Origin of the sequence: Accumulibacter sp. (assembly GCF_036625275.1) — a bacterium.
Classification (GTDB): domain Bacteria; phylum Pseudomonadota; class Gammaproteobacteria; order Burkholderiales; family Rhodocyclaceae; genus Accumulibacter.
Map to the genome: position 1 here is coordinate 1 of NZ_JAZKUD010000024.1, position 49,367 is coordinate 49,367.

Consider the following 49,367-nt stretch of genomic DNA (forward strand, 5'->3'; position numbering starts at 1 on the left):
CCGGTGGTAACAGCTTCGCTACCACCCGATCCTTCATCACTTGTCCGTATCTTGCCATTTCCTCACCTCGTTATTGCCCCCGGTTTCAGATCCTATCGAGGCGACAACTAGTCTGACACAGGGGGGAAGCCTGAGAGTTATCCGCTGGGTGCAAGTGATCCTGCCTATCGAACAGCGCTTTACACCTGGCAAAAAACTACGGCAAGGACTTTTCCGCCGGCAGTGAAGCGCAGATGGCTCAGGTTGCGAAGGCATTTGCTGCTTGGGAGAAAGTCCTGGGTGTCACGTTTGTCCGCGACGACGCCAACGCGCAAATCCGTTTCGGCGTGGGCGACCTGAGTGATAAGAAATCGGACGATGGCGTAACGAACGCGGCGGGCTACAACGTTCGTCAATTCACGGGAAACGTGGCGGCAGACTACAACGTGGTCGTCATGTCCAAATCGTCCGATACGAACATGGACGGCGTGGAATGGACGCCGGGCGACGGCGGTTTTACCACGCTTCTGCACGAGATCGGTCACGCACTGGGGCTGGCGCATCCGGGCAATTACAAATTAGGCACTTACGCTGGCGACGAAGACAACGCAATCGACACCATCATGTCCTACCGGTCGAGTCAGCCCTATACCGCCGTCCGGAATGGGTACGGATCGGTGCTGCAATCGACGCTGGCGGCGACGAGTACGTTGACGCCTGCCCGCTACGACATTGCAGCGCTGCAAACACTAAATGACATGGCATGGGAGGTCGCGGCATGAAGACTGCAGCACGAGAGTTGAAGCGGCCTTCTCTGGGCGGCAGGAGGCAGAATGTCGGGCGTGATGCCGAGAGGAGAAAATTGCAAATGAAGCTGACCCCGTCAACTAATCTATGGCCCTGTGGCGGCCAACCCTCTGAAATGAAAGGAAGCCGCATGAAACGACACAAGCTTGTAGCCATCTTGTTGCTCATCTGCCTGGCATTACCTGCTTCAGCGTCATCTTGGTTGCTGGAAAGTGCCGATGCGCCGGATGCCCCGACGGAAGATGAAGTCGATGCACTCGAAGTACGAGCACGCGCCGGCGATTGGGAGTTGAAGAAGGCATTCGCAGCGGCCTACCTGTACGGGAACGACGTGTTATATGGATGCACCGAGCTGAAATATGGACATCGTTGCCGGGCTATGGCCAAGCGTACGCCAACCGGGAAGGAATTCCTGCGCGAAATTCTTGAGACACCCCCGAATGACAAGAATCGGAGCGCTATCAGAACATTTCAGTCGGACTACGCCTATAGCCTCCTCAGAGCAATACGACCCCACTACGACACCAATCGCGAGGTGTGCCGGGAGATCGTTCGTTACAGAGAACTGGCCTTGAAAAACGGGGAGGGCTGCGTCGTGCGCAGTCTTGACTATATGGCCAGCTCCGGCATTTGCATGGAAAAGAGTGAGGAACGGGCGAAGGCATACCGGGCAATGACTCCACCCAACACAGCCTGCCCGACACCCTGAACGAACAAGCTCGACACTGATATCCAGGAAACAATATGGAACCGGACACGACCCTTCTCAATGCCTTGCGGCGGACCTATGATACGCAGCCAACGGGCTTTTCCACCGATAGCACGTCACCTACAGCGTGCTCTCTCCCGCGTCGCCAGCATCGATGCGTGGCGTGAGGTTCGGACAGCCGCTGTGGGGGGTGTGCATCGCAACGACTGGTATGGAGAGAGACTGAAAATGGACTATCCGATCCTTGTTACCCGGTGTTTGATCGCCGCTCTCGCCATTGTCGCTGCGCCCAGGGCGTTTGCATCGGACTTGCGGATTGGGTCGATGTGCGAAGCGGCGTGGGGCAACGGATATATGAAGCCCATCCCACCGGAACGGACCGAAAAGCAGCGGGCGTTGGCCGAAAAGGGTGATTCGCAAGCCCAGTACTTCATGGGCATGGTCACGGAGGAAAAAGAAGAAAGCAATCGATGGCTGCAAAAAGCCATGGCCAACGGTTCGAAAGGTGCGGCGGCTTACTACGCGTATAGACGCGATCCTCGCCTGGAATACTTCAACAACCCCAAACGCTGGCATGAAGACCCGGACGAGACCCATCGTTGTTGGTGGCCCCGGAGTGGCCTGGGCGAAGCCGACCAAACCGAAATACTCGGCACGATCATCGCGGCGGCGGAAGCGGGCGAACCGCAACCGGCGACCTGGCTCTGGCAGATGGTGACTGGCGGCACGCGCTTGGGCAGCACCCTCGTGAACTGCAAAGTGACCCACCCTTTACTGAAAAGTTCTGACGCGCCCAAGTGGGCGGAAATCGCGGCACGCGGCGGTAACCCGTGGGCGCAGGAAGAACTGTGCTGGGCCTACACCGGAGCTACGGTGCCACAGCGGGTGCGTGCGCCGGATGTGGAATGGGGTTTTCAGGCTAATCCGGCAAAGGCGTTTCAATGGTGTTCGATTGCAGCTCAAAATAATTGTGCCAGAGGCTCCTTTCTTCTTCTCTCAAGATTGTATGATATGGGAATAGGCGTTGAAAAATCTCCTGAACTAGCCAGTTATTGGCGGCAGAGATGGTACGTCGTTTCGCCACCAAATAATGGAATTACCTCAGTTAGTCGCCCGATCTGTAGCACAGAACAATAGTCAGAAAAAATCGAGGAAAGGCAATGACCACAGAATTTGAGATTGAGCCACGTGCAGAAATTGAACGCAAAATGACTCTGTATGGCCCCCTGCGCAACCGCCAGACCCCTGAAACGCATGGCGGGCGTACTGACTCCCCCGGTCGCAGTGGGGTATCCGCCCCTGTACCGGCTGCTTCCTGAACCAGGCCGGGGTCAGCGCATCCGTCACGAGGTCTGTCGTCCTGCGCGGCTTCAGCGACCAGCCCACCCCTTCGCGGTTGAACAGATCGCGCACGATGGCCAGGGAGAGCCCGCCTTCACCGGTCCACAGGGAGGGGATATCTGACATCCCGACCGGATTGGGCGCCGTCGGTATAAAGTTTCTGTCCAGCCGGTTCTCCGCCACCGGCAAGCCGGGCCTGGAGTCCGTCGTGACCTGGTCGCGCTGCTGGTGGCGAGCAGGGATGCCGTGGTCGCGCCTCCGCCGTTCAACACGCTCCTGGCCGGCCGAGCCCTCCCTTGTCCGTCACTCCCGTCACTCGCGCACCCTGCACGGGCGGCCGTCGGCGCTTTTGCGTTCGGCAGGGAGGGCGCGGATCAGCGCCAGCCTTTGGCCGTCACTCTGGCGCTGGCGATCCGGCGCCCCACCACGCTTCCCGGCCCGCTAGCCACGGAGCTGACATCCCGCACCGCACACCGTTCAGCCAGGGCAAACGCATTTCCCTGCTCGGCAATCCAGGCGACCTTCACAGAACCTCCCTTGCGAAGGACGCCGTCGCTTTTTTGAGGATTTCGTTCTCCCGCTTGCGACGGAGATTTTCGGCTCGCCGTCTGGAGAGTTCCCGCTCGTCCGGCGTGACCCCTCTGCTCCCCGCTCCGTTGAGCTGGCCTTCTGCTGACGCTTTTATCCCGTGACGAAAGGTCTGCTCGCCCCGCCCAAGTGCCTTGACCACGGCACGGAGGCGCTGACCATCCTTGACCCGCTTCACCGCCCGTTCCTTGAATTCGGTCGTCTAGGCCGGCTTCGTTACCTTCACGTCTTGCCTTCCAAAAGTGACTCCATTTTAGGGTACCCTTGGCAAACGAAATTTCGGGGGAAGCTCAGTCTCGCCAAGAAAAGCACTGCCTCACCCACCCGCAGCTCGCCGCATGCTCGGCGTGCCGCCTTCATAGCGTTGCCAGACACGCCGGAAATCGCGTGCCGAGGCGAAGCCGGCCAGCTCGGCGACGCGCTCGACCGACAGTTGCCGCTCGGCGAGCAGTTCGCGCGCCCGCGCGACGCGCAGCCGCTGCTGATAGCCGACGACACTGATGCCCGCGTGCTCGGCAAACAGGCGCGTCAGATGACGGGCGCTGACATGCGCCTGCGCGGCAAGCTCGTCGACCGACCACGATCGCGCCGGGTCCTGCGCGATCGCGTCCTGCGCGCGATGGACGGCGGGGTGCAGGTGGTTGCGGTGGGCGAGCCACGGCGAAAGCTGCGGATCGTTGCCGGCACGACGCTGGTAGACGACCAGCCGACGCGCGACGCGCGCGGCCAGTTCGGCGCCGGCATGCCGCTCGATCAGGTACAGCGCAAGGTCGATGCCGGTCGTGATGCCGGCGCTGGTCAGCAGCGGCCCGTCGTCGACGAAAACGCGGTTCTCCTCGACCTTCGCCGCCGGCGCGGCAATGCGCAGCGCGTCGATCAGACTATGGTGCGTCGTACACCGTCGGCCGTCGAGCAGGCCGGCGGCGGCGAGCAGCAGCGCACCGGAACAGATGCTGGCGAGCTGCGTGTCCGGCGCCATCGCCGTGCGCAGCCAGGCGACGACGGCCTGCGCTTCGGGACGCGCGTAATCCTCGGCCTCGCAGGCGTTGCCGGTGACGATCACCAGGCTGTCGGGCGGCAGACACGCCGGCAGCGCGGCGAGACCGGCGAGTTCGACGCCCAGTGAAGTGCGCAGTTGCGGCACCGGCGCACAGGTATGGATCGCCAGGTCGGCTCCCATTTCGCCGGCCATGCGCAGCGCCTCGGCCGGCCCGGCGTAGTCGAGCATCAGCACGTTCGGCGTGAGGACGAACCACACCGACAGCGTCATGGCCGCGCCCTCGCCCAGCCAAGCAGGCGGGTGGTGAACAGATTGACCGCCAGGCCGAGCATCAGCAGCACGCCACCGGCGAGATGCACCGGCCGCAGCACTTCGTCGAATACCAGCCAGCCGGTCGTCAGCCCGACCACCGGCACCAGCAGGCTGAACGGCGCCACCTGGTTGGCCGGGTAGCGTGACAGCAGGCGCGTCCACAAGCCGTAGCCGAGCAGCGTCGCCGCCCAGGCGAGATAGGCCACGGCGGCGAAGGAGCGCAGGCTGAAATCGCTCAACGCGGCGGCCATCGCCGGCCGGCCCTCGATCAGCAGCGACAGCGCGAGGAAGGGCAGCGGCGGCACGAGACTCGCCCAGACGACGAAGGCGAGCTGGTTGATTGGCCCGCAGGCGGCGACCGCACGCGTGACGATGTTGCCGGCCGCCCACAGCGACGCCGCGGCGACGGTCAGCAGAAAGCCGAGCAGCGGCATCGACACGCCGTGCGCCGAGCCGATCAGCGCCAGACCGCAGGCCGCCAGCAGCAGCCCGACGAGCTGGCTGGTGCGCCAGCCCTCCTTGAGCCACAGTGCGGCGAAGAGCATCGTGAAAAAGGCCTGCGACTGGAGCACCAGCGAGGCCAGCCCGGAAGGCATGCCGACGTGGATGGCCGAGAACAGAAATGCGAACTGCCCGACCGAAATGGTCATCCCGTACGCGAGGTAGAGCTGCCAGGGCACTTTCGGTGCGCGCAGGAAGAACACCGCCGGGCAGGCGGCGAGCAGGAAGCGCAGGGCGCCGAGCAGCAGCGGCGGCACTTCGGCGACGCCGGTCTTGATGACCGCGAAGTTGACACCCCAGACGATGACCACCAGCACGGCGAGAGCGAGATCGCGCGGACGCATGCGCTCAGGCCTGTGCCGCGGTCGTTGCCGTGGCAGGCAGGTCGCTGCCGGCGCAGGGCTTGCAGACCCGTTGCGCCGACGCCGGGTAGCGCGCCAGTTTGTCCGCCGGGCGAATCGGCCGGCGCAGCAACTCGCCGCCGCAGTTGGGACAGATTCCGGCTAACCGGGTGTCGGCACAATCAGCGCAGAAGGTGCATTCGAACGAACAGATCATCGCCGCTCGCGAGTCGGGCGGCAGATCGCGGTCGCAACATTCGCAGTTCGGGCGCAGTTCAAGCATGTCCGTCTCCCAGCGCGGCGAGGCAATCGTCGACGCTGACGATGCGCGCGAAACGTCCGGCCAGCACGAGTTCGGCATGTTCCTTGATCTCCGCCGGCGAGTAGCTGCGGCCGCTGAACGGATGCGTCATCGGGAAGGTCAGCGTCGCTTCGCTGACGAAATCGACCTCGTAGCCGATGTCGGAGCCGACCCGCGTCGTCGTCTCGCAGCATTGCTCGGTGCGGATGCCGGCGATGATCAGGCGCGCGATGCCGCGGCGGCGCAGCCACAGGTCGAGGCCAGTGTCCGAGAAGGCATTGTGCGTGTGCTTGAAGAAGCACACGTCCGGCGAACCGGGCAGCCAGTCGAGTGCGCGCACGTGCCCCGATGCCTCGGTAAACGGCCCGACCTGCCCGACATGAAAAATATGCACCACCGGCAGCCCGCGTTCCCGACACCCGGCGTCGAGGCGCAGCAAGGCGTCCCTGAACGCCGGCAGATCGGCTTCGGACCAGAAGGGCATGTGCCGGAACGACTCCTGCACGTCGATCACCAGCAGTGCCGCACGACGACCCCTGACAACATCATTTTCGGACATTTCCAGACCTCCTTGGTTTGACGTGCCGCCATCGTAAGGCCATGCGAGAAAATGAACGATGCCGCGCCAGGACAATCACGGGACAAAAACGGCCATCGCCGGCCGAGGCGGGAAGGGGTCCGCCGGGCAACCTCCGGCGCGTGCGTGTAAGGCCTGGCGCGCGGGAACAGCAGCTTGGGCTGCGCTGGCGAAGCCCGACAACAACCCGGTACCCTCGATCGGTTCCCTCCAGCCGGCCTCCTGCGGTGCGAAACCTGGTCGCAGCCCACGGCTATCGTGGGGGCTGTCGGGCTTTGCCAGCCCAGCCTACGGCTGATTTCCTGGAAAAATGGTGTTACGAAGCAGAACCCTAGCGCCGCGAAGAATGTAGAACCAGGCGGAAGTCGGTGGCGAACAGTGAGGGCGGGCTGACGTTGATGATCTGCTTTTGGCTTCCGTAGATTATCATCGGTTTCCACGGCTCGTCATCCCATACCATGAAACCGTTCTTGTCCAGCCATTTGAAGCGGTAATAGACCTGTTGGTCAGACGGGGAGAAATTGGTGAGTTCGGCTTGAACACGGAGCAGGCGGTTGGATTGTACGGCACGCAAATCGGTGACCTGGACACTGTCATCGCTCGTGGTCAGTTCGACCTTGCTTGAGATCAGTCCGCTTGCGGGCGCAGCAACGGACAGTGTTGACAACACGATCAGGGAGAGTGCCGCCACGGTGATACGACGTTTCGAGTACATGGATAACCTTTCTATTGGGCCACACGGAATTCAGTCCTTATCCCCTGGAAGAGCCGGGAGGTTTCTCAGGATCATAACGCTCGACGTTCGATTCGGTTACAGAAGATCACTCCCTGATCAACGGCTCCCTATTTCGGACCACACAGGGACCGTCATTCTGGATGCAAAGCAGTCTTGGCGAATTCCCCCTCTCACCCCCGACCCCTCGCACGGCCTGCGTGGGAGAGTGGCGATTCCTGAGTCGCTGAGGCGATTTTCACCTTCACCCTGGAGACATCGATGAACGACAATCCTCCCGCCTGCGCGGCAAAAACCATCCAATTCTGGTTTGATTTCGGCAGCAATTACAGCTACCTGAGCGCCATGCGCATCGAGGAGGCGGCAGCCCGGCATGGCGTGCGGGTGGTGTGGAAACCCTTCCTCCTCGGCCCCATCTTCCGCTCTTTCGGCTGGGAAGCCTCGCCTTTCGTGCTGCAGAAGGAAAAAGGCGAGTACGTCTGGCAAGACATGGTGCGCTTATGCCGCAAGTATGGCCTGCCCTGGAAGAAGCCGGGCACGTTCCCGCGCAACGCCATGCTGGCTCACCGCGTCGCGCTGCTCGCGTCCGACAAACCGTGGATCGGCGAATTCTGCCAGCAGATCATGCGGCTCAACTTCGCTTTCGACCAGGATATCGGCTCGGAAGCGGTGGTACGCGAGGTGCTGCGCCAGCTCGGCCAGCCGGCAGACGAGGTGGTGGCCGCGGCGCAGAGCGATGCGAACAAGCTGCGGCTGCGCGAACAGACCGAAGCCGCCAAGGCCAAGGGGATTTTCGGCGCTCCCACCTTCTTCGTCGGCGACGAGATGTACTGGGGCAACGATCGTCTCGACGACGCCCTGGAGGATGCTGCCGCGGGCAGCGCCTGATCCGGCCGGCCGCTGGCAGGATTCGCGCCGTGGCTCATGCACATTCCGTTGCCGCCCTGCGCGGCCGCTGTGCCCGCCTGGCGGAGGGCGCGCCGGTCACCTGAGCGGCGGACGGTCGCCGGCCGCGAGCCCTATCGATGGCGGCCCGCGCCTCTCGTTGCCGGGGCGTACACCCGCAATCGTCTGGCCAGGCCGTCGTAGATCCGTTGCGCGGCCTGGCGCGTCTCCGGGTTGATCTGCAGGAGATGCTCGTCGCCGTCGATCGCGGCGATCACCGCATGGTACAGCGGTGCCTGCAGCAGCGGGTAGCGTGCCGTTTCGAGCCACCCCCGCAAGGTGGCACCCTGGCCACTGGCGATGACGAACCAGAGCAGCCGTTGCAGGTCGTCAAGATAATCGGACCAGAGCGACGGGTCGCCGGCTTCGACGGCGCTGCCGATCTGTTCGTACAGGCGCGTCCAATGGATTCCGTCGCTGTTCTCGTCGACGATCAGCGACAAGGCGCGCAGGAGACGCCGGCACGCTTCGCCCATCCTGTTATCGGCGAGCGCGAGTTCGAGATGTTGGCGTGCCCGCTCGCGGTCGCCAACGTGCAGCGCCAGTGCGTACGCGCAATTCGCGTGCAGGAACGACCTGTCGTCGCCGGTGGGCGATGTGGCCAATCCGGAGCGATAGGCGTCGAGCGCAGCGACCGGGTCCCCCTGCTCGTCGAGCAGCAGGTTGCCGAGTCGGCTATAGATTGATGGCAACTGGGTAGCGGTAGCTAAGGCAGTTGCCTGTCGCAGACTACTTGCCGCTTCGTCCGCGCGGCCAAGCCGGCCAAGCCGGCCAAGCGTGACCCCCTTGTTGAACAGTGCCGCCGCCACCTGCTCGCGCAAGGCCGGCTCGCTCGACTCGGCATCGCGCGCAACCACCTCCTCGAATGCTGCCAGCGCCTGCTCCGGGCGGCCAAGTTCCGCGAGCGTGACGCCCTTGTTGACCAGTGCCTTCGCCACCGGCTCGCGCAAGGCTGGATCGATTGACCCGGCATCGCGTGTGATCACTTCGTCGTATGCTGCCAGCGCCTGCTCCGGGCGGCCAAGCCGGCCAAGCGCAACCCCCTTGTTGACCAGTGCCCTCGCCACCAGCACCCGCAAGGCCGGGTCGCTCGAATCGGCATCGCGCGCAACCACCTCCTCGAATGCTGCCAGCGCTTGCTCCGGGCGGCCAAGTTCCGCGAGCGTGACGCCCTTGTTGACCAGTGCCTCCGCCACCTGCTCGCGCAAGGCCGGATCGATTGACCCGGCATCGCGCGTGATCACTTCGTCGTACGCTGCCACCTCCTGCTCCGGGCGGCCAAGCCGGCCAAGCGCGACCCCCTTGTTGACCAGTGCCCTCGCCACCAGCACCCGCAAGGCCGGGTCGCTCGAATCGGCATCGCGCGTAACCACCTCCTCGAATGCTGCCAGAGCCTGCTCCGGGCGGCCGAGCTGGCCCAGCGTGCAGCCCTTGTTGACCAGTGCCTTCGCCACTGGCTCGCGCAAGGCTGGATCGCCCGACTCGGCATCGCGCTTGATCACTTCGTCGTACGCGGCCAGCGCCTGCTCCGGGCGGCCGAGCCGGCTGCCGAGCGTGATGCCTTTGTTGACCAGTGCAAACGCCACCGGCTCGCGCAAAGCCGGCTCGCTCGACCCGGCATCGCGTGTGATCACTTCGTCGTACGCTGCCACCTCCTGCTCCGGGCGGCCAAGCTGGCGCAGCGTGACGCCCTTGTTGACCAGTGCCCGCGCCACCAGCACGCGCCGCTCAAGTTCGGGCGCTTCGCCGTGGCGCTGGATCATCTCCTCGATTTCCCCGAGCGACTCGTCGGGCTGTGTCGCGCTCAAACCCACCTCCAGGCGTCGCAGGTCGCCGATCGCGGCGCGATATTCGTCCTCGTTGCCGAAGCGTCGCGATTGCCTTGCTGCGCGTTCCAGCAGGGCCTGGCGCAGCATTCCGCCGGGCAGGCAATTGGCGACGGCAAGGACGACTCCGGGGTCGGTGCCGTCGTCGCTCAGTGCCCTCTGCGCGATCGCCCGCCGTTCCGCCGGCTGGAAGCACGACTGCAGGAAAACGGTCAAAAACCGGATCCGCTGCTGGATGCGGCGCGGCCCGTTGCGCATCAGGTACCAGATGTTGAAAAAGCGTTCGCTGACCTGGTAAGCATTTCGCCCTTTGCCGCGTCGGTTGAGCGCGACGCTCTCGACGTAGCCGATCCTCTCGAGGCGCGAGAGGTGACTGCTGACCGCGCCCGTTTCGAGGCCGGTGATCTCGCCGAGGGCGGCGGCGGTGACCGGGTCCCAGTTCAGCGCCAGGGCGTCGAACACCGCGCGCGCCTGCAGCGGCAATTCCTCGATCCGTGCCTGGTACCAGCCGGTGAAGGTGTCGAGCATGGCGCTCAGTTGCGACAGGATGTCGCTGCTCAGGTGCGATTCGAGGACACTGTAGAGAACGTTGAGGGTACGCGGGTTGCCGCCGGCGAGGGTATTGAGGGCGGCAACGCGGCCGGGGTCGCGATCGAGCAGATCGAGTACCGCCCGACCCGGCTCTCCCCGGCGTACGGCCAGCCCGCGCAGGCAGTACATGACCTCGGCGTCGGAGAGTTTGTCGAGGGTATGCACACGAAAAAAGTCGTAGAACGCGGCCTGCGCGTCGTGTATCGATTCCGGATAGCGCGCCGCCGCGGCGATCAGTACCGGCCCGCCGGCGGCCTGCAACACGCGACGCAAGGCCCATGGGTGGTTCGTCCCCAGCCCGGCGAGCAGCGAATCCAGGTTGTCGATCAGCAACAACGGCCGCCGCTGCAGGCGGGTGCAGTACCGGCGGAAGGCGCTGTACGCCGGTTCACCGTCCTGCTCTTCGCGGGGAAGTCCCTGGCGGGGCGCGAAGGTGCTCCAGGCTTCGTCGAGTTCGTCGAGTTCGGCTGCCGGCGCCTGCTCGTCCTCGCGCGCTTCGAGCAGCGACTGCAGGCAGTTGCGCCAGAAAACGTCGAGACTGATCACGTTGTGCTGCTCCTCGCGGAACGAGAGCGGGATGTAGCGCTGCCGCAGATCGGCTTCCGCGCGGGTCGCAATCGCGATGCGCCTGAGCAGCGACGTTTTACCGAAACCACGCGGGGCAACCAGCAGGAAGTGCCGCGCCGCCTGTTCCGGCCGCAAGGGCCGCAATTGGCGCAGGAAGAATTCGAGCGTTTGCTGCCGAGCCACGAAGTTGGCAAGAAAGTCGGGTTCCGTCTGCAAGCGCGGGTTGAAGTAGGAGAGGTCCATGCAGCGATGTCGACCGGGTTGGCAGCGTTAGCGGGCCGCTTGCGGCTGGAAGCGGTACCACCAGCGACGGAGCAGAAGGTTGCGGAAACGGACCATCGGCTCGTCGGCCTCCCAGTCGTCGACGTCGAGGAAACCGTCGGCGTGCAGGCGCAGCAGCAGGCCGCGCAAGCCGTGCCGGGTCAGCGCCGGCTGATCGATGGCGGCGAGCAGGGTGCTCAGCGATAACCCTTGTGCTTCCGGCGCCAGGGCGCCGAGTACGGCGAAGGCGAGCACGCGCTCGTCGTCGTGGTAATGCTTGCGCAAGTGTTCTTCCCAGGTACCGAAAGTCGCCATTTCCGCGGGCTGCAGCAAGCTGCCGACGGCCGCTTCGACCGCCTGGCTGGCGCGCACCTGATCGGCACACGGTTCTCCGGAGAGTTTTTGCGCGAGAGCTTCGAGGTAATAGGCGGCGCACCAGCCGGTCGCCGCGATCACGGCCTCGGCTTCGCTGTCGGTGATCTCCCGGCGATGCATCAGTTGACCGTCGCGCGCCAGATCCTGGAGGAAATCCCTGGCTTGCCCGGCAGTCAGCGGCAGCAGTTCAAAGGTGACGAACTTGGCGAGCACGCCCATGTAGTTGCCGGCGCGTGCGAGCGGCTCGATGCCGATCGAACCGGTGATCATCCAGCGCACGCGCGGATGGTCGGCGCGCAAGCGGCTGAGCAGGTTCATGAGGTTGCGGGCGTTCTGGACGCCGTCCGGACCCTTGTCGTGCAAGGCCTTGAGGAAGATCGGCAGCTCGTCGATCAGCAGCGCCGTGCGCTGTCCGGGATCTTCGTGCAGGGCCTTGAGCTGGCGTTCGAAGTAGCTTTGATGGTCGACGCTCAACAGTTGCTGGGACCAATGGCCAGTACGATCCTGGCGAGGGTTGAGGACTTGCCCGAGACGCTGCGTGATCATCATCGATGCCGAGCTTGTCGCCGGCAGCGCCTTGTCGATCCCCGTGCACATCTCGCGAAAGAACGACGCCGTGTCGGAACAGCCGGCGACCTCGACCTTGATCGCGCGCCACCCCTTCCCCGGCGCCGCGTCCTTCAGACGGTCGACGACAAAGGTCTTGCCCAGACGACGCGGGCCGGGCATCGAAACATCGCGGTCGTTATCAAAGAGCCGACAGATGTCGGCCACCTCACCGTTGCGGCCATAGCTGCTGGCAGTGTAGTCACGCATGCGATTTCTCCTGTGGAGTACGCGATGAATCTTACAACAAAGTTGTTTTGAAACACAAGCGTTTCAAAACAACTTTGTTTTTCTAACGGGCATGACTTTTCCAGGCATCTCCGGTCATGAAAGTCATGACCGTTTCCCTCTCCCCCGACCCCTCCCCCGCGAGGGGGAGGGGAGATTCGTGAGTCGCATACGCGACTTTCACATTAACGGTCATGACTTTTCCAGGCATCTCCGATCATGAGAACCGAGGTTCTTGCACGCAGCCGAATCGCCCGCCTGTCAGGACAGACCGACAGACCGGAAAGGCCTCCCTGCTTGCGCATCGCCTCCGTTCGCCGCGGGTTCGTGCGATGATTCCACACCCGATTCTGTTGAGGTCCATACCATGAGCACAGCGGCGCAGCCATTGTTCGAATTCAACCACCACAATCCGACGCGGATTTGCTTCGGCACCGACAGTTTCGCGCATCGCGCGCGCCTGATTCCGGCAACGGCGCGCGTGCTGATGCTGTACAGCGGCGGCGCAGCGGGTGATGAATATGCTGGCGATGCCAGGCAAACACACGCTGGGTACAGGCGGCGAACTGAACGAAAAACGCCTCCGGCGCATCGTCGCGCTGGCGCGTTCCTGAGACCGGTCGGGATGCCGGAACTCTCACCGCCTGCGTCTTGATTTCTTCGCTCACGTGAACAGGCATCCCGGCCCTGGCCGCCAATATCGCTTCCGTCATTCAGCGTGATGGACAGTCCATTCAATTTCAGCCGCATACCGTCGCTGCGCTGGCGGCTGCTCTTGCTGGTCTCGATCGCTTTGCTGTTGATCCTGGCGTTTGCCTCGGTGCAGAGTTACCAACGCGCTCGCCACGAGGTCCAGGAATTAATGGATGGCCAGCTGGCGAAGACGGCGCAACTGTTGCTCGCCAAAGCCGTTGAGGGCGAGGATCAACTGGCTGACCTGCCGGCTCGCCTGGCCGGAATCCGCGGCCTGCATTCGCGCCGCAATCAGCTGACGCTCGAATACCAGGTCGGCAGACCCGATGGCGCGGTGCTGGTGCGCTCGGCGAATGCGCCGGCCACGCCACTCTCCGGCGCCCTCGGCTATGCCAATGTGATGGACAGGGGCGAGCGCTGGCGCAGCCTGATTCTCGAATCTGCCGACCGAAGGTATCGCGTGCAAGTCGCCGAATCCATCCCGAAACGCGACCGGGAAGCGCTGGAGATCGCGGTCAAGACGGTGCAGCCGCTGGTTTTCGCGCTGCCGCTGGCGCTGCTGGCCATCTATTTTTCGATCCGGCGCGGGCTAAAGCCGCTCGACGACCTCGCCTCCGAGGTCGCCACGCGTTCCTCGGACAACCTGACCCCGCTGGCCGGCCGCAATATTCCGCGCGAGGCCCAGCCACTGGTCGCGGCGATCAATCGCGTGCTTTACCGCCTCGGCCATTCGCTGGAGAACGAGCGGCGCTTCACCGCCGACGCCGCGCACGAGTTGCGCACACCCCTGGCGGCGGCGCGCATTCAGGCGCAGGTGGCGCTGCTCAGCACCGATGCCGACCAGCGCAAGCACGCACTGACCCAGGCCCTGGCCGGACTCGACCGCGCGACGCGCCTCGTCGAGCAGATGCTGCGTCTGGCGCGACTCGACCCACTGGCGCAACTGTCGCAACCCCAGGCGATGAATCTCGCCGAACTGGTGCAGCGCGTTGCCGCTGGCGTTCGGGATACCGCCCCGCAGGCGTGGATCGTGCTGGATCTGGCGGAGGACATCGCGCCAGTACAAGGCGATTCCGACCTTCTCGAAGTGGCGCTGCGCAACCTGATCGACAACGCTATCCGCTATTCGCCGGCAGGCAGCGAAATCGTCGTCGCGCTGCAGACCGTCGAGCGTCACGTGCTCCTGTCCGTTCGCGACAACGGCCCCGGTGTTCCGGCGCAGGAGCTGCCGCGCCTGATGGAGCGCTTCTACCGCGGCGCCTCGGTCTCCGCCGAAGGCAGCGGTCTCGGCCTGACTATCGTCAGTCGCATCGCCGAACTGCATGGAGCCGTTCTTGAGCTCACCAACCGCGACGGCGGCGGCTTTGAGGCACGACTGCGCTGGTGAGCGCCATTCCGGGGTTATTCAGGGAGTGTTCAGTAACGCCCATCGCTGTTGCCCAGGCCACCACGCTTTGCAGGATCTGCGACAGGTGTCATTCGTCAGGGCGCAGTGCGTGCATCCGCCGGGAAAGTCGCATTGATCGGCAAGCACAGGGCTGACCCAATGGGCTCAAGACATCATTGAGGACATCTCCCGATTATGGTTGCGGGAGAAAACCGATGCCGAGCCGATTGGCATTTCCCGATCAGTAGCGGAAAATTGTCCGATACAAGTCACTTCAAGGAAATTTGCCATGAACGCCACATCCATCTTTTCTCACGGCAGAACGGTCATACCCGCCGTGCTACGTCAACAAATTGGCATCAGGGAGGGCGATCAGCTCATTTGGGAAATCCGCGACGATGAGCTTGTCGTGACCACCCGTATCGCCCAATTGCGGCGGGCGCAGGCGTTGATTCACCGGTATGTTGCCGAGAGTGTCTCACTGACCGACGAACTCATTGCTGAACGCCGCGTGGAGCAAACACGGGAAGATGCCCGCTAATGGTCATTCTCGATGCGTCCGCGATCCTCGCCTACCTGCACAGCGAACCGGGCTGGCAGGCGGTGGAATCCGGCATCCTCAACGCCAACGCCCACGCCAGCCCGGTCAACATCGCTGAAGTCGCCAGCAAGCTGATCGACCGGGGTGTGCCGCCGGACGATGCCTTGTCGTCGATTGCCATCCTCAAGCTCACCTTGTTGCCCTTTGCAGCACCGGAAGCCGCTGAAACTGCACGGCTTCGACCACTCACCCAGCCACGCGGGCTGTCTCTCGGCGACCGCGCCTGTCTTGCCACTGCGCGCCTGCACCGCATGGCGGTGCTTACTGCCGACCGGCCCTGGCTGGAATTCGCCACCGCCCTGCAACTCGATATTCACTGCATACGCCCGGACGCTGCCGCTGCCGGGCGCTGAGCACAGGCAGGCGAAAGCCTGTTCTGCTCTGGCGACCCCCACACTGGCGCCGGCCCTACGGTTGGCGGGGCTGGAAGGCCATTGACCGCGCCGATACGCTGAAGGCATCCGAAAAGCAGGCGCCGTCTTCGGCGCCGTGCTTCTTGAGGAAGGGAAAGATCGCCTCGACCATGCGAACCGAGCCGCAGGCGTAGATTTCGTGTTCCTTGAGTTCCGGGAAGTCTTCGAGAATCGCTTCATGGACCAGGCCGGTGCGGCCGCTCCAGGAATCCTCGGGGGCCGGATCGGAGAGGACCGGAACGAAGTGGAAGTTTTCGTGCTCGCGCGCCCACTGTTCAGGCAGTTCGGGAAGGTACAGGTCCTTGCGGCTGCGCACCCCCCAGTAGAGATGGATCTGGCGTTGCAGCCCGCGCCTGAAGGCGTCCTCGACCATGCTCTTGACCGGTGCGAAGCCGGTGGCGCCGGCGACGAAGACGATCGGCCGCGCCGACTCGCGCAGCGTGAAATCGCCCATCGGGCCTTCGAAACGGACCTGGTCACCAAGCTTCATCACTGCAAAGACGTGCGTGGTAAAACGGCCGCCGGGCATCAGCCGAATCTGCAGTTCGACAAACTCGGCTTCATGCGGCGGATTGGCAAACGAGAAGGCGCGCCGCTGACCGTCTTCGAGAATGATGTTGATGTACTGGCCGGCCTTGAAGGCAATCTGCTGCCCTTCCGGCAACTTGAGCAGAACACGCATGACGTCGTCGGTGAGTTTCTCCATGCCGACGACGCTGGCGCTGTACTCCCGGAGAATTTTCGGCGCTGTGCTCGCCACGTACTCGATCTCGACGTCTTCGAGGGCGCTGGCGCAGCACAGCAGGACCTTGCCCTGCGCCAGTTCGGCGGCGGAAAGCGCACTCGGCTGGTAGAGTCCGGGATCGACCTTGCCCTGCAGCACCGTGCACTTGCATACGCCACAGCCGCCGTTGCGGCATTCGTAGGGCAGATCGATGTCCTGGCGCAGGCCGGCGTCGAGCAGCGTTTCGCCAAAGCGTGCGCTGATGGCCTTGTGGTCGGGGTGAAAAGTGATCGAGTTCTGTGCCCTCGCCGAGCCCAGGCGCTTCGGTGGTAGCCAGGGCAGCAGAAAAAACAGGGCCGTGAGACCGAGCACCCAGTACCAGAGGTGCAGTGGATTGATCACGTAGACCAGCGCCAGCACCGGCAACTCGAACCAGTCGAAGTCGATGTCGGTCGGCACGACCAACATGTCGGCTTCGCCCCCCTGGCTGAGGATCGGCTTGACCAGCGCGAGTGCGAGAAACATCAGCGTAACGGCGATGGCGATCGGGCGCGGCGGATTGATATGTGCGCGCGGGACGCGCTGGACGTGCACCCACATGATGAACGCGACGATCAGGGGGGCGCCGATGTGGATGAAGGCCAGCAGCGTGAACAGGCGGCTGTTGACGCTCTCGGGATAGAGGAAGTTGCGGATCAGCGTGCCATTGAATAGGGGCAGCACGTCGAACCACTCGGCGGTGGCGATGACCACGAATTGCGCGAGCTTGTCCCACACCAGCATGAAGCCATTGACGCCGGCAATGTACACCAGCCACAACAAGGCCACGCCGGTCAGCCATGAGAACGAACGAAAGCCGCGATAGCGGTCGTAGGCAAAGTGCCGCAGCATGTGCAGCAGCATCGTCAGGATCATGCCGTCAGTCGCGTAGCGGTGGATGCTGCGCAGGATGCCGCCCGCCCACCACTGGTCGTGGGTGATCCGCTCGACCGACTCGAAAGCGTCGTGGACGCCGGTATCGGCGAAGATGTAGAGGTAGAGGCCGGAAGCGACCAGCAACCAGAATTGCCAGAAGCTGATCGTTCCCAGATGGTAGAAAGGGTTCATCTTGTCGCCGAAGGCGACGTTGAACACGTTCTCGATGCGCATGAACAGCCAGCGCAAAAGTTGTTGCAGGATTTTGACCATGACCGATTTCAGTTCAGGAGATTAATGTGAAAGTCGCGTCAGCGACTCACGAATCTCCCCTCTCCACTCGCGGGAGAGGGGGTCGGGGGAGAGGGGAAACGGTCATGACTTTCATGATCGGGGATGGCTGGACAAGTCATGACCGTTAATGTGAAAGTCGCGTCAGCGACTCACAAACCTCCCCTCTCCCCTCGCGGGAGAGGGGTCGGGGGAGAGGGGAAACGGTCATGACTTTCATGATCGGGAGTGTCTGGACAAGTCATGACCGTTAGCGTGTCGTGCGGCGTGATTGGCGGCCGGCGGGAAGCGGCGCCCGCGTCCGGGTTGGTTGGTGGCGAGAGTGATGAGCGTGATCATTTGAAGAACAGGCCGCCACGATCCGGGTTGAAGTCGATCACCATCACTTGCCCTGGTACGAGAGTAATCTCGGCTTCCTTGCTGAAGTTGAAGCCGGGCTTGGTCAGGTTGTCGTTCATCCTGACGGCCACCTGGTGCCGGCCGGCTTTCAGCTCGAAGCGTTTGTACACCGTCGAAACCCCGTCCTTGTAGAGGCCGGTGGGGTGCATCACGGTGCGGAATACGGGCTGACCATCGAAGTCGACCTCAAGCTTGATGTCGGATCGCTCGCGCGGGCACTCCATGGGCGCGCGCATGTTGGGCGGCAGTTTCGCGAGTTCTTCAGGCGTGCGTTTGCGACATTCGCGGTCGCCAAGGTGGCTGATCGACAGCTTGATCAGCGCGACGTCGTCGGGAATCTGCCGGTATTTGGGCAAGGTCGCGAAGTAACCGATAAAGGCCGCAAAAGCCCCGTAGAGGATCAACTGGCCGACAAGGGCGGTGGGTTTAAGCATGTCAGGGGGATCTCCGCTGATAGGGGGGAAGTCTGTCGCCAGAAACCGTTTCGAGCCGGGTTCTGAACTCGGCCAGCGCATCGGCCAGAGTCCTGCTGTCGTGGGCTGCGGCAGGATAGAGTTGCAGTCGCGAAACGGGGACAGTCTTGCGCAAATGGGGTTCACGCCGGCCGAACAGGCGTTCGCTGGTCCAACGTTCGCCGAGGCGGAAATCGCAACCGCCGTGACGGCAGGTGCTCACGAAAACCCCGTCGGCGCCGCCGCGCAGTGCATATTCAACGAAGGCCGGCGGTAACATGCCGGTGCACAGCAGGGGAATCACCACGGTATCGGCAGCGGCCAGGGCGTTGGCGTCGGCGCCGTGCGTGCAACTGAAAACGACGATCGTGCACAGGCCCGAGCCGGGTGCCAGAGCCTGCTCGAGCTGCTCGCGCAAGGCATTGACCGGCTGCTGCGGCATGTCGATGCCGGTGGTCAGCGTCTGCTGCCTGCGGAAGGGGGTCGATGAAGGGCAGGCGCCGGCGCAGATTCCACAAGCCGCGCAGAGATCGGCATCGACAACCGCCAGTTGCAGACCTGGCCGCCGTGGGTGCGGCGCCATGCTGATCGCTGCATAGGGGCAGTCGGCAAGGCAGCGATCGCAGCCGGTACAGTTGGCGGCATCGACGACGGCGACCGGCTGCGGCCGCGGCCGCGGGAGAACGGGCAGGGCGAAGAGCAGCGCCGTCAGCCCGAACAGCAGCGTCCAGATGAGCGCCGGCGAACTCAGGTCGGTCAGTGGATGAATGAACAGGATGAACCAGTCGAGGCCAATCGCGCCGGGGACCCTCGCCAGATTGGCCGGCGGATGGCTGAGCGCCGGCTTGAGCAGCGAAAGCACGAGCAGCGTCGCCAGCGTCGCCAGCATGGCGCGCCGGGACGGCAGGTAATCGACGTGGCTGATGCGATGCACATGCGCCCACAGGCCGAGGATCAGCAGCAGCGGCACGCCGAGATGGAGGAATACCAGCATGGTGAAGAAGCGATCGTTGATCGAGTCCGGCGCCATGAAGTTGCGTGCCGACGGTTCGCTGAAGATCGGCAGCCAATCGAGCAGTTCGGTAGTGGCGGTGGCCGAGAACTGCGCGAGCTGGTCCCAGACGATCCAGTAGCCACCGATGCCTGCGAGGTAGGCGAGCCAGAGCAGCGGTACGCCGGTCAGCCAGGAATAGCAGCGGAAGCCATGGTAACGCCCGTAGCACCATTCGCGAACGAGGTGCAGCAGCATCACCAGCATGAAGCCATCAGAGGCATAACGGTGCAGACTGCGCAGAATGCCGCCGAAATACCACTGTTCGCCAGAGAGGTAGCCGATCGAGCGGTAGACGGCGTCGATGCCGGTGTCGAGCACCGTGTACAGATAGAGCCCGCTGCCGACGACGATCCACAGCAGGTACAGACCGAGCGCGCCGAGATGTCGCAGCGGGTTGTCGTCCCCCCCGAAGAGGGTATCGAGCGCTTCTTCGAAGCGCAGAAAGACGCTTTTCACGCCATCGCGCAATGCTGCGTGCAAATTCACTTCGCTGGGGTCCCGAGCGCTGGAGATGATTATTAGCGGTCGATTATATTTCTGGCGGATGATCCGTGTCTTGACACGAGTCAAATCCGGAAATCTTCCCCTGTCACACCGCGTGCGAATGAAAATGTTGGTCGGGGTGCCTTGTGCGATCGAGATGCATTGACATCGGTGATCACCCCTCCCCCTTGCGGGGGAGGGGTTGGGGGAGAGGGGCATCGTTGCACACGAATTCGTCGAATCCTTGGACAACACATCGCCAAAGCCGTCAGTCCGCTCTGCTAGCCTCTTGCAAGGGCATGGAGGCCCCCTCTCCCCAACCCCTCCCCCGCAAGGGGGGAGGGCATATCGGTACCTCCCAACACTTTCATTCGCACCCTGCCACACCTGGCTCGCTGCCGTCCACCATGTTCTGATGGTATCGTCTTGCGAGAATCTCCTTACAGCAGATCTTCCAGCCGCAAACGGATGATCCGGCCCCTGACTCCCCATTGCGGGGGAGGGGTTGCTTACAAGTGTAGGTTTTTTAGCACATATTCATTTGAAATCCTCCGCGGGCGGAACCAGGGGTTGCAGCATTTCGATCAAGGTCGGCAGTTCTTCCTGGACCACTTGCCAGACAAGACCAAGGCGTACTGTCCGATAGCCGTGAATCAGGCGGTTGCGGAGAGCGACGATTTCCGGCCAGGGGATTTCCGGGTGCCGAGATTGAAACTCCCCGCTGACGCGGCCCGCGGCTTCGCCGATGATCTCCAGTTTGCGGATGATCGCGCTTTGATGCAGGTCGCTGGCGCTGAATCGCTGCCAATCCAGGTCTTTGGCAAATTCCCGAGCGTCGCTGGCAGCCAGCAACATGTCGAGCAAATAAACGTCGTCACGCCACATAGATTGGCTCCAGGTGGCCAAGGATGTGTTTCCGCAGAATGTAATTGCGGCTTTGCTCGATAGCCTTGCGCTCGACCAGATCAACCGGGCGTCCGAGCAGACGTTCCAGCTCATTCTGCATGGTGGAGAGTTCTCGCAGGCTGGGTTCGGCGTGAGGGGCGAACTCGACGAGAAGGTCGATGTCGCTTGTTACGCCAAAGTCCTCGCGGATCGCCGAGCCGAACAGGGACAGTGCAGCGACGTCATGCTCTTGACAGAACTGGCGTATCATCGGCAAGGGCAGTTCCAGTGCAGGATGCATTTTTTTGCGTATACAGATTGGGAAATGGGGAGAACTGCTGCAGCAATCATGCTCGACGCCGCCGCACGGGTCCGGCGGCAGGCTTAGATTTCTGCTCCGTGCATCACGCGGGCTGTCGGCTGTGCAGCCAGGGCGACGACAGATCCCGAAACCACCGTCTCCGTTCCCGGCTCGCTCATAGTAGTTCTTCCAGCCGCAAACGGATGATCCGGCCCTTGACTGCCGGCAGCGCCTCGATGCCGGCAATCGCGGCGTCGATGTTGCGCTCGACCGTCTTGTGGGTGAGCATGATGATGTCGGTCTGCTCTTCGCCTTCGCCGGGTTCGCGCTGGATCATCGCGACGATCGAGATGCCGTCGTCGGCGAGAATGCGCGTCACGTCGGCAAGCACCCCTGGGCGGTCTTCGACGCGCAGGCGCAGGTAGTAGCTGCTGACGACTTCCGAAATCGGCAGAATCGCGAGATCGACCATCGCGTCGGGCTGGAAGGCGAGATGCGGGACGCGGTGCTCGGGGTCGGCGGTATGCATGCGCGTGACATCGACGAGATCGGCGATCACCGCCGAGGCGGTGGGTTCGGCGCCGGCGCCCTTGCCGTAGTAGAGGGTCGCGCCGACGGCGTCGCCCTTGACCAGCACCGCGTTCATCGCTCCCTCGACGTTGGCGATCAGCCGTTTGGCGGGAATCAGCGTCGGATGCACGCGCAACTCGACGCCCTCGGGGGTGCGTTTGGTGATGCCCAGCAGCTTGATGCGATAGCCGAGCTGTTCGGCGTACCGGATGTCGGCCGCGTCGAGCTGGCTGATGCCTTCGATGTGCGCCCGCTCGAAGCTCATCGAGTTGCCGAAAGCGATCGCCGACATGATGCTGAGCTTGTGCGCGGCGTCCACGCCCTCGACATCGAAGGTTGGATCGGCTTCGGCGTAGCCGAGGCGCTGCGCTTCCTGGAGCACCGCCGCAAAGGACAGGCCCTGGTCGCGCATCTCGGAGAGGATGAAGTTGGTGGTGCCGTTGATGATGCCGGCGATCCACTCGATGCGGTTGGCGGTGAGTCCTTCGCGCAGTGCCTTGATGATCGGGATGCCGCCAGCGACGGCGGCCTCGAAAGCGACCATCACGCCTTGTTCCTGGGCTGCGGCAAAAATCTCGTTGCCGTGCCTGGCGAGCAAGGCCTTGTTGGCGGTGACCACGTGCTTGCCGTTGGCGATTGCCTGCAGGACGAGTTCCCTGGCGACGCCGGTGCCACCGATCAGCTCGACGACGATGTCAACCTCGGGGTCGCTGACCACGGCAAAGGCGTCGTCGGTCATCCGGCAGCTTCCTCCGGTGATCTGCCGGGTCCGTTCGCAGTCCTTGTCGGCAACGACACTGATCTGAATGGGGCGGCCGGCACGGCGGGTGATTTCTTCAGCGTTACGCTGGAGTACGGCGTAAGTGCCGCCACCGACGGTGCCGATCCCGAGAAGTCCAACATGGATAGGTTTCATAGCGCAGTCACGAGTAAGGGGGTGGAAAAAGTGAGCGGGGCAGCCAGGGGACGGACAGGGCTAGGCCTGCGTCCCGGCGCGCTGGCGATAAGCGGCAAGGAAGCGCGCGATGCGGGCAATCGCGTCGCGCAGATCGTCTTCATACGGCAGGAAGACGAGGCGAAAGTGATCGGGTGCCGGCCAGTTGAAGCCGCTGCCCTGGACCAGCAGCACGCGCTCTTCCTGCAACAGTTCGGCGATGAACGCCTGGTCGTCGTCGATCGGATAGATCTGCGGATCGAGGCGCGGGAACATGTACAGTGCCGCCTTGGGCTTGACACAACTGACACCGGGTATTGCCGTGATCAGTTGGTACGCAAGGTCGCGCTGGCGATACATGCGGCCGCCCGGCGCAACCAGATCGTCGATGCTCTGATAGCCGCCGAGTGCGGTCTGGATCGCATGCTGTGCCGGCACATTGGCACACAGACGCATCGAGGCGAGCATGTCGAGGCCTTCGATGTAATCGCGCGCCATGCGCAAGTCACCGGAAACCACCATCCAGCCGGCGCGATAGCCGCAGGAACGGTAGTTCTTCGACAGGCCGTTGAAGGTCACCGTCAGCACATCCTGAGACAGTGAGGCAATCGCCGTGTGCTGGGCACCGTCGTAGAGCACCTTGTCGTACACTTCGTCGGCGTAGAGGATCAGGCCGTGCGTGCGCGCGATGGCAACCAGCTCGCGCAGCACGCTGTCCGGATACAGTGCGCCGGTCGGGTTGTTGGGGTTGATCACCACCAGCGCGCGCGTCTTCGGCGTGATCCTGGCGCGCAGGTCGTCGAGGTCGGGCAGCCAGTCGTTCGCTTCGTCGCAGAGATAATGGCATGGCGTGCCGCCCGACAGGCTCACCGCGGCCGTCCACAGGGGGTAATCGGGTGCCGGCACCAGCACCTCGTCGCCGGCATTGAGCAGGGCATTCATCGCCATCACGATCAGCTCGGAGACGCCATTACCAATGTAGATGTCTTCAAGCACGACGCCCTTGATGTGCTTCTGCTGGGTGTAGTGCATGATCGCCTTGCGCGCCGAGAAAATCCCTTTCGAATCCGCATAACCGGCCGCATTCGGCAGATTGCGGATCATGTCGAGCTGGATTTCCTCGGGCGCTTCGAAGCCGAAAGCAGCGAGGTTGCCGATGTTCAGCTTGATGATGTGGTGACCTTCGTCCTCCATCTGCTTGGCTTTCTGCAGCACGGCGCCACGAATGTCGTAGCAGACGTTGTCGAGCTTGCTTGATTTGTGTACCGGTCTCATCACTTTGGCCTAGAGCAGGCCATCCTTCCTGAACATGTCCTTGATGCCGCGAATGGCCTGGCGGGTACGTCCCTCGTTCTCGATCAGCGCGAAACGCACGTGGTCGTCGCCGTATTCGCCGAAACCGACGCCCGGAGATACCGCCACGCGCGCCTCGTTGAGCAGCTTCTTGGCAAACTCGAGCGAGCCCATCTGCTGATAGACCTCGGGAATTCTCGCCCAGATGTACATCGACGCCTTGGGGACCTCGACCATCCAGCCGGCTTCGTGCAACCCCTTGGCAAGCACGTTGCGACGTCCCTGATAGAGTTGGCGCACTTCTTCGACACAGTCCTGGGGACCCTCAAGCGCGATCACCGAGGCCACCTGGATCGGGGTGAACGTGCCGTAGTCGTGATAGCTCTTGATGCGCACCAGCGCATTGCACAGTTCCTGGTTGCCCACCATGTAGCCAACCCGCCAGCCGGCCATGTTGTAGCTCTTCGACATGGTGAAGAATTCGACGGCGACCTCGCGCGCACCGGGCACCTGCATGATCGACGGCGCCTGGTAGCCGTCGAAAGTGATGTCGGCGTAAGCCAGGTCATGCACCACCAGAATATCGTGCTGCCTGGCCAGCGCCACGATGCGTTCGAAGAAATCGAGGTCCACGCAGCGCGCCGTCGGATTGCTCGGGAAGCCGAGGATCATCATTTTCGGTTTCGGAATCGACTCGCGGATGGCGCGCTGCACCTCCTCGATGAAGTCGACATCCGGCGTCATGCGTACCGAACGAATGTCCGCGCCGGCGATGATTGCCCCATAGATGTGAATCGGATACGACGGGTTGGGCACCAGGACGGTATCGCCGCGATCCAGGGTAGCCAGCATCAGATGCGCGAGGCCTTCCTTCGAACCGATGGTCACCACGGCTTCGCTGTCCGGGTCGAAAGCGATGTCGTAGCGCCGCTGATACCAATCGCAAATCGCTCGACGCAGGCGTGGAATCCCCTTGGAAATCGAATAGCCGTGCGTGTTCTCGCGCTGCGCTGCTTCGACCAGCTTGTCGGTGATGTGCTGTGGTGTCGGGCCGTCCGGGTTGCCCATGCTCATGTCGATGATGTCCTCACCACGCCGGCGAGCGGCCATCTTCAGATCGGCGGTGATGCTGAACACGTAGGGGGGCAGACGTTTGATGCGCGAAAACTCTCTCATGATTCCAGGCTCGGGAAATGGTCGGTGTCGTTGACGACCCCTCGATCAGCCTGCGGCATGGGCAGTGATTGCGCGCTGCCGCCGTCTGAACAGGTTCGGCAAAAAAGCTATAATCCTACTTTAACGTATTGCTCACCGCAATTTTCATGAAACTGCAACTCGAAAACACCCCTGGCCTGAACACATTTACCGCTTATGGAGAAGACTACGTCAGCGTGAACGGTGTCCGTCACCACTGCAATCTGGCGGTTCTGCCCGACCGCCTGCTGCCCAACTGGACGCAGGCGACCTTCGCCACGCTGAGCGTCGCCGACATCGAACTGCTCGCCGCACTGGATTCCGAAATCGTCCTGCTGGGCACCGGCCAGCGGCTGCGTTTTCCGGGTCCCGAACTGATGCGACCCCTGCTGCGAGCACAAAAGGGGATCGAAGTGATGGATGTTCCGGCCGCGTGTCGTACCTACAACATCCTGATCGGTGAAGGGCGCAAGGTCGCCGTCGGCCTGCTCCTTGTCTGAGTACCTCCGGCAGTCACCGGCGGCCCCCGCCAGAACACCGTCACGATGCCCACCCATCCCGTGCCGATGAAGCGGATCGCCCTCAAGATCGACGTCGACACCTGTCACGGCACGCTGGTCGGCGTACCGGCGTTGGTCGAGCTGCTGCAGCGGCACGAGGCTGCCGGAAGTTTCTTTTTCTCGCTGGGTCCGGACTGCAGCGGTCGGGAAGCGCGCCGGGCCTCGCCAAGCCGTTACTACAATCTCCTCACCCGCCTCTACGGACTGCTTCTGCCGGCCCCGGATATCGGCAGGCGCGGCGCCGAGAGCATGCGGCAGGCGCGCGCTGCCGGTTTTGAGGTCGCCATCCACGCCTGGCATCGGGTGCACTGGGAAAAGCGGGTTGGCACCGCTGACAACGCCTGGGTTGAAGCCGAAATGGCGCAGGCCTGGCGGCGTTTCGAAGACGTTTTCGGCGAACCGCCGCAAGCACATGCTGCCGCTGCCTGGCGGATGAATCGCCATGCCCTGCGCCTGACGCAACGCCTGGGCTTTGCTTACGCCAGCGATTGTCGGGGAAAATTCCCGTTCATCCCGGTCATTGATGGCGAACTCGTGCACTGCCCGCAGCTTCCGACGACGCTACCCACCTTGGACGAACTGCTGCTCCCGGCAGGCGCGTCTGTGGATCAGGCCGTCGAGCGGATTCTCGGAGAAACCGGCAGCACCGGCGGCGAGCACGTGTTCACTTTGCGTGCCGAACTGGAGGGGATGAAGTTCAGCAACGCTTTCGAGCGTCTGCTCGTCGAGTGGAAAAATCAGGGTTATCGACTGGTTGCCCTGCGCGACCTGCTGAGCACGCGCAAGCTCGCGACCTTGCCGCGCCACACCGTCATCTTTGCCGAAATCCCGGGTCGCGCCGGTACGCACATGCTGCAGGGCAGCGCATTCCTGCCGCCCGAATGAAAAAAGGCGGCCAAGGCCGCCCTTTTTCATCGCAGGGCACGATCAGTCGCGATCGCCGCTGAAGACCATCAGCAGGTTCAGCAGGCTGACGAAAACGTTGTAGATGTCGAGATAAACCGCCAGCGTCGCTGAAATGTAATTGTCTTCACCGCCGGTGACGATCCGGCTGATGTCATAGAGAATGTAAGCCGAGAAGACCATCACTGCGATCGCCGAGATGGTCAGCGACAGGGCCGGTATCTGAAAGAAGATGTTGGCCACGGCCGCCAGCAGGACGACGATCATGCCGACGAACAGAAATTTGCCGAGGAAGCTGAAATCCTTCTTGGTCACCGTGGCTACCCCGGCGAGCGAGAAAAAGATCACCCCCGTGCCGCCCGCGGCCATGGCGATCAGCGAGCCGCCATTGCTGAAGCCGAGCGCCACCTGCAGGATGCGTGAGAGCATCAGCCCCATGAAGAAGGTAAATGCGAGCAAGAGCAGCACGCCCACGCCGCTGTCCTTGGTACGTTCGATGCCCCACATGAAACCAAAAGCGATCCCGAGGAAGAGCAGGAAAGACATCATCGGGCTGCCGGACAGGAACGAGAACTGCATCTGTACGCCGACCAGCGCACCGATGACGGTTGGAATCATGGTCAAGGCGAGCATCATGAAGGTATTGCGCAGGACCCGGTTCTGCTGTAGCGCGAGTTCGCTGCTGGCCTGGCTGGTCATCTGAAATTGGGGTTGCATGGTATTCCTCCTGGATATGGAAACGCGATTACGGGCCTAAGACTAGCCAATTGGCGAAAAAGTTTCAAGCATCTTTCCCCCACCGATCAGCAGCGTGCCGACGGCCTTGACAGGGTTCTGCCGTGCTATCATTGGCACGCGCGGTAGACCTCTGGCTTCGTTCTGCAAGAGCAGCCCAGGGATTCCGTCTCCAGCGTCGAGCAGGAAGCGTGGCAGAGTGGTCGATTGCACCGGTCTTGAAAACCGGCAACGGGCAACCGTTCGTGAGTTCGAATCTCACCGCTTCCGCCAGGCAATGATCTTGGTCGAATCTGAGGGGATTCGACAAGCTCAGGCCGATCGATTCGATTGATGTAACGACCTGACTGGATTGCCGTACCGGTCTGAGGGGGAAGGTCGACCATGCACAATCCAGCCAGCACGGGATACATGGGGGCGGCGGACAAACCGCTCTTCTTCTGTTTTGACGCTCCACAGAGAGCCACGACGGGAGCCACGACACGCCCCTTCGGTTTCGTTCTCTGCCCGCCTTTCGGACGCGAGTATGTCTCTACCCACCGGGTCTTTCGACAGTTTGCCAGCCGCCTGGCGCGAGCCGGCTTCCCGGTGCTGCGCTTCGACTACTTTGCAACAGGCGATTCTGCCGGTGAGGACAGCGAGGGCAGCCTGGAGCAATGGCTCGATGACGTTGCCACCGCGGTCGATACCTTCCGCAACCATACGGCCGGCATGCCGGTCTGGCTTGCCGGCCTGCGTCTCGGTGCCAGCCTGGCCGCCCTGTATGCCGCACAGCACCAGGACGTTGGTGGCCTGATCCTGTGGGATGCCGTAGTGGACGGCAAGCGCTACGTGGATACACTGCTCGCAGCGCACCAGCAGCGCTTTCGCCAGACGGCCGGGCACGGTCAGACCATCCCGGCAGCCGATGGCGTGCGCGAGGTTTTCGGCGCCCTCCTTTCCCCCCGCCTGGCAAGCGGCCTGCGTGCCATCGACCTCGCCGCCCTGCCGCGTGCTCCGGCTCCGCGGATACTGCTGATGAGCAGCAGCCCGCAAGCCGATCCGGATGACCTGGGCAACCGGCTCGCTGCGCTTGGCGCAAGCGTCGACCGGAAACACGTGCCGTGGCCCGAACTCTGGGCCGAGGGTGCCGAAATGAACGACGTTCTGATGCCGCCGGCGCGTGTCCTGCAGGCCATGGTCGACTCGGCACAGGGAGGGCTGCGATGAACGAGCGCGTTCTTTGTTTCGGCGACGGCCACCATCTGATCGGCATTCATACCCCCAGCGCTGTACCCGGCAAACGTCCCGGCATCGTGCTGGTGAACGCCGGGGTCGTTCATCGTGCCGGTCCCAACCGTCTGTACGTGAACATTGCCCGGCAACTCGCTGCCGCCGGCTACCCGGTGCTGCGCTTCGATCTCTCGGGAATCGGCGACAGCCGCCCACGCAGTGACGCGCTGAGCTTCGAGAGGAGCGCCATCAGCGAAACCTCGGCAGCGATGGCCGCGCTCGGCACCGCGAGCGACTGCAGTGGCTTCATCCTGTGCGGGATTTGCTCGGGGGCCGACATCTCGTTTCTCACCTGCCGCGACAACCCGGCAGTGCTGGGCGCGGTGCTGATCAACGGGCGTGGCCTGCATGGCGTTACCGACGACTCCGGTGATGCGATCGATGCCGACATCAACAGCACCCTGCGCGCCGGCGAATCGGCGCGCTACCTCTGGAAGAGCGCCCTTTTCAACCCGGCGAGCTGGCGCAAGCTGCTGAGCGGGCAGACCAGTCTCATCGAGCTGCTGCGCGTCGTCGGCCGGCAAATCCTGCGGCGCTTCATCGGCAGCGAGCAGGTTCCGGAAAAGGCACCGGAACTGTGCGCCGCCTTCCACGGCATCCTCGATCGTGGCACCGCTCTGCTGATGGTGTACTCCGAAGGTGACCCTGCCCTCGACTACATGCAACTGATGCTCGGCAAGGCAATGAAGAAGATCGCCGGCCACCCGAACTTCGCCGAGATCCGCATGCCGGGAGCCGATCACACCTTCACCGCGCGCCATCACCGCGACGAGCTGATCGCCACCCTGCGCCGTTGGGCCGATGCCCACTTCACTGCCTGAAACGTTCGCGCCGATCACGCTGGCAAGTTTCGCCGAACTGCCCGACGAGGCGCCTGCCCCGCAGCTCTCGGGCGACGACCTCCACCTCTGGCTGCTGCCCCTGCCGATTCGCCACGAGACGCTGCGGCAAACGATCGAAAGGCTCCCCGATGCCGCCGAGCGTGCCAGTGCCGCCGGCCGGGTGTTCGCCGCAGACCGATTGCGCCAGATGCACGCTCACGGCCTGCTGCGACACCTGCTCGGGTATTACCTTGCACGCAACCCGCAAGGCCTCGGCTTCATCACCAACGACTACGGCAAACCCGCACTGGGTACGGTCGACGGGCTGCAGTTCAATCTTTCCCACTGCCAGGATCGCGTTCTCATCGGGCTGAGCCGCCGGGTTCCGGTCGGTGTAGACCTTGAGCGCATCCGACCCTTGCCCAACCGGGATGCGCTTGCCGCCCACTGTTGCAGCGCCGACGAATTGAACTGGCTGACCGGCCGGCCGGCAAGCGACCAGGACCGGGATTTCTTCCGCCTCTGGACCGCCAAGGAAGCCGTCCTCAAAACCCTCGGCACAGGCCTCGCCCGCCCGCCCGAGCGGGTCACGATCCGCTTTTCCAATACCGACTCCGGGTTTGCCGAGGTGACCGGCGCGGGTTCGCCCTGGACGCTCTTTGTCACCTGCCCGGACGCCGACCACGCCATCGCCGCGGCCATCCGGGCAGTCATTGGCCACGGGCAAATCCGTGGCTTCCACGTCGCCGACGGGTACCCCGATCAGTAGCCAATCAGCAGCCAGTGTGGGCAGGAATTTATTTGAAGTCCCCCCTGCCGTGTACTAATCTGTATGCACCGGGATATGGGATTCGACCCCTCTGGGAGCGGGTGAGATGCCCGCAAAAGGTCGAGCGCAGGGGCAGCCGGAACGGCAGCAGCGGGCGGCAAGCCCATGAGAACAAAGCAATCCACAGGATCAGGGAGTGATCATGTCTTGCCAGGTCAACGATGCCGCGTATTCGGAACAGGCCGCACGATCCCTACCCCTATGTCATCAAATCTGCCCGAATCCTCGCCGGACGCCGGCGCAGGAACGAATCTGGTTCCTGGAACAAGCCTATCCTGGCCACGCCCACCTCCGCGTCGCCAGCGGCGCACACATCGTCGGGCCTCTCTGCACAAACGCCCTGCAGAACGCCATTGACCGGGTCTGCGCCCGTCACGACGTGCTCCGAAGCAGCCTCGGAGCAGCACCGCAAACGCTCTCCACCAGCAGCCCTGTGCTGACCGTCGACAGCCTCCCGGAAGCGCCCGGCAGCGCTGCCCAGGCACGCGCGCGCCAGCGCTGGATTGCCGTCAACGCCAGCTCCCCGCAGGATCTCGGCCAGCCGCCGCTGCTTCGGGCACACCTGCTGCGCCTTGCCGAGACCGAGCACCTGCTGCTGCTCTGCGCCCACCGCTACATCTGTGACGAGGAAGCCCTCGACCTGTTGCTCGAAGAGATCGCGAACAGCCTCGACGGCCGCCTGCCAGATCGCCCGGCGGCACCGCCCTTCGCCGATTTCGTCGCCTGGCAGGAGGCGCAGCAGACCCCCCTCCTCACCCACTGGAGAGAACGCCTTGCGGGCGCGGCAGAAGTGCTTGAGCTGCCGACCGACCATGCCCGTCCAGCGATCCAGGGCTACCAGGGCGCCAGCCTGCCGCTGCCGCTGCCAGCACCGCTCGTAGACCGTTTGTACGCGCTCGCGGCAAGGCACGCGCTGGACCTGCCAGGAGTCTTCCTGGCGGCTTTTGCTGCCCTGCTGCAGCGCTACAGTGGCCAGCACGACCTGGTGATCGGCCTGCGCAGCAGCTATCGGGCGCAAGCGCCCTTTTCCCGGCTGATCGGCCCGCTCGACAACCTCCTCGCGCTACGCCTGTCGATCCCGGTCGACGCCGACACCGACACTCTGCTGCAGCGCTGCGGCGAAGCCCTCGCCGATGCCCGCGCACACGCCGGACTGCCCTTCGAGCGCCTCATTGAAGCCCGGCAGCCCAGCCGCCACCTCGGCTGCGCGCCGATCTGCCAGGTGCTTTTCGACTACCACACGGCGCTCGCCGCGACGCTGCCAGCCGGTGCCGTCACGCTGCACCCCTTCGCCGTCGATCCCGGCAGCACTGGCCATGACCTGAGCCTGCGTATCGACGATCACGACGGCCACCTCGTCGGCCGCCTGATCTACGATCCGGCGCTGTTCGACGAAACCACCCTGCAACGACTGGCCGGCCACTATCTGAACCTGCTCGACGATCTTGCCGCCGACACCTGCAAACCGGCGGCCACGCTGCGCCTGCTTGGCGACAGCGAACGGCGGCAGCTGGTCGACGAGTGGAACGCCACCGACGGCGACTACCCGGCCGATTCGTCGCTGTCGCGCCTTTTCGAGGCCCAGTCGGATCGCAGTCCGGACGCGCCGGCCATTCTCGGCGTCGGTGCGGGCCTAAGTTACCGAGAACTCGACCAGCGTTCCAGCCAGCTCGCGCACTACCTGCGCCAGATCGGCGTCGGACATGAAACCCTGGTCGGCGTCTCGATGGAACGTTCCCCCGAGTTGTTCGTCGCCGTCCTGGCGATTCTCAAGGCTGGTGGCTGCTACGTGCCGATCGACCCCGGCTACCCTCGTCAGCGCGTCTCGGCGATGCTCGAAGACAGCGCCATCGCATTGCTGCTGACCAAGACGCGCTGGCTGGCGGTACTGCCCCCCCACCACGCCGAAGTGCTGTGTCTCGACCGCGACTGGCCGGTGATCGCCCGCCAGCCATCGACTCGCCCGACCAGCCCGGCCGGCGCCGCCAGCCTGTGCTACGTGGTGTTCACCTCGGGTTCGACCGGGCGACCCAAGGGCGTCCTGGTCGAGCAGCGCCAACTCCTCAACCGCCTGGCCTGGATGTGGCGGGAATATCCCTTCGTTGCCGGCGATGTTTCCGCCTGCAAGACTGCCCTCAACTTCGTCGATTCGCTGTGGGAATTGCTCGGCCCCCTGCTGCACGGCGTGCCGAGCGTGCTCATTCCGCAACCGGCGCTCCTTGACCCGCAGAACCTGGTCGCCCTGCTCGCCGAATACCGTGTCACCCGGATGATGCTGGTCCCGTCGCTGCTGCGCATGCTGCTCGACGCACACGAAGTGAGCCATGCCCCCAACCAGCTCGCCGCCCGCCTGCCGTTGTTGCGCGAATGGTGCATCGGCGGTGAACCTCTCAGCACCGAACTGGCCCGGCGCTTCGCACGGGCACTGCCGGGACGCCTGCTGCTCAACCTCTACGGCCTCTCGGAAGCCTTCGATGCCTGCTTCTTCGACACCGGCCAGCTTGCCGACAGCGATACCCTGGTACCGATCGGCCGCCCGCTGGCCAACGTTCAGGCCTATATCCTCGACGCCCACCGCCAACCGGTGCCGGTCGGCGTCATCGGCGAACTCTACGTGGGCGGCGCCGGACTCGCCCGCGGCTACCTCGGCAGCCCCGAATTGAGCACCGAGAAATTCATTCCCAACCCATTCCGCCAGGAAGCCGGCGCCCGCATCTACCGCACCGGCGATCTCGCCCGCTACCGCGCCAATGGGCTCATCGATTACCTGGGCCGCAGCGACCATCAGGTCAAGATCCGCGGCTTCCGTATCGAACCCGACGACGTCGGCAGCGTCCTTTGCAGTCACCCGGACATCCTGGAAGCGGTGATCGTCGCCCGTCCCGACGCCAGCGGCGAACTCGCCCTCGCTGCCTACTATGTCGCCCGCCCAGCCAGCGCCCTGGCAGCCGGTGCGCTGCAGCCCTGGCTGCGCGAACGCCTGCCCGACTACATGGTGCCCAGCAGCTACACGGCGCTGGCCACCCTACCGCTGACACCCAGCGGTAAAGTCGACCGCCTGTCGCTGCCCGCCCCCGACGACCGTCAGCAAGTGTCGGCCGCGCCTTATCTGTCCCCGGATGACGCCACCGAGCAAGCGATCGCGGCCATCTGGCAGGCGGTGCTGCTGGTCGATCGAATCGGCAGCACCGACAATTTCTTCGAACTGGGCGGCACCTCGCTGCGCATGGTCGAGGTCAATCGCCGCCTGTGCGAGCGCCTGCATCGCTCCATCCCGGTGCTGCAGATGTACCAGTACCCGACCGTGCAGAGCCTGGCGCGCTCCCTCAACGCGGCCAGCGGCCTGTCGTCAGCCAGCCCGCCGGCCATCCAGGCCGGTCGGGAACGTGCCGGGCAGCGCCGGGAGCTGCAGAACCGCCGCCAGCCCGCCGGTCGGCGATCGCCCTCCTGAGCCCCGGCAGTCGCGCCGTTCTCTTGAGCAGTCACGCCAACCGGACCACCGCATCCCCGCAATGCCAGTCAGAACCGAGTGACGACCATGAACCAGCCCGCTTCGATATCCCACTCCAACGACATCGCGATCGTCGGCATCAGTTGCCGCTTCCCCGACGCCAATGATGCTTCCGTCTTCTGGCGCAACCTGGAACGGGGCGTCGAATCGATCAGCTTCTTCTCCGAAGCCGAACTGCTCGCCGCGGGCGTCGACCCCGTCCTCCTCGCCGACCCGGCCTACGTTCGCGCCGGCGCGGTCATCGACGACATCGACTGCTTTGACGCCGCCTTCTTCGGCTACAGCCCGCGCGAGGCCAGCCTGATCGAGCCGCAGCAGCGGGTCTTCCTCGAATGCGCCTGGGAGGCCCTCGAACGCGCCGGCTACACCCCCGCCTCGCATGGTCGTGCCATTGGCGTTTTCGCCGGCTCGGCGATGAACGGCTATCTGATCTACCACCTCGCCACCCGCCCGGACGTGGCGCCGTCGCTGTTCGACTTCCAGATTCAGCTCGGCAACGACAAGGATTACCTGACCACCCGCGTCTCCTACAAGCTCAACCTGACCGGCCCGAGCATCAATGTCCAGTCCGCTTGCTCGACCTCGCTGGTGGCGGTGCATGTCGCCTGCCAGAGCCTGCTCAACGGCGAGTGCAATCTGGCGCTGGCCGGCGGTATCTCGATTGCCGTTCCACACCGGATCGGTTACCTCTACCAGGAAGGCGGCGTCAATTCCGCCGACGGACACTGCCGGGCTTTCGACGCTGCTGCCCGTGGCACGGTGCTCGGCAGCGGGGCCGGCGTCGTCGTGCTCAAGCGACTCGCCGACGCCCTCGCCGACGGCGACCACATCCACGCCGTGATCAAGGGTTCGGCAGTGAACAACGACGGCAACGCCAAGGTCGGCTACACCGCCCCCAGCGTCAGCGGCCAGGCGGCCGTGGTCGCCGAGGCGCTGGCCATGGCCGGACTGACGGCCGACGCCATCGGCTACATCGAAACGCACGGCACCGGCACGCCCATGGGCGACCCGATCGAGATCCAGGCGCTCACCCAGGCCTTTCGCGAAAGCAGCGCGCGCCAGGGTGATTGCGCGATCGGCTCGGTGAAGACCAACATCGGCCACATGGACGTCGCCTCGGGCGTCGCCGGGCTGATCAAGACCGCGCTGATGCTCGAGCACCGGCGCATTCCCGCGTCGCTGCACTACCACCGGCCGAACCCGGAAATCGACTTTGCCAACAGCCCGTTCTACGTGAACAGCACGCTTGCCGAGTGGACGCAGCCGGTCTGCCGCGCGGGTGTCAGCTCCTTCGGTCTCGGCGGAACCAATGCGCACGTGGTACTCGAGGAGGCTCCCACGCGTGCCGCCGCCAGCGCGTCGCGCCCCTGGCAGTTGATCCTCCTGTCGGCACGCACGCCCGGTGCCCTCGACCGCATGACCGAACGTCTTGCCGATCATTTGCGTACCGATCCGGCACAGCCCCTCGCCGACATCGCTTTCACCCTGCAGACCGGCCGCGAACGCTTCGCGCACCGGCGCATGCTGGTCTGCCACGACCACAACGGGCTCGTACAGGCGCTGCTCGCGGGCGACCGCCAGCGCGCTGCCGAGGCGGTCTGCGAACGGCACGATCGGCCCGTGGTTTTCATGTTTCCCGGTCAGGGCGCCCAGTATCTGGGAATGGGGCGCGAGTTGTACGACGCCGAGCCGCTGTTCCGCGCGGAAGTCGACCGCTGCGCCGAAATCCTGATCCCCTACCTTGGCCAGGATCTGCGCCGCCTGATCTGGCCATCTCCCGAGGCCAGCACAGCAGCACTGCAGCAGACCTGGATCGTCCAGCCGGCGCTGTTTGTCATCGAATACGCACTGGCCCGCCTGTGGATCAGTTGGGGCGTCCGCCCGGCAGCGATGATCGGCCACAGCATCGGCGAGTACGCCGCGCTCTGCCTGGCCGAAGTGATGACCCTCGCCGACGCCCTCAAGCTGGTGGCCGAGCGCGGCCGCCTGATGCAGGAGATGCCGGCCGGCAGCATGCTCGCCGTCGACCTGCCGGAAAGCGCCCTCGTCGATCTCGAAGCCCGCGGCCTGGCGCTGGCCGGGGTCAACGCGCCCGACCGCTGCGTGCTTTCCGGATCGACCGAAGCCATCGCCGCCTGCCAGCAGCAGCTCCACGCCAGCGGCCAGCAAAGCCGCCTGCTGCATACCTCGCACGCCTTCCATTCGGCCATGATGGAGCCGATCCTCGAGCGCTTCACCGCCGTGGTCGCAACGATCCCGCTGCAGGCGCCGCGCCTGCCAGTGGTCTCCAACCTCAGCGGTACCTGGCTCAGCGCCGCGCAGGCCTGCGACCCGGCGTATTATGCCAGACACCTGCGGCACACCGTGCGCTTTGCCGATGGCATCGGCTGTGCCGCCGGCAACGGCGACCCGGTGTTTCTGGAAGTCGGCCCCGGTCGCACCCTCGGCACGCTCGCCCAGCAATGCGCGGCTAGCTCCGGCGCCGAGGGCGCGCTATGGTCGATGCGCCACCCGCAACAGCAGGAACCCGATCAGGCGATGCTGCTCGCCACCCTCGGCAAGCTCTGGCTGGCCGGCGTCAGCGTCGATTGGGCCGGTTTTCATGCCGATGAAACGCGTCGCCGCGTGCCCTTGCCGGGCTACCCCTTCGAACGTCAGCGCCACTGGATCGAACCTGGCCGAATGGTGGCGCAGGCGACGAACGCGCGCGCGCCAACACGGACCACGCCAGGCCAGCGCCCTCTTGCCGACTGGTTCTACCTGCCTGCCTGGAAACAGTGTCCCCTCCCCACCGGCAGCACGCTGGCCAGGGGGCCGTGGCTGGTGTTCACTACCGGCGAGGATTTTGGTGACTATCTCGCCGGGCAACTGCAAGCGGACGGACAGACGGTGATCCGGGTTCTCCCCGGCACCCAAGCCGGCTGGAGTGGCGAGCGGCGCTACACCCTCGACCCGGCACGGCGCGCCGACTACGACAGCCTGCTGGCAGCACTGGCCAGCGCCGGCCAACTGCCGAAGAGCGTCCTGCATGCCTGGAACCTGACCCCGGCTGCCGGCGCCCCCGACCGGGAGAGCTTCGCCCGCGCCCAGGACCTCGGTTTCAACAGCCTGCTCTACCTTGCGCAGGCGCTGGGCGGCCGTGACTACACCGAAGCGCTCAGGATCGGCGTCCTCGGAACCGGCATCCAGGCCCTGACGCCGGGCGAACAGCCGATCGCCGAACGTGCCGGCGTGCTTGCCGCCTGCATCGTCATCGCGCAGGAATACGCCAGTGTCGACAGCCGCTGCTACGACCTGCAGCCCCCGGCCGCCGGGTCCGCCGCCGAGCGGGTTCTCGGCCGTCAAATCCTGTGCGAAATCAGCAGCGACGCGCCGGATGCCATCGTTGCCTACCGCGACGGCGTGCGCTGGGTGCAGCACTACCAGCCGCGGCATCTGGAGCCCGTCGCCGGCCCGCCGGCTCGCCTGCGCCCACGGGGCGTCTACCTGGTCAGCGGCGGGCTCGGCGCGATCGGCTACGCGCTCGCCGAGGAACTCGCACGCAGCGTGCAGGCGCGCCTGATCCTGACCGGCCGCAGTGCCTTGCCACCGTCCACCGAGTGGGACACCTGGATCGCCACGCACGGAACCGGGCACCCGGACAGCCAGCGCATCGCGCGCGTGCGCGCCCTCGAAGACCTCGGTGCCGAAGTGCTCGTCGTCAGCGCCGACGTTGCCGACGCCGACGCCATGACGCGCGCGCTGGCGCAGGCCAGGAGCCGTTTCGGACATATCGACGGCGTCATTCACGGCGCCGGCATCGTCGCCGAGCAGGCCTTCCTGGCCGTACAGGATACCCGGCCGGAGCACTGCACCGAACATTTCCATCCCAAAGTGGACGGCCTGCTGGTGCTGCACCATCTGCTGCGCAACGACCCGCCGGACTTCTACATCCTGCTCTCGTCGATCTCGGCAGTGCTTGGCGGCCTCGGTTATGCCGCCTATGCTGCCGCCAATGCCTATCTTGACGCCTACGCTGCGCGCGCATCGCGACAGCCTGGACCCGCCTGGCTGTCCATCGGCTGGGACGCCTGGCTCTCCGCCGCCAGCTCGGGCAGGCACGGCATGGGTGCAGTCGTCAATACCCTGGCAATGTCCGCCGCGGAAGGAGTGGACGCCTTCCGCCGCATCCTCGCCGCCGACCTTGGCGCGCAGGTGCTGGTATCCACCAGCGACCTTTCAACGCGTATCGAGCAATGGGTCAAACGCAAGCCGCGTGCCACCACCACCCCGGTAGCCGACGCCACACCGAGCGTCATCTACGCCACTGCCATGCAGACGGCGATTGCCCGCATCTGGGAAAGCGTCCTCGGCATCAGCCAGATTGCCGCACAGGACAACTTCTTCGACCTGGGCGGCGACTCGCTGCTCCTGATGGACGTCATCGCCCGCCTCAAGGCCGGCTACGGAATCGTCCTCAATCCACGCGAAATCATGTTCCAGACCCTCGCTCAGCTCGCCGCCCAATGCGAGGAGCGACAAGCCGCGCAACGACCCGCCGCAGCGGCAGCCCCGGCAGTATCCGCGGCTGCCGTGGGCGAGGCCATACCGGCAGGCACTCCGGAGCCACAGCGTAAGGGGGGCCTGTTCGGGGCCTTGAAGAGGAAGATTCGTGCCGGATAGACGTGCGCTGAGCGCATGCGCCTTGATCCACACTTGATCCACACTTGTACTCGTTGAAGAATCCCCGGTATAATCGCCGCCTCGTTCGCGATCCATGTGATGCGAGCGGTCGCTGGGGAGTGGCCAAGTTGGTTAAGGCACCGGATTTTGATTCCGGCATTCGAAGGTTCGAATCCTTCCTCCCCAGCCATTTCATTTTTGTCAAAGCGGGCAGGCGGTGTGGGCTGCCCGTCTTGCTTTATACGGCGCCGAGACTTCGTTCGCGCGCCACGGGAAGCGCAGCATGGCCTACGACAGCCTGATGGTATTTACCGGCAACGCGAACCCGGCACTCGCTGCCGACGTCGTCAAGCGTCTCAACATCTCTCTTGGTCGCGCCCACGTCGGTCGTTTTTCCGACGGCGAGATCAGCGTCGAAATCCAGGAACATGTGCGTGGCATGGACGTGTTCATCCTGCAATCGACCTGCGCGCCAACCAACGAGAATCTGATGGAGCTGCTGGTCATGGCCGACGCGCTCAAGCGTGCTTCGGCCGCCCGGATCACTGCCGCCATCCCCTATTTTGGCTACGCCCGCCAGGATCGCCGCGTACGCTCGGCGCGCGTTCCGATCGCAGCCAAGCTGGTTGCCGACCTATTGACGGCTGCGGGAGTCCACCGGGTGCTGACCATGGACCTGCATACCGAGCAGATCCAGGGCTTCTTCAACATCCCTGTCGACAACATCTACTCGCTGCCGATCATGCTCGGCGACGTCTGGAAAAAAAACTTCGATCATCTGATGGTCGTCTCACCCGACGTCGGCGGGGTCGTCCGGGCGCGGGCGCTGGCCAAACGTCTCGAATGCGATCTGGCGATCATCGACAAGCGTCGTCCGAAAGCCAATGTGTCCGAAGTCATGAACATCATCGGCGATGTCGAGGGGCGCACCTGCGTGATCATGGACGACCTGGTCGACACCGCCGGCACCTTGTGCAAGGCGGCGACCGCGCTCAAGCAACATGGCGCCAGGCAGGTCCTTTCCTACTGCGTCCATCCGGTACTTTCGGGCCATGCCGTCGATCGGATCAATCACTCCGATCTCGACGAACTGGTCGTCACCGACACCATTCCGCTGAGCCAGGACGCGCTCAGTTCGCCGCGCATTCGCCAGCTTTCGGTAGCCGAGGTGATGGCCGAAACGATTCGCCGGATCAGCAACGAGGATTCCGTTTCCTCGCTCTTCATCGAGTAGTAAGGCGCTCTGCGCCTGCCGTAGCGATTTCTCTCAACCCCCTGCCTGGTCGCGGGCGGGGCTTGTCTTACATCAGGAGCTATCCATGAAGTTTGAATTTGACGCGCACAAGCGCACCCTGCAGGGGTCCGGAGCGAGCCGCCGCCTGCGTCGCCAGAATCGCGTGCCGGCGATCGTTTACGGAGGCTCGGCAGAACCGCAGTTGATCGACATCGATCACAACGAAATTCTCCTCAACCTGCGCAAGGAAGCGTTTCATTCTTCCGTTCTGACGCTGAACATCGATGGCCGCGTCGAAAGTGTCGTGCTGCGTGACTCGCAGATGCACCCCTGGAAGCCACTGGTCCTGCATGTGGATTTTCAGCGGGTCGACATGACCCATGCCATCCACCAGCGTGTCCCGTTACACTTCATCAACGCCGACATCGCGCCGGGAGTCAAGATCAGTGGCGGTCACGTCGCGCACGTCCACAACGACATCGAAGTAACCTGCCTGCCACAGGATCTGCCGGAGTTTATTGAAGTCGACCTGCAGAACCTCCAGGCTGGCCACTCGATCCATGCTTCCGAACTGGTTCTCCCGGCGGGAGTCACCCCGGTCCTGCATGCCGAGGATTATGTGCTGGTGTCGATCCCGGCCAAGAAGGGCGGTGACGAGTCCGAGACAGCCACAGGCACAGCGACTGCCGGCTAACTCATGACTTTCCAGGCACCCACGGCGGCCTGGCAATCCACCGCATGCCACCACCTCGTCTGATCGTCGGCCTCGGCAACCCCGGCAAGGAATACGAAGATAACCGGCACAATGTCGGCTTCTGGTTCATCGACCAGTTGGCGCGGCAATTGCAGGCGCCGCTGACTGCACAGGGCCGGTTCCTTGGCCGCGTTGCCCGCATCGGCGAGCTGTGGCTGTTACAGCCGATGACCTATATGAACCTCTCCGGCCAGGCAGTCGCCGCGTTGGCGCGTTTCTACAAGATCGCCGCCGACGAGACCTTGGTCGTTCATGATGACCTCGACCTGCCGCCCGGCAGCATCCGCCTCAAACAGGGCGGCGGCAACGGCGGGCACAACGGCCTCAAAGACATCCAGGCCCGCCTTGCGAGCCCGGATTTCTGGCGACTGCGACTGGGAATCGGGCATCCCGGCGAGCGCGCCGAAGTCGTCAACTATGTCCTCAAGGCACCCCGACGTGAAGAACAGGCCCTGATCGACCCGGCCATCGATCGCTGCCTGGCCGCCTGGTCCCTGCTCGCCACCGGCGACTATGCGGCTGCGCAACGGCAACTGCATCTCAAGACCATTTAATAATTGGAATCCCAATGAGCCTCCAGTGCGGTATCGTCGGTCTGCCGAATGTCGGCAAATCCACCCTTTTCAATGCCCTGACCAAAGCCGGCATCGCCGCCGAGAACTATCCCTTCTGCACCATCGAACCCAATGTCGGGATTGTCGAAGTGCCCGATCCGCGCCTGCAACAGATCGCGACAATCGTCAGGCCACAGCGCATTCAGCCGGCGATCGTCGAGTTTGTCGATATTGCCGGTCTGGTTGCCGGCGCTTCGAGGGGTGAAGGCCTGGGTAACCAGTTCCTGGCGAATATCCGCGAAACCGATGCCATCGTCAGTGTCATCCGCTGCTTCGACGACGACAATGTCGTGCATGTCTCGGGGCGCGTTGATCCATTGTCGGACATCGAAACCATCCTGACCGAACTGGCACTGGCCGACCTCGCCTCCGTCGAACGCACGCTCAATCGCGAGATCAAGAAGGCACGTGCCGGCGACAAGGAAGCGCAGAAACTGGTCGGTGTTCTCGAACGCCTGCTGCCCCATCTCAACGACGGCAAACCAGCGCGCACGCTGACCCTTGCCGCTGACGAAAAGTCCCTGCTCAAACCGCTGTGCCTGCTGACCATCAAGCCGACGATGTACGTCGGCAACGTTCTCGAAGATGGTTTCCTGAACAACCCGCACCTCGACCGCCTGTGCGCGCATGCAGCCATCGAAGGTGCGCCGGTGATTGCCCTGTGCGCCAAGATCGAAGCCGAACTCGCCGACCTTGATGACGAAGACAAGGCGATTTTTCTGGCCGACCTCGGGCTCGAAGAACCGGGGCTGAATCGCCTGATCCGTGCAGCCTACCAGTTGCTCGGTTTGCAGACCTACTTCACGGCCGGCGTCAAGGAAGTGCGGGCCTGGACCATCCACGTCGGCGATACCGCCCCGCAGGCCGCCGGGGTCATTCATACCGACTTCGAAAGAGGCTTCATTCGCGCGCAAACCATTGCGCTGTCTGACTTTCTCGCCTGCAAGGGCGAGCAGGGAGCCAAGGAGGCCGGCAAGATGCGCGCCGAAGGCAAAGAGTACGTCGTCAAGGACGGCGATGTCTTGAATTTTCTGTTCAACGTCTGAACCACTTGATGACCCGGGCCGCTGAATCTGTTTCGCAAAATCGACAAGTAGGCAATTTATGTCTTCTGATCGCGTCGACGCAAGTAATTGGCGAGGTCTTGGGCGTTCACCCAAAGGGCACCATTCACGCGGAAGTTGCGATACTCAATCGCCTCGGGACCGATAATCTGTTTCAATTTTGTTGTCGTTGTGCCAAGCAGCCTCGCCGCTGCAGGCATCGAATAATAGAGCTTGCCTTCGTGCACCATCTGCGTCTTGGCGGCCATCTTGCTACTCCCTCTCAAATCCCTGACTTGTAAACCTCAACGTCCGGCTGTTCTCTGTCACCGTGCGCACCACGTTGTCCGGCGCGCCTTGGGGTATCTGCACTTCGATTTCGATGGTCACCGTCACCGTGGCACCCATCAGGCCGGCCAGGTGTGAGATCACCTCTTCGGCAATCCTGCTGGCATCGCGACCGACGCGGGTGGCGTCGAGTGTTGCCGTGCCGTGAAAGCGTTTGGGCTTCGCTGTCCCTGCTGCGGTTCCCGGCGTTTTACCCGTGCCAGAGCCCTCGCCCGTACTGTTGCCTGCTCCGGCACCATCGCCGGCATTGCCGCCAGGCGTCGCGCCGGTTCCGTTGGATTCCGGCACTTTGCGCTCGGCCTCAATCTGGTTGAACGCCACATCCGGCTTCACCACCAGCGCCGGCGAGTGGGCATCGGCCAGATTGATCAGCGTACCACCGCGCAAACCCAGATACCGGCCAGTCGTTTCGTCGTAGCTATCGGCAAATCCGAAGGCGTCCTGCCAGATCATCAGATTCACGCCATCGCTTATGGCGCGCAGCAGCACCGTCGAATCCTTGAGGCGCGGCAGATACAGGTAGCGCGCAAAGTCCTCCACCAGTTGCTTCACCGAGACATGGCTTTTCGCATCACCGCGCCACAGCGGCACCTTGTCCAGCTCCATGCGCAGGCGTGTTGATGCAAAGGTGGTCAGATACAGCTCGTCGCTCCGCAGTTTCCTGCTGACGCGCACGGCCAGAGCATCTGCCCCGGACAGCCGCAGTGCCTCCCAGGTGATCTGGGCTTGCGGCGTCCCCTGCACCGGCACCAGCAACCATTGGTACGTCTCCGGCAGCCTGGCGGTGACCGTGCCGTCGGCGGCGGTCTTCTGGGTCTCGGCCTGGGTGACCTGATAGGGCGACAGGTTGAGCTGCACCTTCTCGTTCAGGATCGACTCCCACGCCAGGTATTTGCGCGCCGCTTCGTCGAGGTCCTGCAGGCGGGTCTTGTCCGCCGCCAGGAAGACAAGGGTATTCCGATACAGACGGGGCGTATTGCCACGCGATTCCAGAATTGCCTTGGCAGCAAGCTCGCCAGAGCTGTTCCCTTCCTTGCTGTACGGATGATTGACGCCCAGCACGACCAGCCGTGCATCCAGGTCGTCGGGAATGTCCGCCCCGGTCGCCGGCATCGGATGAATGCGCGCGAAGTCGCCCTTGCGCTCCAGATCCTTGCGCAGGCGTTGTTCGATCTCTTGCGCCACCTTGTCCGGATTGCGCCTGAACTGTTCGGCGCGGTCTTCGGCCAGTTTGGTCACCGTCGGCTGTGTCGAATACCAGTAGTGCGGCCCGTCCTGGTAGAGGTAGGTCGCCGCCCCGGCCATCCGGCGCAGCGCGTCACCGAACACCGCAGGGGATTCGCCCGGCATCGCGCAGCCGAGTTTCACGCGTCGATCCTCGATCCCCTTGTGCGCGGCGGCGGTGGTCGGCGCCGAGCCCATGTAGATCGCGCGCGCCACCCGCCGGCACGCCGAGACCCGGCCCAGATTGGGCAAGTCCCGGTCGAGCTTCAGCGGCAGCGAGTTCGGCCCATCGACATCCTTCTCGATCACCGGCACCCAGTTGTCGGAGAGGTAGCGCGTCAGTTCGGACTGCACGCGCGCGTCGTCGATCGCCACGTTGCCGGGCAGGATCAGCGGATTGCGGTCGCCCTTCTCCCACAGGCTGTGGATCACCGCCGCCATCAGCCGCAGCACGCCGCGCGTGCGCTGGAATTTGACCAGCGTCGACCAATCGGTATACAGCCGGTCGAAGATTTCCGGGTGGATCGGATAAGCCGCGCGGATGCGCTTCTCGTACTCGGATTCGCGGCACTCGGGCGGAAACTCCGCCTGCTGCGTGCGGTAGAACTCGGCGAAGGCGCGCGCTACCACGTCCCGGTCCTTGAACTGCGCCGGATCGGCAAGCGGCTGGAACAGGCGCCGGCGAACGATCTCGAAGCCTTCTTCGGCACTGGCCGGCCGCCACGACGATTCGACACGCCCGACGACATTGCGCAACCGCTCGAGCGCCTCGCGGCCACGCGTGCCACCGACTTCCACGTCGTTCGCCTGCGAGTGTGGCAGATTCTGTGGCGAACCCGAGGTATCCGACGCCGGCAGGCTGATCACCAGCAGACAGTTCTTCGCCAGCTTGGCCGATTCGGTCAGCACCTGCGCAAAGCTGAATTGCGTCTCGAAGCCGCCGGCCGGCAGGTCGCTCTGGTCGTGAAGCTGGCGCGCGTAGGCGACCCACTCGTCGACCAGGATCACGCACGGGCCGTAGTCGTTGAACAGCTCGCGCAGGACGTCGCCGGGGCTGGTCGCCTTCTCGTCGTCAGCCGCCAGCCGCACGAATGCTGGTTTGCCGCCAAGCTGCCAGGCCAGCTCACCCCACAGCGTGCGCACGACCGTACCGTCGGGCTTGGTCGACGGGTTCCCCGGAGAAATCTTGTTACCCACCAGCACCACGCGCCGGGCCGTCGGAACCCTGCTCGCCCCGGCGGTCGACATGACTTCGTCGATGCCGGCCAGCTCGGTCGGCGCGATGCCCGAGAACAGGTGGTAGAGCGCCAGCATCGAGTGCGTCTTGCCGCCGCCGAAGTTGGTCTGCAACTGCACTACCGGGTCGCCGCCGCCGGTGGTCAGGCGCTGCACTGCGCCGATCAGCATCCCTTTCAGGCTTTCGGTCAGGTAGGTGCGGCGGAAGAACTCCACCGGGTCCCGGTATTCGTCGCTCCCCTCGCCCAGATGCACCTGCCACAGATCGGCGGCGAACTCGGCCTGCTGGTAGCGACCGCTGGCCACGTCGGCATGCGGCATCACCACTTCGCGCCAGGGCCTGAGGTTGCCGGTGACGCCGCTTTCAACGGCCGTGCTGGCCGATTTCCGCTTTTCGCTGCGCGCCTGCTCGTCGAAGCGAACGCGCAGCAGTTCCATCTTCATCTTTTCGACGTCGTCCGCCTGCGCGGCCGAAACGGCCGAGAGCAGCCGCCCGGCCGAATCGAGGGCACGGTAGGCGTCGTCGCTGGAGAAGGGTTCCTGGTGCGCCCAGGCATTGCGCACGGTCACCAGCTCATTGACCAGACTGCGCTCGCTCTTGCCGAGGATCTGGCGAAATACCTCGGTCCATTTGCGATCCATGACGACCAGCGACGCCGCGACGTCCTGGAGGGATTCGCTCTTGCCGGCACTAAAGCGAGTGTCGGAAAGGATATCCTTCACTTCGAAAGCCCAGCCGTTGCCATACTTCGCTTTCAGTTCCCGCTCGATGAACGGCAGCAGGCCGGTTTTCAGAAGCTCCAGCGCTTTGCCGACGCGCTCGTGGTTGGTAATGGCCATGGTGGTGTTACTCCGATTCGAGCACGGTTTTCAGTTGTTCCAGCAGCCCCGGCAGCGCGAGCTGCACGGTGTCCCACAGGATGTTCTGGTTGATGTCGAAATAAGCGTGCACCAGGCGATTGCGCATGCCGACGATCTGCGGCCAGGGTACGCCGGGAAATTCGCAGCGCCCGGCTTCGCTCACCTGAGTTGCGGCCTCGCCGACAATCTCCACTGCGCGAGTCAACGCCAGGCGTAACATCGGGTCGCTCTCCAGGTCCTCGCGTTTGCGCCCCTCGACGAAAGTCAGCGCCTGGCTGGCCGCGTCGATCATGTGCCCGACCCGCCAGCGATCATCCGGCGACATACTGCACCTCTGCCATGCGAACCACCTCGTCGCGGAAGTAGCGACTCAAGTCCTGCGCGGTACGCAGATCGACTTTCCGCCCCCCGAGGGCTTGCGACAACTCGATTTCCATCTGCGCCATGTCGAGCAACGTCGGTCGCGCGTCGGGCAGAAACTCGACCAGCAGATCGACGTCGCTGTCCGGCCGAGCCGTTCCCTTCAGTTGCGAGCCGAACAGCGACAGGCGACGAATGTGATGGGCTTCGCAGAAGCGCGCCAGGGTCTCTTGGTCGAGGTTCAACAGTCGTTTCATGAATCCTCCTTCGCGGCCTCATTCTTGCCCAAAAAGATCAGGCGTGGCAGGCGTCAGCGCTCGGGGCTTTTCGGCGGCCAGGCGGGTGATCTCCGGCCAGCTCTGCACAAGACCGTTATACGCCATCGCCTCGACCGCGCGCTTCCTGCGCTCGCACAGGGTGTAGAGGCGGTAACAGAGTTCGCGGGCGGTTTCGGCCTTGCTGCCGAGCTTGGCGACCAGTCCGGCGGCGGCGCTCTCACCGCCGGATTCGAGCGCGCGAATGAGGTGGTGCACGATCTCCCAGTGCGTGAGCCGCTTGTCGGTCAGCGGGTCCCAGTCGGCCGGCAGCTCGTCCGGTTTGAGGAGGCGCACCTTGCCGGCTCGGGATACCAGAATGCCGGCTTCGTCGAGGCCGCCGACGCTGGTGTTCTTGGACTTGGAAAGCTGCTCCGCCACTCCGTAATCGCCTTCGGCAAAGCCGGTCTGGTCGAACCAGGTGAGCGCCCAGCGGCTGTCGGCGTCGAAGTCGCCTTCCTGCTCGGCCAGCGCTTCGTCGAGAGTCTGGTTGATCAGAGCCAGGGCGGCGCGGACCGGCAGCGGCTTGCCTTCGGCATCGAGTACCTTCGCGTAGCGCGTATAGACGGCCATGCCGGGGCCAATCGCGGCTTGCGCGAGGTCCACCGGGGCGATGTTGCCGGCTTGCAGGTGCGTCAGTGCTTTCGGAAGTTCAGCCTTGAGGGCGGTGACGAAATCGCGGCGGGTGGCGGTCGGTGCGGTGGCTGGACGTTGGCGACAGACGAGGACGATGCTGGACGCGAGCGCGTTAGCGCCTTGGTTACGCTTCCTGTTCTCCCGTTCGGTGCGAATTGGCCAGGTGCCGCTGATGGCGAAGCCAGCTTCGATAACAGCAGCGATGAAGGTTTCCCATCCAGTGCTAGCTGTGCCAGCTTCCGTGTCGCTTTCCGACTGCTTAAAGGCATAGTAGATCGTGACCGGATAAGCCGGATGCGCCTGCTCGGCGAGCCGGTGCATGGCCTGCGTCATGCCGTTCAGAAAGAAATGCTCGGCACGTCCCCTACCACCGTGCCTGTCGGGGGTCGCTACCAGTTCATCTGCCTTGGGAACCGCCATCGTGGCGAAAAGACCAGAAAAAAGTGGGCGAAGCGAACGGCGTAGCCAAACGTAAAAGAAATCCGACAGATCGGCGTAGCCGATATTGTCGTAGTAGGGCGGGTCCGTGGAGACAACCTTGCCAATGCTGACCAGTTGCGAAGAAGCGTCGCTCTGGCTTGCATACCCCACTGAACCACTGCGCGCGTTGTTGGACAGTAGCCCCGCAACTGTATTTCTCAGCATACTTTCGAATGAGCCGCTCGGACCTCCAACGGTATTTGCTTCTGCGTAGTCCCAGGACATCGGGAGAGCCTGGCGCCCGAACGTGTCGCCGGGACATTCAACAGTGATCTTGAACGTGCACAGTGTGCTTGCGCGGTTGCTTGTCTTGCTTACCGAGAACCCCAAGTACACCGCCACCGCATCCGCATACGCCGTTGCTCCAGAACCGCCCCTTTCGAGGCTTTGGTCGTCCAGTACTCCTGCGACGACGGCGTCACGCTTCACCCGCTCGCGTGCCTGCCCGACCAAGTCGCAGAAGGTGGTCAGCGCGACGATCTGGCGGTCGGTAAACAGGTCGCTCCATTTCGTCATTCCATAGTTGCCGACGCGGAAGCCTAGCGCCTGCGGGAAGAACTCGACCTCCGGTTTCCATTCAGGCATCACCATGTGCGCCGCCTCTTCATGCTCTGGTGTAGGCGCGAGATAGATACGCTGGCGATCGCCTTCGGCCACAATCGCCATCAGCCGAGCACCCATACGTCCGGCCATGCCTTCGGCTTTGATGTACTCACCGGAGATCGGTGCCCCCGACATCAGGCACCCAAAGTTTGCGCGCGCCAGCTTAGTGCCACCCTTCGCCCCTTCCACATCCTTCGGCTTGCCGACCTTCACCGTGAAGCGATAGCCGCCGCCTTCGATCACTGGCTCGACATAGGCTTCCTTGCCCGCCTTGGTCGAGAGCATGAAGGTCGATGCAAGCGGTACATCGACATGCGCGAAGGCCGGGTTGGGGCTCTTGACCGTGCGCGCCCACAGCCAGGCAATGACCGTGAGTTTCCTGCCGACATAGGGCTTCAGGTCGGGCCGATACTTCGCCATATCGGCGGTGACCTCGATCTTCGGGTAGAGGTGGCCGATGCGCTTCTCGGCCTCGTCGCGCATCCACTGGCCGTAGTAGCGCACGTCCTCGGCCAAGCCGGTCACTCCCCGCCATGATCCCGATGCGTCCAGCTTCCGGCGCGATTCCGGATTGACCGGCGGCTTGCCGGCGAACTTCGGCGGTATCTCGATCATCGCCTTGTTGATCAGTACCGCCACCGGGTTCAGATCGCTGGCGTAGCTTTCCAGCCCCAGCCGCTGCGCCTCGAGAGGCAGCGCACCACCGCCGGCGAACGGGTCATGAAAAGCCGGCAGCCTGTAGCGGTCGAACAGTTCCTTCGCCCGCGGATGGTCGGCATGCTCGGCGCACGTGTAGCGCCAGCTCTGCCAGATTTCGTCGCGCGCCTGCTGCAGCAAGGTCTCGTTGGTCGTGTTCTCCCACTTGACCAGCTCCTCGATGATGCGGAACAGCCGCTGCCGCTCCTTCTCCTGCTTCTTCTCCGTCGGGAAGAGGTCCGGATGCGCCGACGGGTCATCGACCATCTGCGCGAAGATCACCGCCCGCGCCGCCGCCAGCGGCCGCCGCGCCCACCACAGGTGCAGCGTGCTCGGGTGGCCGTGCCGGATGGACTTCTCGCGCGCGCTGGCGATGTTGATCGCCTCCAGCGGCAGCGCGACTTCGATGAGTTTTTTCTTCTGGATCACGTGATGTCTTTCTGATCGGCCACTTGCGCGAAATGCCGGAGCACGTGGTGAACCGAGGTGTACGG

Annotated in this window: 41 protein-coding genes and 2 tRNA genes; 20 read left to right on the forward strand and 23 right to left on the reverse strand. The window is 63.8% G+C overall.

Annotated elements, in window-relative coordinates; genetic code table 11:
* Positions 1 to 185: 185 nt before the first annotated feature.
* The 3 genes from V5B39_RS10080 (at position 186) to V5B39_RS10090 (ending at position 2,632) form a co-directional block, all read left to right on the forward strand.
* The gene (locus tag V5B39_RS10080) at positions 186 to 761 is read left to right on the forward strand and encodes a matrixin family metalloprotease (protein WP_332342799.1); all 576 of its coding nucleotides are present in this window, start codon (positions 186 to 188) and stop codon (positions 759 to 761) included.
* A gap of 155 nt (positions 762 to 916) precedes the next feature.
* Complete coding sequence (locus V5B39_RS10085) at positions 917 to 1,495, forward strand: hypothetical protein (protein WP_332342761.1); 579 nt, start codon at positions 917 to 919, stop codon at positions 1,493 to 1,495.
* 228 nt (positions 1,496 to 1,723) lie between these two features.
* On the forward strand, positions 1,724 to 2,632 hold the full coding sequence (locus V5B39_RS10090; protein ID WP_332342762.1) for a tetratricopeptide repeat protein: 909 nt from the start codon (positions 1,724 to 1,726) through the stop codon (positions 2,630 to 2,632).
* On the opposite strand, the gene V5B39_RS22180 is transcribed toward V5B39_RS10090, so the two are convergent.
* The 7 genes from V5B39_RS22180 to V5B39_RS10120 form a co-directional block, all read right to left on the reverse strand.
* Positions 2,633 to 2,962: a DDE-type integrase/transposase/recombinase gene (locus V5B39_RS22180; protein ID WP_434735680.1), complete on the reverse strand. Its 330-nt coding sequence runs from the start codon at positions 2,960 to 2,962 to the stop codon at positions 2,633 to 2,635.
* 248 nt (positions 2,963 to 3,210) lie between these two features.
* Complete coding sequence (locus tag V5B39_RS10095) at positions 3,211 to 3,363, reverse strand: hypothetical protein (protein ID WP_332342763.1); 153 nt, start codon at positions 3,361 to 3,363, stop codon at positions 3,211 to 3,213.
* Between the two features lie 377 nt (positions 3,364 to 3,740).
* Entirely contained in the window at positions 3,741 to 4,694 is a 954-nt protein-coding gene (locus V5B39_RS10100; RefSeq protein ID WP_332342764.1) for a GlxA family transcriptional regulator, read from the reverse strand.
* Positions 4,691 to 5,581 (reverse strand): EamA family transporter, encoded by an 891-nt coding sequence (locus tag V5B39_RS10105; RefSeq protein ID WP_332342765.1) that lies wholly within the window; start codon positions 5,579 to 5,581, stop codon positions 4,691 to 4,693. The genes V5B39_RS10100 and V5B39_RS10105 overlap by 4 nt, the downstream gene beginning before the upstream one ends.
* A 4-nt stretch (positions 5,582 to 5,585) precedes the next feature.
* The gene (locus V5B39_RS10110) at positions 5,586 to 5,861 is read right to left on the reverse strand and encodes a DUF1272 domain-containing protein (RefSeq protein WP_332342766.1); all 276 of its coding nucleotides are present in this window, start codon (positions 5,859 to 5,861) and stop codon (positions 5,586 to 5,588) included.
* Positions 5,854 to 6,438: a cysteine hydrolase family protein gene (locus V5B39_RS10115; RefSeq protein ID WP_332342767.1), complete on the reverse strand. Its 585-nt coding sequence runs from the start codon at positions 6,436 to 6,438 to the stop codon at positions 5,854 to 5,856. The genes V5B39_RS10110 and V5B39_RS10115 overlap by 8 nt, the downstream gene beginning before the upstream one ends.
* Positions 6,439 to 6,787: 349 nt before the next feature.
* Positions 6,788 to 7,171, reverse strand: a complete 384-nt coding sequence (locus V5B39_RS10120; protein ID WP_332342768.1) for a YcfL family protein — start codon at positions 7,169 to 7,171, stop codon at positions 6,788 to 6,790.
* 279 nt (positions 7,172 to 7,450) lie between these two features.
* Here V5B39_RS10120 and V5B39_RS10125 point away from each other — a divergent pair, with 279 nt between their 5' ends.
* Complete coding sequence (locus V5B39_RS10125; protein WP_332342769.1) at positions 7,451 to 8,077, forward strand: 2-hydroxychromene-2-carboxylate isomerase; 627 nt, start codon at positions 7,451 to 7,453, stop codon at positions 8,075 to 8,077.
* Positions 8,078 to 8,208: 131 nt separating this feature from the next.
* On the opposite strand, the gene V5B39_RS10130 is transcribed toward V5B39_RS10125, so the two are convergent.
* Both V5B39_RS10130 and V5B39_RS10135 read right to left on the reverse strand, forming a co-directional pair.
* Positions 8,209 to 11,361 (reverse strand): tetratricopeptide repeat protein, encoded by a 3,153-nt coding sequence (locus tag V5B39_RS10130; protein WP_332342770.1) that lies wholly within the window; start codon positions 11,359 to 11,361, stop codon positions 8,209 to 8,211.
* Positions 11,362 to 11,388: 27 nt separating this feature from the next.
* Positions 11,389 to 12,570 carry a hypothetical protein gene (locus V5B39_RS10135; RefSeq protein ID WP_332342771.1) on the reverse strand — a complete coding sequence of 394 codons (1,182 nt, stop codon included), beginning with the start codon at positions 12,568 to 12,570 and terminating at the stop codon, positions 11,389 to 11,391.
* 739 nt (positions 12,571 to 13,309) lie between these two features.
* Here V5B39_RS10135 and V5B39_RS10140 point away from each other — a divergent pair.
* The 3 genes from V5B39_RS10140 (at position 13,310) to V5B39_RS10150 (ending at position 15,622) form a co-directional block, all read left to right on the forward strand.
* A complete protein-coding gene (locus V5B39_RS10140) occupies positions 13,310 to 14,668 on the forward strand; it encodes an ATP-binding protein (RefSeq protein WP_332342772.1) in 1,359 nt (452 codons plus the stop codon).
* A 289-nt stretch (positions 14,669 to 14,957) separates the two neighbouring features.
* Positions 14,958 to 15,209 carry an AbrB/MazE/SpoVT family DNA-binding domain-containing protein gene (locus tag V5B39_RS10145; RefSeq protein ID WP_332342773.1) on the forward strand — a complete coding sequence of 84 codons (252 nt, stop codon included), beginning with the start codon at positions 14,958 to 14,960 and terminating at the stop codon, positions 15,207 to 15,209.
* Positions 15,209 to 15,622: a type II toxin-antitoxin system VapC family toxin gene (locus V5B39_RS10150; RefSeq protein ID WP_332342774.1), complete on the forward strand. Its 414-nt coding sequence runs from the start codon at positions 15,209 to 15,211 to the stop codon at positions 15,620 to 15,622. The genes V5B39_RS10145 and V5B39_RS10150 overlap by 1 nt, the downstream gene beginning before the upstream one ends.
* Before the next feature lie 55 nt (positions 15,623 to 15,677).
* On the opposite strand, the gene V5B39_RS10155 is transcribed toward V5B39_RS10150, so the two are convergent.
* From V5B39_RS10155 to alaC, 8 genes are all read right to left on the reverse strand, one after another.
* Positions 15,678 to 17,594, reverse strand: coding sequence for a 2Fe-2S iron-sulfur cluster-binding protein (locus V5B39_RS10155; RefSeq protein ID WP_332342775.1), 1,917 nt, complete (start codon positions 17,592 to 17,594; stop codon positions 15,678 to 15,680).
* 353 nt (positions 17,595 to 17,947) lie between these two features.
* Positions 17,948 to 18,445 (reverse strand): hypothetical protein, encoded by a 498-nt coding sequence (locus V5B39_RS10160; RefSeq protein WP_332342776.1) that lies wholly within the window; start codon positions 18,443 to 18,445, stop codon positions 17,948 to 17,950.
* A 1-nt stretch (position 18,446) separates the two neighbouring features.
* Positions 18,447 to 20,003, reverse strand: coding sequence for a hydrogenase iron-sulfur subunit (locus V5B39_RS10165; protein ID WP_332342777.1), 1,557 nt, complete (start codon positions 20,001 to 20,003; stop codon positions 18,447 to 18,449).
* 534 nt (positions 20,004 to 20,537) lie between these two features.
* Positions 20,538 to 20,885 carry a HepT-like ribonuclease domain-containing protein gene (locus V5B39_RS10170; RefSeq protein WP_332342778.1) on the reverse strand — a complete coding sequence of 116 codons (348 nt, stop codon included), beginning with the start codon at positions 20,883 to 20,885 and terminating at the stop codon, positions 20,538 to 20,540.
* Positions 20,875 to 21,156: a nucleotidyltransferase family protein gene (locus tag V5B39_RS10175; RefSeq protein ID WP_332342800.1), complete on the reverse strand. Its 282-nt coding sequence runs from the start codon at positions 21,154 to 21,156 to the stop codon at positions 20,875 to 20,877. Before V5B39_RS10175 ends, V5B39_RS10170 begins: the two co-directional genes overlap by 11 nt.
* Positions 21,157 to 21,361: 205 nt before the next feature.
* Positions 21,362 to 22,672 carry a homoserine dehydrogenase gene (locus V5B39_RS10180; protein WP_332342779.1) on the reverse strand — a complete coding sequence of 437 codons (1,311 nt, stop codon included), beginning with the start codon at positions 22,670 to 22,672 and terminating at the stop codon, positions 21,362 to 21,364.
* A gap of 60 nt (positions 22,673 to 22,732) precedes the next feature.
* Positions 22,733 to 23,965 carry a pyridoxal phosphate-dependent aminotransferase gene (locus tag V5B39_RS10185; protein ID WP_332342780.1) on the reverse strand — a complete coding sequence of 411 codons (1,233 nt, stop codon included), beginning with the start codon at positions 23,963 to 23,965 and terminating at the stop codon, positions 22,733 to 22,735.
* Between the two features lie 9 nt (positions 23,966 to 23,974).
* Entirely contained in the window at positions 23,975 to 25,159 is a 1,185-nt protein-coding gene (alaC, locus tag V5B39_RS10190; protein ID WP_332342781.1) for an alanine transaminase, read from the reverse strand.
* Positions 25,160 to 25,305: 146 nt separating this feature from the next.
* On the opposite strand from alaC, the gene V5B39_RS10195 reads away from it, so the two are divergent.
* Both V5B39_RS10195 and V5B39_RS10200 read left to right on the forward strand, forming a co-directional pair.
* Positions 25,306 to 25,677: an Mth938-like domain-containing protein gene (locus V5B39_RS10195; RefSeq protein ID WP_332342782.1), complete on the forward strand. Its 372-nt coding sequence runs from the start codon at positions 25,306 to 25,308 to the stop codon at positions 25,675 to 25,677.
* A gap of 45 nt (positions 25,678 to 25,722) precedes the next feature.
* Positions 25,723 to 26,622, forward strand: a complete 900-nt coding sequence (locus V5B39_RS10200) for a polysaccharide deacetylase family protein (protein ID WP_332342783.1) — start codon at positions 25,723 to 25,725, stop codon at positions 26,620 to 26,622.
* Between the two features lie 42 nt (positions 26,623 to 26,664).
* Here the strand turns inward: V5B39_RS10200 and V5B39_RS10205 are convergent, their stop codons facing one another.
* Positions 26,665 to 27,357 (reverse strand): Bax inhibitor-1/YccA family protein, encoded by a 693-nt coding sequence (locus tag V5B39_RS10205; RefSeq protein WP_332342784.1) that lies wholly within the window; start codon positions 27,355 to 27,357, stop codon positions 26,665 to 26,667.
* Between the two features lie 203 nt (positions 27,358 to 27,560).
* On the opposite strand from V5B39_RS10205, the gene V5B39_RS10210 reads away from it, so the two are divergent.
* The 11 genes from V5B39_RS10210 (at position 27,561) to ychF (ending at position 42,118) form a co-directional block, all read left to right on the forward strand.
* Positions 27,561 to 27,648 (forward strand) — tRNA-Ser (locus V5B39_RS10210).
* A gap of 111 nt (positions 27,649 to 27,759) precedes the next feature.
* Entirely contained in the window at positions 27,760 to 28,584 is an 825-nt protein-coding gene (locus tag V5B39_RS10215) for an alpha/beta fold hydrolase (protein WP_332342785.1), read from the forward strand.
* The gene (locus V5B39_RS10220) at positions 28,581 to 29,468 is read left to right on the forward strand and encodes an alpha/beta fold hydrolase (RefSeq protein ID WP_332342786.1); all 888 of its coding nucleotides are present in this window, start codon (positions 28,581 to 28,583) and stop codon (positions 29,466 to 29,468) included. Before V5B39_RS10215 ends, V5B39_RS10220 begins: the two co-directional genes overlap by 4 nt.
* Positions 29,449 to 30,237 carry a 4'-phosphopantetheinyl transferase family protein gene (locus V5B39_RS10225; protein ID WP_332342787.1) on the forward strand — a complete coding sequence of 263 codons (789 nt, stop codon included), beginning with the start codon at positions 29,449 to 29,451 and terminating at the stop codon, positions 30,235 to 30,237. The genes V5B39_RS10220 and V5B39_RS10225 overlap by 20 nt, the downstream gene beginning before the upstream one ends.
* Positions 30,238 to 30,439: 202 nt before the next feature.
* Positions 30,440 to 33,748 carry a non-ribosomal peptide synthetase gene (locus V5B39_RS10230; protein ID WP_332342788.1) on the forward strand — a complete coding sequence of 1,103 codons (3,309 nt, stop codon included), beginning with the start codon at positions 30,440 to 30,442 and terminating at the stop codon, positions 33,746 to 33,748.
* 87 nt (positions 33,749 to 33,835) lie between these two features.
* Positions 33,836 to 38,470, forward strand: coding sequence for a type I polyketide synthase (locus V5B39_RS10235; protein ID WP_332342789.1), 4,635 nt, complete (start codon positions 33,836 to 33,838; stop codon positions 38,468 to 38,470).
* A gap of 113 nt (positions 38,471 to 38,583) precedes the next feature.
* Positions 38,584 to 38,660, forward strand: a tRNA-Gln gene (locus V5B39_RS10240).
* Positions 38,661 to 38,753: 93 nt separating this feature from the next.
* Positions 38,754 to 39,704: a ribose-phosphate pyrophosphokinase gene (locus tag V5B39_RS10245; RefSeq protein ID WP_332342790.1), complete on the forward strand. Its 951-nt coding sequence runs from the start codon at positions 38,754 to 38,756 to the stop codon at positions 39,702 to 39,704.
* Positions 39,705 to 39,789: 85 nt separating this feature from the next.
* The gene (locus V5B39_RS10250; RefSeq protein ID WP_332342791.1) at positions 39,790 to 40,398 is read left to right on the forward strand and encodes a 50S ribosomal protein L25/general stress protein Ctc; all 609 of its coding nucleotides are present in this window, start codon (positions 39,790 to 39,792) and stop codon (positions 40,396 to 40,398) included.
* 44 nt (positions 40,399 to 40,442) lie between these two features.
* Positions 40,443 to 41,012: an aminoacyl-tRNA hydrolase gene (gene pth, locus V5B39_RS10255; protein ID WP_332342792.1), complete on the forward strand. Its 570-nt coding sequence runs from the start codon at positions 40,443 to 40,445 to the stop codon at positions 41,010 to 41,012.
* A gap of 14 nt (positions 41,013 to 41,026) precedes the next feature.
* Complete coding sequence (gene ychF / locus V5B39_RS10260; protein ID WP_332342793.1) at positions 41,027 to 42,118, forward strand: redox-regulated ATPase YchF; 1,092 nt, start codon at positions 41,027 to 41,029, stop codon at positions 42,116 to 42,118.
* A 56-nt stretch (positions 42,119 to 42,174) separates the two neighbouring features.
* Here the strand turns inward: ychF and V5B39_RS10265 are convergent, their stop codons facing one another.
* The 5 genes from V5B39_RS10265 to V5B39_RS10285 are packed head-to-tail and all read right to left on the reverse strand — an operon-like array spanning position 42,175 to position 49,302.
* The gene (locus V5B39_RS10265; RefSeq protein WP_332342794.1) at positions 42,175 to 42,384 is read right to left on the reverse strand and encodes a hypothetical protein; all 210 of its coding nucleotides are present in this window, start codon (positions 42,382 to 42,384) and stop codon (positions 42,175 to 42,177) included.
* Positions 42,385 to 42,388: 4 nt separating this feature from the next.
* Positions 42,389 to 45,763, reverse strand: coding sequence for a Swt1 family HEPN domain-containing protein (locus V5B39_RS10270; RefSeq protein WP_332342795.1), 3,375 nt, complete (start codon positions 45,761 to 45,763; stop codon positions 42,389 to 42,391).
* Positions 45,764 to 45,770: 7 nt separating this feature from the next.
* Positions 45,771 to 46,109, reverse strand: coding sequence for a HepT-like ribonuclease domain-containing protein (locus V5B39_RS10275; protein WP_332342796.1), 339 nt, complete (start codon positions 46,107 to 46,109; stop codon positions 45,771 to 45,773).
* Positions 46,096 to 46,401: a nucleotidyltransferase family protein gene (locus tag V5B39_RS10280; RefSeq protein ID WP_332342797.1), complete on the reverse strand. Its 306-nt coding sequence runs from the start codon at positions 46,399 to 46,401 to the stop codon at positions 46,096 to 46,098. Before V5B39_RS10280 ends, V5B39_RS10275 begins: the two co-directional genes overlap by 14 nt.
* Before the next feature lie 18 nt (positions 46,402 to 46,419).
* A complete protein-coding gene (locus tag V5B39_RS10285) occupies positions 46,420 to 49,302 on the reverse strand; it encodes a DUF1156 domain-containing protein (protein ID WP_332342798.1) in 2,883 nt (960 codons plus the stop codon).
* Between the last annotated feature and the right edge of the window lie 65 nt (positions 49,303 to 49,367).

What these genes read in the sequence shown, in the direction of transcription:
- V5B39_RS10085 (WP_332342761.1), top strand. Translation starts at nt 917, where the DNA reads ATGAAACGACACAAGCTTGTAGCCATCTTGTTGCTCATCTGCCTGGCA.
- V5B39_RS10090 (WP_332342762.1), top strand. Translation starts at nt 1,724, where the DNA reads ATGGACTATCCGATCCTTGTTACCCGGTGTTTGATCGCCGCTCTCGCC.
- V5B39_RS22180 (WP_434735680.1), bottom strand. Translation starts at nt 2,962, where the DNA reads ATGTCAGATATCCCCTCCCTGTGGACCGGTGAAGGCGGGCTCTCCCTG.
- V5B39_RS10100 (WP_332342764.1), bottom strand. Translation starts at nt 4,694, where the DNA reads ATGACGCTGTCGGTGTGGTTCGTCCTCACGCCGAACGTGCTGATGCTC.
- V5B39_RS10105 (WP_332342765.1), bottom strand. Translation starts at nt 5,581, where the DNA reads ATGCGTCCGCGCGATCTCGCTCTCGCCGTGCTGGTGGTCATCGTCTGG.
- V5B39_RS10110 (WP_332342766.1), bottom strand. Translation starts at nt 5,861, where the DNA reads ATGCTTGAACTGCGCCCGAACTGCGAATGTTGCGACCGCGATCTGCCG.
- V5B39_RS10115 (WP_332342767.1), bottom strand. Translation starts at nt 6,438, where the DNA reads ATGTCCGAAAATGATGTTGTCAGGGGTCGTCGTGCGGCACTGCTGGTG.
- V5B39_RS10120 (WP_332342768.1), bottom strand. Translation starts at nt 7,171, where the DNA reads ATGTACTCGAAACGTCGTATCACCGTGGCGGCACTCTCCCTGATCGTG.
- V5B39_RS10125 (WP_332342769.1), top strand. Translation starts at nt 7,451, where the DNA reads ATGAACGACAATCCTCCCGCCTGCGCGGCAAAAACCATCCAATTCTGG.
- V5B39_RS10130 (WP_332342770.1), bottom strand. Translation starts at nt 11,361, where the DNA reads ATGGACCTCTCCTACTTCAACCCGCGCTTGCAGACGGAACCCGACTTT.
- V5B39_RS10135 (WP_332342771.1), bottom strand. Translation starts at nt 12,570, where the DNA reads ATGCGTGACTACACTGCCAGCAGCTATGGCCGCAACGGTGAGGTGGCC.
- V5B39_RS10140 (WP_332342772.1), top strand. Translation starts at nt 13,310, where the DNA reads ATGGACAGTCCATTCAATTTCAGCCGCATACCGTCGCTGCGCTGGCGG.
- V5B39_RS10145 (WP_332342773.1), top strand. Translation starts at nt 14,958, where the DNA reads ATGAACGCCACATCCATCTTTTCTCACGGCAGAACGGTCATACCCGCC.
- V5B39_RS10150 (WP_332342774.1), top strand. Translation starts at nt 15,209, where the DNA reads ATGGTCATTCTCGATGCGTCCGCGATCCTCGCCTACCTGCACAGCGAA.
- V5B39_RS10155 (WP_332342775.1), bottom strand. Translation starts at nt 17,594, where the DNA reads ATGGTCAAAATCCTGCAACAACTTTTGCGCTGGCTGTTCATGCGCATC.
- V5B39_RS10160 (WP_332342776.1), bottom strand. Translation starts at nt 18,445, where the DNA reads ATGCTTAAACCCACCGCCCTTGTCGGCCAGTTGATCCTCTACGGGGCT.
- V5B39_RS10170 (WP_332342778.1), bottom strand. Translation starts at nt 20,885, where the DNA reads ATGTGGCGTGACGACGTTTATTTGCTCGACATGTTGCTGGCTGCCAGC.
- V5B39_RS10175 (WP_332342800.1), bottom strand. Translation starts at nt 21,156, where the DNA reads ATGATACGCCAGTTCTGTCAAGAGCATGACGTCGCTGCACTGTCCCTG.
- V5B39_RS10180 (WP_332342779.1), bottom strand. Translation starts at nt 22,672, where the DNA reads ATGAAACCTATCCATGTTGGACTTCTCGGGATCGGCACCGTCGGTGGC.
- V5B39_RS10185 (WP_332342780.1), bottom strand. Translation starts at nt 23,965, where the DNA reads ATGAGACCGGTACACAAATCAAGCAAGCTCGACAACGTCTGCTACGAC.
- alaC (WP_332342781.1), bottom strand. Translation starts at nt 25,159, where the DNA reads ATGAGAGAGTTTTCGCGCATCAAACGTCTGCCCCCCTACGTGTTCAGC.
- V5B39_RS10195 (WP_332342782.1), top strand. Translation starts at nt 25,306, where the DNA reads ATGAAACTGCAACTCGAAAACACCCCTGGCCTGAACACATTTACCGCT.
- V5B39_RS10200 (WP_332342783.1), top strand. Translation starts at nt 25,723, where the DNA reads ATGCCCACCCATCCCGTGCCGATGAAGCGGATCGCCCTCAAGATCGAC.
- V5B39_RS10205 (WP_332342784.1), bottom strand. Translation starts at nt 27,357, where the DNA reads ATGCAACCCCAATTTCAGATGACCAGCCAGGCCAGCAGCGAACTCGCG.
- V5B39_RS10215 (WP_332342785.1), top strand. Translation starts at nt 27,760, where the DNA reads ATGCACAATCCAGCCAGCACGGGATACATGGGGGCGGCGGACAAACCG.
- V5B39_RS10220 (WP_332342786.1), top strand. Translation starts at nt 28,581, where the DNA reads ATGAACGAGCGCGTTCTTTGTTTCGGCGACGGCCACCATCTGATCGGC.
- V5B39_RS10225 (WP_332342787.1), top strand. Translation starts at nt 29,449, where the DNA reads ATGCCCACTTCACTGCCTGAAACGTTCGCGCCGATCACGCTGGCAAGT.
- V5B39_RS10230 (WP_332342788.1), top strand. Translation starts at nt 30,440, where the DNA reads ATGTCTTGCCAGGTCAACGATGCCGCGTATTCGGAACAGGCCGCACGA.
- V5B39_RS10235 (WP_332342789.1), top strand. Translation starts at nt 33,836, where the DNA reads ATGAACCAGCCCGCTTCGATATCCCACTCCAACGACATCGCGATCGTC.
- V5B39_RS10245 (WP_332342790.1), top strand. Translation starts at nt 38,754, where the DNA reads ATGGCCTACGACAGCCTGATGGTATTTACCGGCAACGCGAACCCGGCA.
- V5B39_RS10250 (WP_332342791.1), top strand. Translation starts at nt 39,790, where the DNA reads ATGAAGTTTGAATTTGACGCGCACAAGCGCACCCTGCAGGGGTCCGGA.
- pth (WP_332342792.1), top strand. Translation starts at nt 40,443, where the DNA reads ATGCCACCACCTCGTCTGATCGTCGGCCTCGGCAACCCCGGCAAGGAA.
- ychF (WP_332342793.1), top strand. Translation starts at nt 41,027, where the DNA reads ATGAGCCTCCAGTGCGGTATCGTCGGTCTGCCGAATGTCGGCAAATCC.
- V5B39_RS10265 (WP_332342794.1), bottom strand. Translation starts at nt 42,384, where the DNA reads ATGGCCGCCAAGACGCAGATGGTGCACGAAGGCAAGCTCTATTATTCG.
- V5B39_RS10270 (WP_332342795.1), bottom strand. Translation starts at nt 45,763, where the DNA reads ATGGCCATTACCAACCACGAGCGCGTCGGCAAAGCGCTGGAGCTTCTG.
- V5B39_RS10275 (WP_332342796.1), bottom strand. Translation starts at nt 46,109, where the DNA reads ATGTCGCCGGATGATCGCTGGCGGGTCGGGCACATGATCGACGCGGCC.
- V5B39_RS10280 (WP_332342797.1), bottom strand. Translation starts at nt 46,401, where the DNA reads ATGAAACGACTGTTGAACCTCGACCAAGAGACCCTGGCGCGCTTCTGC.